Source organism: Amycolatopsis silviterrae, from assembly GCF_042684085.1.
Lineage (GTDB): Bacteria > Actinomycetota > Actinomycetes > Mycobacteriales > Pseudonocardiaceae > Amycolatopsis > Amycolatopsis silviterrae.
Genome location: NZ_JBHUKS010000001.1, coordinates 264 through 55,454, shown reverse-complemented (window position 1 = coordinate 55,454; position 55,191 = coordinate 264). Strand labels below are relative to the sequence as shown.

The following is a 55,191-nucleotide window of genomic DNA, read 5'->3' as shown; positions in this document are numbered from 1 at the left end:
TACGCGGCGCTCGAACACCAGCCGCTCGGCGGCACGCAGGCCCACGCTGATCGCGCCGGTGAGCACGCCGTCGTCGCCGAGTTCGCCTTGCACCACAGTGGTAGTGAGCGGCGTGAACGCGCGCAGCGCCCGGTCGATCGGCTCCAGCAGCAGGTCCGCCGCCGTCCCGACGCCGCCGCCGAGGACGATCAGTTCGGGGTCGATCACCGCGGCCACGGAGGCCACCGTGTACGCGAGCCGGTCGGCCTCGGCGGACACCGCGCGTTGCGCCAGCTCGTCCCCCTCGCGGGCGAGGCGGAAGACTTCGCGGGCGGACCGCGCGGTGCCCAGGCCGAGTTCGCGCGCGCCGCGGACCACCGACTGCGCGGCGGTGGCCTCTTCGAGATGTCCGCGCGCGGGCGGTTCGCCGGGTTCGTCGGCGACGTGCGTGCGGCCGTAAGGCAGGTAGCCGATTTCGCCCGCCGCGCCGGTCGCGCCGCGGAAGACCCGGCCGTCGACCATCAGGCCCATGCCGACGCCGGTGCCGATGGTGATGCAGCCGACCACCGACGCCCCGCGCGCCGCGCCGCTTTCCCATTCGCCGACCGCGGTGAGGTTCGCGTCGTTCTCCACCACCAGCTCCGGCCCGAGCACCTGCTCCAGGTCGTCGAGCAGGCCGGGGCGGCCCCATCCGGGCAGGTTCGGCGCGTGCCGGAAACAGCGTTTCACCGGGTCCGCGACACCGGGGGAGCCCAGCACGCGCACGACGATGTCGTCGTTGGTGAGACCGGCCTCGGCCACGATCTCCGTGGCGAGCTTGCCCAGCGCGGAGATCAGCGCGCTGCCGGACCGGGCCGTGTTGCGCACGTCGCGCCGGGCGACCGTGGTGCGCCCGAGGTCGGCGACCGCGACCCGGATGTGCTCGCGGCCGATGTCCAGGCCCAGCACGTATCCCGCGGTCGGGTCCGCCTCGTAGAGCACCGCCGAGCGGCCGGTGCCGGTGGACGTGTGCCCGGTCGCGCGCGCGAGCCCGGCGGCCTCCAGCGCCAGCAGCGCCTGGCTCACCGTCGGCTTCGACAGCCCGGTGTCCTTCGCCACCTGCGGCCGCGTCGCGGGCCCGCCGCGGCGCAACAGGTCGAGCACCGCCCGCTGGTTGATCATGCGCATCCCGGCCGGGGTGCCGACCGGTGGTGTACCCGACCCTGCCACCTGCTGAGTTTCCTTCCCGTTCGGACTTCCGTCCTGCCACGGTAACCGGATTCGCCCCGCTTTGGCAGGAAAGTTTCTTTTCTTCCGGCTCGGGAGGGCAGGCGGAGGTTCTTGGTCCGACGATACGGGCTCGGCGGGCGGAATCCGGGTACGGCGCGCAGAGCGTCAGGCGTCGGGCAGCCAGTTGCCGTGGAAGCCGGCCGGCACGCGGCCCGGCAGATGGACCGTCGCGATCGGATCCGCCTCGAGGTCCTGCGCGTCGAGCACCACCAGGTCGCTGCGGTCGTTCGGTCCGTCGTAGACGTACGTGAGCAGCCAGCCCGAGCCGCCGGGCCGGTGGTCCGCTGGGACGAACACCGCCTCGCCCGGGATGTGTCCATCCGGGAATAGATGCTCGCGCGCGGCGTTCGTGTGCAGGTCGTACTGGCGGAGCACGAGCGGACCCTCCGGGCCGTGCCACCCGGTGAGGTGACCGAACCGGGCGTCGAGCCCGGCGAGCCGGTCGTCGATGCGCGGGAACTCGCCGTCGCGGTCGTCGATCAGGTCCTCGGTCACCGTGCCCGCGGCCGGGTCGATCGTCCACCGCCAGAGCGCGCCCTTCGGATCCGGGACGCCGGGCCGGTACAGATGCTCGTACCGCACGACGTGCACCACGATCCGGCCGTCGGCGGTGTCGTGCGCGTTGAGGGTGTGGAAGACATAGCACGGGCCGATCTCGAACCAGCGCACGCCGTCCGCCGGCCGGTCGCGGCTGAGCAGGCCGAGCCGCGCGCCGTACGTGTCGCTCCAGCGGAACGGCATGCCGCCGTCGGTCGCGTGGTCGAACACCACCGGCAGGTCGAAGAACACCACGTGCCGCCGGGTGAGCGCGAAATCATGCATCATCGTCAGCCCCGGCACGTCGATCGGCTGCCGCAGCACGAGTTCCCCGGCGGCGTTGGCGCGGTAGTAGCTGACGTGCGGGGCGGTGATGCTGCCGTAGCCGAAGAAATGCAGTTCGCCGGTTTTCGGGCAGATCTTGGGATGCGCGGTCATCGCATCGGCGAGCTTGCTGTCGAAATCGTAGACGCCGACGGTGTCGAGATCGGTGGTGATTTCGTACGGCAGCGAGGATTCCACGAGCGCGAGCGTGCGCCCGGCGTGGTTGACGACGTGCGTATTGGCGACGCTCGACCGGAGGTTTCGGGTGCCGTCTGCGTTGTACAGCACCGGATGCGGGATGTCGAAGCTCTCCGTGCGCACCCAGCGGTTGCGATACCAAGCGGCGCGGCCGTTTTCGAGCCGAACGCCGTGCACCATGCCGTCGCCGGTGAACCAATGCGCGCTGTCCTGGCGCGGATTCGGCCCGTTGCGCAAATACCAACCGGTGAGTTCGGGCGGCAGCGCGCCGGTGATCGGCAGGTCGTAAGCGGTGAGTTCGTCGTGGACCGGGGCGTAGTGGCCGTTGAGGTGGAAATCGGTGGTAGTCATGGAGTCACGCGGCTTTCTGGGCACGAGCCCGGACGATGCGCGGATAGCGAATGGTGAACGAGATCGGGACCGCGAAGCCGAGCACCTTGATCGCCACGAGTGCGACGGTGTCGTGCGGCGCGAAGTGCAGCAGGATGGCTTCGGCGATGCCGGCGACCGTGAAGCTGGCCGCCCAAACAGCGGTGATGACGACGTTGACCCGGCGGAACACCGCCGTCGCGGCGATTTCGGGCGGCACCATCGTCTTCGCGATCCCCAGCGTGAACGGCCGTTTCGCGGCGATCGAGCCCCAGGCGGTCAGCGCCAGCCAGAGATCGGTGAGCGCCCCGACGTAATTCCGGAGCGGCGAGGTCGGATCGGCGAAGGACCAAGCGGCCAGCAGCGCGAAGAAGGCGACCGCGGAGACCTCGATGAAGAGCGTGTCCCAGCCCTTGCCGCGCCGGCGTTCGAGGAGCAGCAGCCCGCCCGCGAGCACCAGCCCGGTCAGCCCGGACCACCGCCAGTCGGCCTGCGTGGACACGACCGCGAAGGCGATCCAGGGAAGGAAACTCTTCAGGTAGTTCATCGGTCCCCCAACGTTCCTGTAGTGACAGGTCAACGCTAGAACGTGCGGACTGGACATGTCAATAGTGGAAGGTAGGCTGGGCGCATGACTTTGCGACACGCGGTGCTCGGGCTGCTGGCCACCGCCCCCGGAAGCGGCTACGACCTGCTGAAACGCTTCGAGACGGCGATGTCGAGCGTCTGGACGGCCACGCAGAGCCAGCTGTACGGGGAACTGGGGAAGCTTGAGGGCGCGGAGTTGATCAAGGTGTCCGCGGAGGGGCCGCGCGGGCGCAAGGAGTACGCGATCACCGACGCCGGGCGCGAGGAACTGCGCACGTGGCTGCTGGAGGAGCGGCCGCCGGCGGCGCGGCGGAACGAGATGTTGCTGCGGGTGTACTTCCTGGGCGAGGTCACGCCGGAGGAGGCGCGCGGGTTCCTCGGCCGGCACGGCGCTTTCGCCAAGGGGCTGGTGGAGGAATTAGCGGCGCTGGAGGCGTCGGTCGACTGGGATGACAGCGACCCGTCGCTTTACGGCCGGTTGGCTTTGGAGTGGGGCAAACGCTACGCGGCGATGGAACGGGATTGGGCGGAATGGGCGGCGGACACTATCCGCTCGGCCCGCGTCTGACGGGTCGTGAAGGACTCCTTGAGGGAATCAGATTCCGTCAAGGAGTCCTTCACGGACCTCAGCCGTCCGAGGAGCGCTTCCAGATGTTGATGCCCTCTTCGGTGGCGTGCTGATCGATCTCGGCCAATTCCTCGTCGGTGAACGAGAGGTTGTCCAGCGCGGCGACATTGTCTTCCAGTTGCCGCACGCTGCTGGCCCCGATCACCAGCGACGTCATCCGCGGATCCCGCAACGCCCAAGCCAGTGCCAGCTGTGCCAGCGTCTGCCCCCGCCGCGTGGCGATCTCGCCCAGCGCCCGGATCTTGCCCAGCTTCTCGTCGGTAATCGTGTCCGGGTTCAGCGACTTCCCCTGCGCCGCCCGGGAATCCGCGGGAACCCCGGAGAGGTACTTGTCGGTCAGCAATCCCTGGGCAAGCGGAGAGAACGCGATGCACCCGGCCCCGGCCTGTTCCAGGGTGCCGAGCAAATCGTCCGCCTCCGTCCATCGATTGAACATCGAATACGACGGCTGGTGGATCAGCAGCGGCGTCCCCAATTCCCGCAGTAGCTGCGCGGCTTCTGCGGTCCGCGCGGAATTGTAGGACGAGATCCCGACATACAACGCCTTACCCGACCGAACCGCCCGATCGAGCGCGCCGACGGTTTCTTCCAGCGGGGTCTCCGGGTCGAACCGGTGCGAATAGAAGATGTCGACGTAGTCCAGCCCCATCCGGCCGAGCGACTGGTCGAGACTGGCCAGCAGGTATTTCCGCGACCCCCATTCCCCGTACGGCCCCGGCCACATGTCGTATCCGGCCTTGGTGGAGATGACCAGTTCGTCCCGGTACGGCCGCAGATCCCCGGCCAGCATCCGCCCGAAGTTCTCCTCGGCGCTGCCGTAGGGCGGGCCGTAGTTGTTGGCCAGGTCGAAATGCGTGATGCCGAGGTCGAAGGCGCGCCGGACGATGTCGCGCTGGACGGTGAACGGGCGGTCGTCGCCGAAGTTGTGCCACAGTCCCAGCGAGATCGCGGGCAGCTTCAGGCCGCTGCGCCCGCAGCGGCGATAGGGCATCGAGTCGTATCGGGAATCAGCGGCAGCGTAAGTCACGCCGCGATGCTAGCCCGCGAGACGCCGCCGAGGCCCGCGCGCGGCGGTTGCTGCCGGAAACCCGGTTTTGCGCGCGATATCCCATTCGAGTACGTACGATGCGGGCCAGGCGGTCGTCACGGGTGCCCGGGCAACCCGGCAGCGAACGAGGGAGGAACTCGCCATGGCTGGCTACAAGGTCATCACCAGCGCCTTGCGCACCGAAGCGAAGAAGTGGGATCCGCACGCGGAGAAGGTGGCCGGCGTGCACACGGCGGTTTCCGGCATGACGCTCGACACCTCGGCGTTCTGGGTCGGCGACGGCGTGAATTTCCTGCTCACGGCCGCGGTCGCCGCGATCGACAAATCCGCCTACGACAAGCTCCAGCAGTTCATGGAGCAGAAACTCTCCACGGCGGGCCAGGACATGGGCCACATCGGCGACGTGCTGGTCAAGGCGGCCAACACCTACGACCAGAACGAAGAGGTCGTCGAACTCGACCTCAACGACTGGTCGAAGAAGATCCCAGGGGGCAAGTAGTGAGCGAGGACGCGGAGAGCACCACCGCCGAGTTCAAGAAGCTGATCGACCAGCTGGTCACGTGGGTCAACGACATGGTCAACGGGTTCCGGGAATTCGTCGGCAAATGGGCGGATTCCGCGTGGCGGTACGTCCTCGGCCCGGCCGTCATCAACTTCGACCGGGGAATGAAGGCGCTCAGCGAGAAGCTCGGGAAGATCGTCCAGGACATCCAGAAGATCCTGGACCATTCGACCCCGATCGTCTCGATCATCGTCCAGGGGTTCTCCTGGCTGGAGAACGCCCAGCGGCCCGCGTCCCAGATCCAGGGCGTCGTCAAGCAACATCCGGACGCGAACATCGGGCACTGGGAAGGCGCGGCCCGGAACGCCTACAACGAAGCCGTCGACGCGCAGCACGCCGCGCTGGGCGCGATCAAGACCAAAGCGGACAACATCAGCGGCTGGCTGCTCGACATCGCCAAGGCGAACATCATGTTCGTCAAGGAGCTCGGCGACGCCTTCGCCGCGATCGCGGGCGAGTTCGTCGCGATCCTGGTCGAGGCCGGGACCATCGTCGGCGCGCTGGAAGCCATCGGGAAAACCGGCGACCTCATCGAAAAGCTCGTCACCACCGCGGGCGAGCGGCTCACCAAGGTGGTGGAGATGTACAGCGAGGCGGTCGGGCGCACGCGCGACGCCACCAGCATCCAGTACGACGCCGCGGAATTTCCGAACGACAAGTGGCCGAGCCTGGCCGGCTAGCCTGACGAGGGGAACGACAATGACCGACCCGGTCGCCTCGGCGAACACGCTCGACGCGGGGCTGGAAGCACTTCGGGAGATCAGCGCGCGGCTCGATCGGGCCCCGGTGCCGGAACCGGCGCCGACTACGGCCGAACCGGTGCTGGTCGGCACCGGGAAGTCTCGCGGTTTTCGTGCGTCCGACCGGACCGGCGTCGTCACGATCACGCTGGACGAGGACCTCAAGCTGGTCGAGGCGACCGTCCTGGACCACTGGAAAGCCCGGGTCGAGCCTGCCTCCCTCGGCGAAGCGCTGACGGAGGCGTACCTGGCCGCGCTGGATGCAGCCGTGCGGGAACGGTCCGCGCGCTTGGCCTCGGAACGGCCGCCTGCCGCGGCTCCGGCCGCCGACCCGAGCGGTCCCGCGGTTTTTCCGACGCTCGACGAAGTCGTCGCGGCAGCCCGGGCCAGCCGGGAGCGCAACGAGAACGAACGGCACCGGCAGCAGCGCGAGCGCGCTTCGGCGGCGGAGCCGGAACTGCCGCGCGAGGTCAGCGGGAGCTTCGGCTACCTGACCCTTCGCGTCCAGAGCGGCGCGATGATCTCCGCGAGCCCGAACGTCGACGCGCTGGCCCACGCCGGCACGGAGAACATCCGGGAGGACATCGAAGCCGCGTTCGGCAACGCGGGGCTGAAGTCGCCGCACGCCGTCTCGGACTCGGGCAGTGTCCGCCCGGACAAGTCGGCCGGTCGCGAGTTCGACGACGAAGAGGACGTGTGGCGAGGGATCCATGGCAATGATTAGACGGCTCGGACTCGGGCTGGCGGTCCTCGTCGCGGCGGCGGGGTGCAGCGGCGCCGGTCCGGCGGAGACGTTCGCGAAAACGAACGCCTGCGACCTGCTGGCGACTGCCGTTCGGGGCACTCCGCTCGACCTGCGGCGAGACGAGTACAAGCTGACGGCATCCACCCCGGTCGGGGTGACGGGGGGAGTGGGCGGCTGCCGCACCGAGTGGACCCCGCCGTCGGGCAAGCTGACCGGCGGCGACCTGGCCGCGACCCTGGACCTGGGGGACGCGGAGGACTGGAGCGGGCACAGCGAGTCGAGTTCCCAGAACGGGCACGAAGTCCGGAAAGACACCACGAAAGCCGGCGGCGGCTGCCGTTATCAGATCCAGATTCCCGGCACTGACGCGGCGGTGCACATTTGGTACCTCGACCGCTCCGCGGGCGACGAAGGGTCCTGCCCGGTCGCGAAACGACTGGTGGACCAGGTCATTCCCAGCCTGCCGTGAAAGCGGCCGGCATCGCGAACCGGCTGCTGCCCGGTCGACCCGCAGGTCGGCCGGGCAGTTCCGCGTCGGGCGTCGGCCCGGGGGCGGGCATACGGCCGCGGCGGATTTCCGGCTTTCTGGCCGACGAGCGCACCGTCCGAGGCGACTGGCCAGTACAGTGCGGGTGAGCGATCGCTTAGGAGGTCACGTGGGCACCGGGTTTTTCTCGTCCGTCGACGACGTGTCGGCGCAGCTGGCCGAGGCCGGGTACCTCGCGTCGACCGCGGTCGCGACCACGGTGTTCCTCGCCGACCGGCTGGGGAAGCCGCTGCTGGTCGAGGGCCCGGCCGGGGTCGGCAAGACCGCGCTGGCGACGGCGGTCGCCGAGGTCACCGGCTCGCGGCTGGTGCGGTTGCAGTGCTACGAGGGCATCGACGAGGCCCGCGCGCTGTACGAGTGGAACCACGCGAAGCAGTTGCTGCGGATCACCGCCGGCCGCGACGAGACGTGGGACGAGGCGCGCACGGACATTTTCGGCGAGGAATTCCTGCTGCGCCGTCCGCTGCTCACCGCGATCTCCGGCACCGAGCCGACCGTGCTGCTGATCGACGAGACGGACAAGGCCGACGTCGAGATCGAGGGTCTGCTGCTGGAGGTGCTCGGCGATTTCCAGGTCACCGTGCCCGAACTCGGCACGATCACCGCGACGCAGCAGCCGTTCGTGGTGCTGACGTCGAACGCGACGCGCGAGCTGTCCGAGGCGCTGCGGCGGCGGTGCCTGTTCCTGCACATCGACTTCCCGGACGAAGCCCTCGAACGCGAGATCGTCCGGCTGAAGGTGCCCGGTATCGAGGCCGCGCTGGCGGATTCGGTGGTGCGGGTGATCGCCGCGCTGCGGGCGATGGACCTGCGGAAACTGCCGTCGGTGGCGGAGACCGTCGACTGGGCGCGCACGCTGCTGGAGCTGGGCGCGGGCACGCTCGACGAGCGGGTGGTGCGCGAAAGCCTCGGCGTCGTGCTGAAGCACCAGGACGACATCGCGAAGGCCGGGGCCGGGCTGAATCTCGACCAGGTGCTGGACGCGTCATGACCGCCGCGCCGGGCCTCACCGGGCGGCTCGCGGAGTTCGTGCGCGCGCTGCGGGCGCAAGGCATCCCGGCCGGTCCCGGCGAGACCGCCGACGCGGCAGCCGCGCTGGAAGTGCTCGGCCTGGACGACCGCGAGCTGGTCCGCGAAGGCCTCGCCGCGGCACTGGTCCGCCGGGGCGGCCAGCGGTCGGTGTTCGACGCCGCGTTCGACCTGTACTTCCCCGCCGGCGTCGGCGCTCCCGAACTGGCGCGCGAAAACCCGCCGCAGAACCGGGAAGAACTGCGCGAGGCGCTCGCCGCCGCCCTCGCCGAAGGCGACGACCAGGCGCTGGACCAGCTCGCCGGACTCGCGGTGGACCTGCTGGGCCAGTACGGCGTCGGAACCGGCCCAGGCGGCGGCTACTCCGCGCACCAGACGCTCGACCGCCTGCAGCCGCAGACACTCATCGCCCAGGTGCTGGCTGCGATGCGCGCGTCGAGCCCCGCCGGTGCGCCTGGTGCGCCCGGTTCGCCCGACGAGTTCACCGACCGGCTCACCCGCGACGAAATCCGCCGCCGCGTCGAGGGTTTCCGCGGCCGAGTGCGGACCGAGGCGCGCCGCCGAGCCGCCGAACTCCGTGGCCGCGAACGGATCGCCAAGCACGCGATCGCCCCTGCCGCGGACCGCGTCGACTTTCTCATCGCGAGCCGTACGCAATTGGCCGAGCTGCGGCGAACCATCCAGCCGCTGTCCCGCAAACTCGCCACCCGCCTGGCCGCGCGCCGCAAACGCACCACCCGCGGCCACATCGACCTGCGCCGAACGCTGCGCCGTTCACTCTCTACTGGTGGGGTACCTCTGCGTCCAGCCTACCGGCATCGCCGCCCCGGCCGCCCGGAAATCATCCTGCTGTGCGATCTTTCCGGTTCGGTAGCGGGTTTCGCGAACTTCACGATGCTGCTGGTGCAAGCATTGCGGGACCAGTTCAGCAAAATCCGCGTCTTCGGTTTCGTGGACAGCGCCGACGAGGTAACGCACCTCGTGGACACCGGCACCGCGGACCCCGAACAGCTGGGCGCGCGAATGCTCAGCGAAGCAGCGGTAGTCCGCTGGGACGGACACAGCGACTACGGCCGCGCGCTGGGTCAGTTCACCGCGCACTGGCTGGACGCGGTCGGCCCGCGCACGTCGGTGCTCATCCTCGGCGACGCCCGCACGAACGGCGGCGACCCGAACCTCGACGCCGTCCGCGCGATCCGGTCCCGCGCGCGGCACGTCCACTGGCTGAACCCCGAACGCCGATCCCTGTGGGGGACCGGCGATTCGGCCGCGCCGGACTACGCGGATCTGGTCGACATGCACGAGTGCCGAAACGCGCAGCAGCTGGGTGTACTGGTCACGCGCCTGCTGCCGACCTGAGCCAGTCGTCAATCTCCTTGTGCAGCAATGCTTTCGTCTCCTCCGGGGCGAACGACGCCGTCACCGCGTTGCTGGCCAGCTTGGCCAAGGTCGCGTCGGTGAAACCGAAAACTTCCCTCGCCCGGGTGAATTCATCGGTGATCGTGGTGCCGGTGACGTCCGGGACGTCGGTGTTGAGCGTGACCGCGAGTCCGGCCTCGACCAGCCGGGGCAGCGGGTGCTCCGGAAGCGACGGAACCAACCCGAGCGCGACGTTCGACGAGGGGCACACCTCCAGCGCGATCCCGCTCTTCGCCGTCTGAGCCGCCAGCTCCGGGTCTTCGAGAATGCGGATTCCGTGCCCAATGCGCTCGGACCTACCGATTTCGATCGCCTCGCGGATACTCTCCGGCCCAGCGTCCTCGCCAGCGTGGTGGACGAGATGCAGCCCCGCCTCCCGCGCCCGGACGAACACCTCCTCGAACGGGGCCAGGGAGTGGCGTTCCTCGCCAGCCATCCCGATCGCGATGATTTCTTCGTGTTGCCGGGCCAGTTCCAGCGTCTTCATGGCCCGTTCGAGCGACCGTCGCCGGGAATGGTCGAGAATCAGCCGCCATTGCAGGCCATGCTCTTCACCGCCTTCCGACAGTCCTTTAAGGACTGCGCGGAGGGGCATCTCGAGATCCCCGAGCCGTTCCCCGTGCGAGGCAGCGGTGAACGTGACCTCGACGTACCGAGTCCCCTGAGCGGCTTCGTCCGCGCAGAATTCCCGGGCGATCCGCTCGAAGTCTTTCGGCTCCCGCAGACACGACCGGGTGAGACTGTTGCGATCCGCGAACGCCCGGAACCCGTCGAAGTTCGCCGGCCTGTCCGGCAGCGAAACCCCATGGGAGGCAGCGAGTTCCTTGAGCGTAGCGGGGCGGATGGTGCTTTCGACATGGACGTGGAGGTGGACCTTGGGAAGGGCGGAAAGATCGCGCACGCGTGGATGATGCCTGGCCGGCGCGCCTTTTGTCATGCTGGTTTCGCCGGGAACCCAGGGCGGGCGGGAGACGTTGGGGAGGGTGACGGAGGTTTCCTCAGGGGAAGGGGCTGGGTGCGATGGCTTTGATGAAGCGACTCACCGTGCTGGCCGGTGCCGCGAGCGCGGTGTCGTATGTGCGGAAGAACCCGCAGAAGGTCAACGAAGCCGTGGGCAAGGCAGCGCGGTTCGTGGACGAGAAGACGAATGGCCGGTACCACTCGCAGATTGCAGGGGCGGTGCGGAAGGTCGCGGACACTACTCGGCCGCGGAGGGCTGAGTGAGGCTTGGTTTGGGGGAGTAGGCGCCAGGCTTGTGATGGCCTGGTGCCGGGTCCGTGCGGGTTGGCTGCGTAGTTGCCCGGCGATTCCGCATGGCTGAGGTGTGCATGGGCGGGCGCGTGCGCCGAGAGTGCCTGGGCTGGAAGGCCATCCCGGCCGCATTGACCGTTCCGGGCCTCACTCCTCGGCCAGCGCCGCGAGCACTCCCTCCCCGTACTTCGCCAGCTTGTTCTCGCCGACGCCGCTCACCGTGCCCAGTGCGTCGAGCGTTGTCGGCATCAGAGTGGCGATTTGGCGCAGCGTCGCGTCGTGGAAGATCACGTATGCCGGGACGCCCTGTTCCTTGGCCGTTGCCCCGCGCCAGGCGCGCAGGCGCTCGAACACCGGTGCCGCTTCCGCGGGCATGTCGACCGGCGCGGCGGCTGTGCGGCGGGAGGTTCGCGGGGCGCGTGCCGCGCGTTCGGGTTCGCGGCGCAGTTGCACCTCTTGCGAGCCGTTCAGCACCGCGGTTGAACCTTCGGTCAGCACCAGCGACCCGTAGTCCCCTTCAACCGCCAGCAGGTTGCGCGCCAGCAGTTGCCGCACCACCGCGCGCCACTCCGGTTCGCGCAGTTCGGTGCCGATGCCGAAGACCTTCAGCGTGTCGTGCTGGAACTGGGTGACCTTCGGGGTCGTCTTGCCCAGCAGGATGTCGATGATCTGGCCCGCGCCGAACTTCTGCCGTCGTTCGTTGCGCAGGCGGACCACTGTGGACAGCAGTTTCTGCGCGGGAATGGTGCCGTCCCAGCGTTCCGGCGGGGTCAGGCAGGTGTCGCAGTTCCCGCACGGCTCACCGGACTGCCCGAAGTACGCGAGGATCTGCGTGCGCCGGCATTCGACCGTCTCGCACAGCCCCAGCATCGCGTTCAGGTGCTGGGCCTGCAGGCGACGGTGCGTCTCGTCGCCCTCGGAGTTGTCGATCATTTTCCGTTGCTGCACCACGTCTTGCAGCCCGTACGCGAGCCAGGCGGTGGACGGCTGCCCGTCGCGGCCCGCCCGGCCGGTTTCCTGGTAGTAGCCTTCCACGGACTTCGGCAGGTCCAGGTGCGCGACAAACCGGACGTCCGGTTTGTCGATGCCCATGCCGAACGCGATCGTCGCGACCACGACGAGCCCGTCCTCGCGCAGGAACCTCGCCTGGTTCGTCGCGCGGGTCGACTTGTCGAGTCCCGCGTGGTACGGCAGCGCCGGAATTCCGTTCTGTACCAGGAATTCCGCCGTTTTTTCCACGGATGCGCGGGACAGGCAGTAGACGATTCCGGCGTCGCCCTGGTGCTCGGTGCGCAGGAGGTCGAGCAGCTGCTTCTGCGGCGAGTTCTTCGGCACGATCCGGTATTGGATGTTGGGCCGGTCGAAGCTCGCGACGAAATGCTTCGCGCTGTCCAGGCCGAGCCGCTGCGAGATTTCCTTGTGCGTGGCCTCGGTCGCGGTGGCGGTGAGCGCGATCCGGGGCACGTCCGGCCAGCGTTCGTGCAGCGACGACAGCATCAGGTAGTCGGGCCGGAAATCGTGGCCCCACTGGGAGACGCAGTGCGCCTCGTCGATCGCGAACAGCGCGATCTTGCCGCGGTCGAGCAGCCGCACGGTGGATTCGACCGACAGCCGTTCGGGCGCGAGGTAGAGCAGGTCCAGTTCGCCTGCGACGAACGCGTCTTCCACCTCCTGCCGTTGCGCGAAATCCTGCGTGGAGTTGAGGAATCCGGCGCGCACGCCGACGTTGCGCAGCGCGTCGACCTGGTCCTGCATCAGCGCGATGAGCGGCGAGATCACCACGCCGACGCCCGGCCGCACCAGCGCCGGGATCTGGTAGCACAGCGATTTCCCGCCGCCGGTGGGCATGAGCACCAGCGCGTCGCCGCCGGAGATCACGTGCTCGACGATCTCCGCCTGGTCGCCGCGGAACGCGTCGTAGCCGAAGACGCGCTGCAGGGTTTCGAGAGCGGGGGAACGGGTGGCCTGCTCGGCCAGATCGGGGTGCGCCACCCGGCCGATTCTAGGGCGACGGGCGGTCCGGTCGAGCCTGCCCCGCCGGGTACGGCGCGAGAGTCCCCATCGCTCCGGTCGTTTTCGGGGGCTGCGGCGGGGTCGATCGCACAGGGTGAACAGCATGCCGACTGGTGACGGAGGGGATGATGGGACCCTTCACGCCACCCTCGTGACAGACGGTGTCGAGCCGGTCGTCCCAGTGCCGTTCGCCTTAGGCCTGGAGGCGCACAATGGGATCTGTGGCTTTTCCGATCAATGACCTGACCGGGTACTTCTCCGGCGAATGGCAGCTCGCGCGCGAGATCGTCGACGTCGACGGGGCGGCGATGGGCGAGGCGAGCGGCCGCGCGACGTTCACGTCCGAGGACGGGGTGCTCGTCTATCGCGAGTCGGGAGAGCTGCAGCTCGGAGCGCATCGCGGGCCGTTCGTCCGTACGCTGCACTACCGGCCGGCCGGGGCCGCCCGCGCCGCGGTGCACTTCGACCACGGCGGGTTCTTCCACGATCTGGACCTGGCGACCGGGGAGTGGACGGCCGATCATCCGTGCGCCGCCGACTGGTACCGAGGGGCGTACCGCGTGCTCGACGACCGGCGGTGGGAGCAGGAATGGGTGGTGACCGGGCCGGCCAAGGACCACGTGATCACCAGCCGTTTCACCCGTGCGGACGGGTGATTCGCCAGTGCCTGCCGGGCTTACGCTCCGGTAGGCATCGAAATTTGGTGCGGACTACTTGCGCCGGTTGCGCAGAATCACCAGCAGCACCACCACGGCCGAAACCGCGCAGGCGGCGGTGATCACCATGCCCGCCCAGGCGGGAATCGCGATCCCGGCGATGCTGTCGAAGCCGGGCAGGGCACGGGGCGCGGTGATCGCCACGGGGCCCTCCGTTCGCGTCGTCGGTGGTGCTGGTTGTGTCGCAGCGGATTTTACCTGACGCCGGACGATGCCGTCAGGGTCCGAAGTGGACGGTCGCGGTCACCCTTGGTAGCTAGTGGATTTTGCCGTGCTGAGGCGGTTTGGCGGGTGCGAGGGGACCCCTCGCGCCAGTCGAGTCACGACGCTGGGCAGCGGCGGATCTTCGGGGCATGATCGAGGCAAGCGCACGACGACGGAGAGGAGCGCGAGATGAATGTGGCCGATCTGCTCGTGGACGGGTTCGGCCGGGTCCGCGAGGTGGTGCACCAGGCAGTCGACGGGCTGTCCGCGGAGCAACTGGCGGCGCGTCCCGGCCCGGAGGCGAACTCGATCGGCTGGCTGGTCTGGCATCTGGCGCGAGTGCAAGACGACCATGTCGCGGGCGTCGCGGGCACCGACCAGTTCTGGACGGCACAGGACTGGCGCGCGAAATTCGACCTGCCGTTCCCGGCCGGCGACATCGGTTACGGGCACAGCAGCGACGACGTGGCCAAGGTGCGGCCGGAGTCGCCGGATTTGCTCACCGGCTACTACGACGCCGTGCACGAGCACACGGTGTCCTGGGTGTCCGGCCTTGATGCGGCGGCGCTGGACCGCGTGGTCGACGAAGGCTGGGATCCACCGGTGACCTTGGGTGTCCGGCTGGTCAGTGTGCTGTCCGATGACCTGCAGCATGCTGGGCAGGCTGCTTATGTGAGGGGGTTGCTGTTGGGGTGACTGTGCCGGAGTGACTGACGCGGCGGGCGAGTGACCGGGTTCTGCCGGTTCTGCCGGGGCGGCTGTGGGTGGCCTGGTGAGTGGCTTCCGGGCGGGAGTCCGGGTGGTCTGGCTTGCGGGCGGGCGGGCCTCAGCCGCCTGTGGGCGGTGGGCCCTGGACTGCCTGCGGGCGGGGGACGGTCGGCTGAGGGGCGGGGCCTGAGCTACCTACCGGTGGCGGGCGGCGGGGTCGCGAAGCTGGGTGGCTCGGTTGCGGCGCACGCTCGGAGTCGTGCAGTGCGGCTGTGGTGAGGCCGCTGTCGTGAGGGTCGGCGTTGAGGGCCCGGCCGCGGTCAGGCCCGCGCAGCGTGAAACCTCGGTCGCGGTGAGACCTCAACTCGGCGCGCGGGCCCGGGCACAGCGAGGCCTCACTCGTACCGCGCCCCGCGGTGGTCTGGGAGGCGTCGTGGGCCGGGGCCGTCTTGGCCTAGTTGGTCGTCTGGGTTGGCGAGGCGGCATTTGGCCAGGGACATGCAGCCGCAGCCGATGCAGTCGTTGAGCTGGTCCCGGAGTTGTTCCAGCTGGCGGATGCGCTGGTCCAGGTCGGAGCGCCAGCAGGACGAGATGCGGGACCAGTCGGCGCGGGTGGGGGTTCGGTCGTCCGGGAGGAGGGCCAGTACCTCGCGGATCTGCGCCAGCGGCATGCCCACCCGCTGCGACATGCGGATGAACGTGACCCGTCGCAGGGTGTCGCGGCGGTAGCGGCGCTGGTTGCCCGTGGTGCGCCTGCTGCGGATCAGGTTCTCGTCCTCGTAGAACCGCAGGGCCGACGCCGGTACGCCGCTGCGGCGGGAGAGTTCGCCGACGGTCAGTTCGGGCAGTTCGGTTTTCACCATGCGGTCCAGCATAACTTGACTTAAAGGGAGGTTGAAGTTCGAGACTCGGTTCCGGAAGGCGGGAAACCTGGTCCCGCCCCGGGAAAGAGGAGAAAAACGTGTCCGAAGGCTCCGTCCGGCTCGCTGTGCTCGTCGGCAGCGCCAGGGAAGGGCGGTTCGCGCCCACGGTCGCGCGCTGGTTCGGCCGCCAAGCCGGCCGGCATGGCGGGTTCGACGTGGACGTGATCGACGCCGCCGAGATTTCGTTGTCGCTCGCGATGAACGGCGAAGGGGGTGCGCCGGTTTCTGCTCGGCTGGCGGCGGCGGACGCGTTCGTCGTGATCACGCCGGAGTACAACCACAGTTACCCGGCGGCGCTCAAGAACGTCCTCGACTGGTTTCGCGGCGAGTGGCATGCCAAGCCGGTCGCGTTCGTGTCCTACGGCGGGATTTCCGGTGGGCTGCGGGCGGTGGAGCACCTCCGGCCGGTCTTCGCTGAGCTGCATGCCGTAACCATCCGGGAGACCGTCAGTTTCCACGGGGTGCACGGGCGGTTCGGCGAGGACGGGGAACCGGTCGATCCGGAAGCGGAGGTCGCGGCGAAGGCGTTGCTTGACCAGCTTGAGTGGTGGGCGCGTGCGTTGCAGGACGCTCGGGTGGCCCGGGCTTATCCGGCGTGACTGTCCACAGCGGACCGTCGGGCGAAGGCTGGTGCGTGTTCCGGGCGCAGGCCGATGCCGCCGAGGTAAGCCGTGAAGCCGGAGAGTGCTGGGAATCGTTGCAGGGCACGCATGGGCGTGGGGAGGCGGTCCAGGGTTCCGGCTAGGGCGGGGCGTAGCAGCATGTTGTGTTCGCCTCGTTGGTTGGACTGCACCGCGACCGTGGGAAGCAAGCGGCGGCGGCGTACGGCGGCTAGGCGGGACGTGGGGAGTTGGCCGCGTCGCAGGGGGTCCGCGAGGAGGCGGGCGGTGGCGACGGCGTCTTGTACCGCGAGGTTCACCCCGACGCCGCCTACTGGGGACATCGGGTGTGCTGCGTCGCCGATGCACAGTGCGCCAGGGGCGTGCCAGCGTGGCAGCAGGCCCATGGTCACCTCCAGCAGCTTGACGTCGTCCCAGGAGCGGATGGCGGAGAGTTGCTCGGGTGTCCAGCCGAACAGCTCGGCTAGCCGGGAGCGGAAGTCTTCGATGGGGGCGGAACGCAGCTGCGCGTTGTGGCCGCGGGGGATGAGATACGAGGTCTGGTAGTAGTCGCCGCGATCCATGGTGACGGAGGCGTATCCGGGGCCGAACCGGGCGAACACCCCCTGTTCGCCCGGTCCGGCTTTCGGCACTCGCACTTGCCAGACGTCCATCGGGACCTCTGTCTCCCGCAGTGCGAGGCCGAGTTCTTGGCGGACTGTCGACCAGCGTCCGTCGCAGCCGACCGTCAGCGGGGCGGCTAGTTCGTGGACTGTGCCGGTCTCGTCGCGGTAGTGGACGCCGGTGACGCGGCCGGCATCTTGGCGGAGCGAAACCACCGAAGCGCCCATGTGCAGGGTGAAATTGGGCTCGGCGGTGCCTGCTTTCGCTAGCAGGCCAAGGAATTCCGACTGCGGCACCATGGCGATGTGCCGGTGCGGGCCGCGCAGTCTGCTGAAGTCGGCGGCTATCACGGTTTCTCCGCCGATCTCCATTTTCATCCGCTCCAGGACCGAACGCGACAGCGCGGCGAACTGCGGGCCGAGGCCCAGTTCGTCCAGCAGGCGCAGCGTGGACGGATGCACGGTGTCGCCGCGGAAATCCCGCAGGAAGTCCTGGTGCTTTTCCAGCACGACGACCTCGACGCCGGCCCTGGCCAGCAGCAAGCCCAGCATCATGCCCGCCGGGCCGCCGCCGGCGATCACGCATCCGGTCCGTTCCATCGGGACCTCCAATCTTAGAGACACTCTAAGTTTAGGGTAACGCTAAGATCCTCGCCATGACCGGGTTGCGGGAAGAGAAGAAGCGGCGGACCCGCCAGGCGCTGATCGAGGCCGCGCTCACGTTGTTCGACGAGCAGGGCTACGACGGCACGACGGTCGCGGAGATCGCCGCGCGGGCGAAGGTTTCCCCGGCGACGTTCTTCAACTACTTCGCCACCAAAGAGGACGTCGTCTTCGCTGACCAGCATCTTTACGACGAAGTGGTGGACGAGGTGTTCGCGGCGGCGGAGCCGGGCGGGCCGGTCGGCGAGCTGGTGAAGAAGACCGTGCACGCGCTGGCGACGGCGGACGCGTGGAGCTTTCCGCTGGACCATCCGCTCACCGAGGTGCGCACCCGGCTGCTCGCCTCGGTGCCCGCGCTGCGTGCCGGATATCTGCTGCGCAACTCCATGGTGGGCGACCGGTGGGCGGAGAAGCTGTACGGGACCTGCGCGCCGCAGCTGGATCGGATCGAGGCCGCCGCGTTGACTGGCGCGGTGCTCGGGGCATTGGAGGCGGCGTTGCGGCAGGTGCCGGACGGGCGCAGTGCGACGGAGGTGGTGCTGGCGGTCGTCGACCGGGTTGTGGCTGGGTTTGTGTCCTAGTTGCAGTACAGGGATTCGAGTTTGGTGTCCGAGGCGACCACGGTGATTCCCTTGCTGACGGGTTGCCCAGACGCCGCCAGCGAGGCGGATACGGTGCAGACCACCTGTTGCAGGCCGATTGGGTACAGCTCTTTCATCGATTCGGCGACGGTCACGGTCACCGGCTGGGCCGAGGTGTCGACCGTGACGTGCCTGCCGGGCGAGAGCATCGAGTAGAAGCCCTCTTTTTCTTCCAATGACGTCGGGCCGCCGAAGAGTTCGGTCAGCACGGTCGTGGGGGTTGCGTCCCTCGCCCAAGCCCGCTGTACCGGGCTGAGTTGGCCCGCGTAGACGAAGTAGAGCGTGATTTGCGGACGCGGCGCGCCCAGCTGGAAGCCGGCGGGCGCGTTGCCGGCCGGGATCACGCCGGTCGGCTGGATGCCGCAGCCGGCGAGGGCCAGGACTGAAACCAGCGCGCCGACGAGCCAGGGGAGACGTTTCATCGTTCCTCCCTCAGGGTGCGGGGCATCCGGAGCGTGAATCGTGCTCCGTCGCCGGTGTTCGCCGCTTCGATGTCGCCGCCGTGCAGCCTTGCGTTTTCCCGCGCGATCGACAAGCCGAGGCCGCTGCCGTCGGAGCGGGCCCGCGAGGTGTCGGCCTTGGCGAAGCGGTCGAACACCTTCGGCAGCACCTCTTCCGGAATCCCCGGGCCGTGGTCGGTGACGGTCAGCGAGACCGTCGCGTCGTCGGCGCTCAGCTGGATCTCGACCGGCGGCGCGCCGTGGTGCAGGGCGTTTCCGACGAGGTTCGCGATGACGAGATCGAGCCGGCGCGGGTCGGCGGGCACGGTGACGCTGGGCAGGTCGGCCACCACGGAGCCGGTCCAGCCGCGGGCGGCGAGCGTGTTCGTCACCGCCTCGGCCAGGTCGACCTCTTCGACGCGCAGCTCGGCGCGTCCGGCGTCGAAGCGGGAGATCTCGACCAGGTCCTGCACGAGCCGGGTCAGCCGGCGCGTTTCGGCCGACACCAGCCGCGCGGCGACGGCGGTGTCCGAGGGCAGCTGGTCGGCGTCCTCGTCGAGGACGTCGGTGACCACGTTCATCGCGGCCAGCGGGGTACGCAGCTCGTGCGAGACGTCGGCGACGAACCGGCGCGCGTCGGCCTCCATCTCGCGCAGCGAGCCGACGGTGCGTTCCAGCTCCGCCGCGGTGTTGTTGAACGTGGTGACCAGCTGGGCCAGTTCGTCGGAACCCTTGGCGGGCAGGCGCACGTCGAGCTGCCCGTCGCCGAGTTTGCGGGCCGCCGAGTTGAGCGCGCGCACCGGCTGCAGCACCTGGCGCGCGGCCAGCAGCGCCAGCGCGACCGCGATCGGCAGGGCCAGGGCGGTCATCTGCCACGCGCGCGTCGCCAGCTGCTCGATCGCGGCCTGCTGGGCGGCCAGCGGGACCGTTTTGTAGACCTCGATGCCGGTGTGCTCCCAGTTCGTCCCCCGGTAGCGCAGCAGCGGCATCCCGATGTAGAGCACCGGGCGGCCGTTCTCGATGACCCGCTGGAACTGGATGCTGGTGCCGCCCGCGACCGCGCGGCGCAGCCCCTCGGGCAGGATCGCCGGATTGAGCCCGACGCGCGAATGCAGCGAGCCGAAGACCACCGTCGTGACGCCCTTGAGCGAACTCGCCATGTTGTCGAGCTGCCGCTGGTCGGGAGGGAGGGTCAGCTGCGGCAGGTACGTCGAGACCTCGTCGCGCAGCTGCACCATCGCCGGGTCCTGCACGCCGGCCAGGATCGTGGTGCGCCCGGACACGTAGCTCGCGCCCGCCGCCGCCCCCGCGCCGACGAGCGTCATCGCCGCGAAGGCCAGCACCAGCCGGAGGCGGAGCCCGGACACCCACGACCGCAGGCGTTTCACGAGCGGCCGAACCGGTAGCCGAATCCGCGGACGGTCTGCACGTGGTCCGGCCGCGCCGGGACGTCCTCGATTTTCGCGCGCAGGCGCTGCACGCAGGCGTCGACCAGGCGGGAATCGCCGAGATAGTCGTGGCCCCACACCGAGGCGAGCAGCTGGCTGCGGCTGTACACCTGGCCCGGCGTGCGCGAGATTTCCAGCAGCAGCTTCAGTTCGGTCGGGGTGAGCGAGACCTGCTCGCCGTGCTTGTGCACCAGCATCCCGGCCCGGTCGATCACCAGGTCGCCGTGCTGTTCGGGGGCGGCGGACCCGGGCTCGGCGGCGGTGCGCCGCAGCACCGCGCGGATCCGGGCGTCGAGCACGCGCGGTTCGACCGGCTTCACGACGTAGTCGTCCGCGCCCGCTTCGAGGCCGGCGACGATGTCGAAATCGTCGCTGCGCGCGGTGAGCATGATGATCGGCACCTGGCCGAGCGTGCGGATCCGGCGGCAGGTCTCGAACCCGTCGATGCCGGGCAGCATGAGGTCGAGCACCACGAGGTCCGGAGCGCGTTCGCGCAGCTGCGCCACGCCGTCCTCGCCGGTCGCGGCCGTGTGCACCGTGTGTCCCTGACGGCGCAGCGCCAGCTCCATGCCCTCGCGGACGGACGCGTCGTCCTCGACCACCAACACCACTGCCACAGGGGCCATTATTCGTACTGCTCCCGGATCCGCGCGAACCGGGCGGATCTTGTAGCGAAACCATGACACAGCTCTGACGAGATCCCGAAATCCGGCGGCCAGTCTCGAAGACATGGCAGTGCTGACTCCTCAAACGCCGACGTCCGAAGTGCCCCCGTCCGCGCCCCGGCACGCGCTCGCCCCTCGCCGGCGTTCGCGGACCGCAGTGCTGGTCGCGGCCGCGATCGGGTTCGCGGGCGCGTTCGTCGTCGCCTACCTGCTGTTCGTGCGGACCGAGGCGGGGCAGCGGGCCGAGGACGGGGTCGTCCGCTTCGCGCAGAATCTTCCGCGGTCCACTGTGGACTGGGCGCGGCCGCTGGCCGGGCTGGACGGGGTCGTGTTCTTCGGCGCGGCCGGGATCGTCGTGGTGCTGCTCGCCCTGGTGCGCAAGCGGTTCGCGCTCGGGGTGACCGCGCTGGTGCTGTACCTGCTGCCGATGGCCGCCGCGCAGCTGCTCAAGATCTACCTGCTGGACCGGCCGGACGTCGGCTCGGAGGGAGCCCCGCACCACAACAGCTTCCCGAGCGGGCACGTGAGCGCGGCCACCGCCGTCCTGCTGGCGCTGGCCGTGGTGCTGCCCGCGCGGTTCCGGACCTGGGTGCTCGCCGTGGGTGCGCCCGGCGTCGCCTGGGTGGCCGCGGCGACCGTCGCGCTCAGCTGGCACCGCCTGTCGGACACCGTGGGCGCCTGCCTGCTCGTGGCCGCGGTGGTGTCGGCGGGTGCGGCGGTCGTCTCGGCGCGGCGTCCGGACGGCGGGCGGATCCCGGTGGTGCTGACGGGGGTCGCGCTGCTCGGGCCGGTCGCGGTGGTGCTGGGCGGGTACGCGGTGCTGGCCTCGGCCACCTCGGCTCCGGCGCGGTTCGTGGCGGCGCTGGTGATGGCGGCGGTGAGTGCGGTGGCGGTGCTGCTGCTGGCCGCTGGGCCGCTCCGGCCGGTGAACTTCGACCCGTCCGGGGCGCGGAACCGGTTGCGGTAGGCGGTGGGCTCGTGAGTGCTGGCGCCGGTTCTAACCGGGATTGCCGCTCACGACGGGTTGCGGCGCGGCTTGATCCGCACCGCGGGCAGCGGGGGAGCGGGTATCCGCGCGGGGCCGCCAGGGTAGGACTCGACCGCGCCGAACTGGTCGGAGTTCGCTTCCCACGCCTCGCGGTATTCGGCGATCTCGTCGTGGGTGCGGCCGACGAAGTTCCACCACATCAGGATTTCCTCGCCGAACGGCGGGCCGCCGAGGACGATGACGCGGGCCGGCGCGGAACCGGGGTTGTGCAGGTCGAGGGTGGTGGCTCCGACGCCTAGGTAGCCGAGCTGGGCCTGCTGCAGCGGGGTGCCGGCGAAGGTGATCTCTCCGGTGTCGAGCAGGACGCCGTGTTCGAAGGACGGGTCCGCGGCGAGGCTGAGCGTCACCCCCGGATCGACGACGATTTCCGCGCCCAGCAAGGGAGTGAAGGTCTGCACCGGCGAGGTTTCCCCGGCGAGCGTGCCGAGGAAGACGCGGGCGGTAGCGCCGTCGAGGTCGGTGGACGGCGGGGCGTAATGCTGGAAGTCCCGGGCCGTGTGGCGGTGCTCGTCCGGCAGGGCGACCCAGAGCTGGACGCCGTGCAGCGTCGTGGTTTCCGGAGTCGAGACCTCTTCGTGGCAGATGCCGCGGCCGCCGGTCATCAGGTTCAGCTCGCCGGGGCGGACCATCGCGTGCGAGCCGAGGCTGTCGCGGTGCTCGATTTCGCCGGTGAACAGCCAGCTCACCGTTTGCAGGCCGGTGTGCGGGTGCGGGCCGACGGACATGCCGCCGCTGACGGAGGTGTCGTCGGGGCCGTAGTGGTCGGCGAAGCACCAGGCGCCGATGAGGGAGCGCTGGCGCTGGGGGAGCGTGCGGCGGACCGGCATCGCGCGCGGGCCGCCGAGCGGGACGGAGCGGGCGTCGAGGATCTCGACCTTGCCGGGGGAAACCGGGTCGCCGCCGCAGGTCAGTTCGGCCGGGTCGGTCTCGACGTTGCTCATGCTTGACACGATAACCGGCGGGGACGCTCTGAAGCTTCACGGCGCGGCGAGCCAGGTCCGTGAAGGACCCCTTGAGGGAATCTGGGGCCTATGCCGGGGACTCGGCGGCCACGGGGTGCCGGTTGAGGTGGGGCGGCCCGGGCCGACGGGGGCCAGCGGGGCTCTTGCTGGCGAGGGCGGCGAGGTCGGGTTTTGTCGTCTGTGAAGGACCCCTTGGGGGAATCAGATTCCACCAAGGGGTCCTTCACAGACGTGAAGATGCGGACGGCCGGCGGGCTGAGGCGACGTGGCTTGGCTCCGGGCACTGATGCTGAAGTCCCTCAAGGAGTCCTTCACGGAACGCTGTGGCGGACGAGGCCGAGGCGGTCAGCGATCGAGGACGTGGCGCAGCCAGTCGAGCGCCGTCGGGAGGGCGTTCAGCACCGAGATGTGGCCGTCGCGCGGGCGGAGCCACAGTTCGGCGTCCGGGAGGTTCCGCAGGAGCCATTGGCTGTGGCTTGCCGGGACGATCTGGTCCTCGCCGCCGTGTACGAGCAGGACCGAGGTCCGCACGTCGGCCGTGGGGAAGCCCCACGGTGCCGCGTACGCGAGGTCGTCGTCGGCTTCGGCGGCTGCGTTGGAGGCGGCACCGGCGTCCTCGCCCAGCGGGGCCCACGTGCCGCGCAATGTCGCCCAGTCCGCGTCGGTGAAGGGCGGCGGGCCGGATTCTTCGTGCTGCAGGCGGGTTTCGCGGCCTTCGCGTGCGGTGCGCAGCGCGCTGTCGTCCGCCATTCCGGCGTACCAGTCGTAGTCCTCGGAGAACGGCGCGAGCCCGGCCAGGCTCACCGCGGCCACCGTTCGCTCAGGCAGTCCGGCGGCGCAGGCCAGCGCGTGCGGGCCGCCGCCGGACGCGCCCGCGACGGCGAAACGCGGCAGGTCCAGGGCGTCGGCTAGGTGGCGGACGTCCGAAGCGGCCGAGCCGACCGTCCGGCCCGGGACCGGAGTGGACCCGCCGTATCCGGGGCGGCCGTAGGAGACGACGCGAAATCCCCGTGCGGCCGCGGCCTCGACGACGGGGGAGAGCAGGCGGCCGGATTGCGGGGTCCCGTGGTGCCACACCAGCGGGAAACCGTCGGTTCCGCTGTCGTGGACCCGGAGATTCCGGCCGTCCGGCAGCGGCAGGTCAGCGGTGATCGTCCCCATGCGGAGGACTTTAGCGGGCCCGCCGCGCGCGATCGGCGAAGTTGTCCCAGGCCTGCCGCACCAGTGCGGGGTGCGCGAGGAGGTCCGACGCGGTCCTGGCCAACGCCGCCGCGGTCGCGAGCAGCACGGTCCGGGCCCGTGGCGAGCCGGTCGCCTCGGCGAACGCCCGGCTGCCGACCGCGCGCGCCGGGTCGAGGAGCGCGACCGACGGGTGGATGACCGGCATCCGGACGCTCAGGTCGCCCACTTCCGCCCGGCCGGGGATTGCCTCCGCACCCGCCGGGGACGCGTGGATCCCGCACGCGGCGAGATGCCGGGCGAAGTGCCCGGAGAGCACCGGATTGTCTTGGAACCGCGCGTGAATCGGGCCGAACCGTTCGACGTTCGCCTTGGTTCCGGTCGCCATCGCGGCTCCTTCGGCGGCCGCGGTCAGCTCGGTGACCACTCGGCCCAGCGCGTTCGCATCCGGCGCGCGCAGGCCGAACCGGGCTTCGGCGAAATCGGGCACGACATCGGTGGATTCTCCGCCGTGCGTCACGATTCCCCGTACGGTCGCGCCGGCGGGCAGCCGGGCCCGCAAGGCGGCGATCGCGGTGAAGACCTGGATCAGGCCTGCGACCGCGTCGGTGCTGTCTTCGGGAGCTGGACCCGAATTCCCGTGCACGGTCACCCGGAGTTCGGTCCGCGCGGCGAGCGGTGCGACGGCCCAGGTGTGCACGCCGGGCTGGAAAGTGAGCACCGCGTCGATCTCGTCGGCGGGGCGGTCGGTGACGACGACGGAACCGGATTCCAGCGTCCGGACGGTGGCGAGCGCGGCGCCGACGACCGACGCGGCGAGGAGGTTGTGCCCGAATTCCGGGAGCCGGTCAGGCGGGAGAAGCAGGGCCACGCACGGACGCCCGGCGCCGTAGCGCGCGGTGCGGCCGGTCACCTCGAACCCGGCGGCGGCGAGCTGCCCGAGGTCCGGCGCCTGGTCGCCGCCCGGTTCGCGGGACAGGGCCCAGAGCCGCTCGGCGAGCAGCTCGATCTCGTGGTCGGTCCGGTCGTGCCGGTCCTCGTCGGACTCCATGCCGCCGAGGTACCCAGCGGGCACGGATTCGATCCCAGCCGAAAGTGGGTAATTCGGCCGTGGGCGCGACGCCGCCGGTGCGCGATTGTCACTGGTATGACAGCGGGAACCTACCGGGTGCTGCCGGCCGAGGTGTCGGCGATCGTGAAGAACGTGGAAGGCCTCGGCGCCTCGGCGTTTTCGGCCGTCCGCGACCTCGAGACCCTCGTGATCGACGCCTTGTCGTTCGCGGGCATCGGCAGCGGAGTCGCCGCGGCGAACACCTTGCTGCAGTCGAAACTCGTGTCGTCGCTCGGCGACTTCGTGAAGCTGATCGAACAGGTCAACGGCAAGGTGCAGCACGCCGCGCACAACTACGCCGACGCCGACACCGCGGTGGCCGAGGGCTACGGCGGCGGTACGGGCGGCGGAGGAGCCGGGGCCGGCGGCGGCGGTGCGGCTGCTGGGGGTGCCGCACCGCAGCAGCTGGACGACCGGGTCGTCGATTCGATCATGCGGTCCGAGGGCGCGACCGGCGAACAGGGCGGAGTGCGCGAGGCGTACGGCTTCCGCGAGAGCATGCACAACGGCTACGACCAGATCATGGCCGCCCGTCGGCAGTACGGCCTCGGCAGCGCGGAGGAACGCGCCGTGGTCGCGCAGCTGATGACCGCGAACGCGCGGCACGCCGGTGCGCTGGAGTTCAGCGACCCTGGCACGCAGGCCGCGATCATGTCCGGCGCGCACATGCGCGGCGCGGGCGGCGTCCGGGCGATCCTGAACCACATGGGCGGCGCGGACATCGTGCAGAGCGCGCGCACGCTCGACCCGGCCGCCGTGCAGCAGCTGCAAGGGTTGTCGCCGCAGGAATTCCAGCAGCAGTTCCACGACGCCCGGCTCGAGTACGACCGCGAGGTCTACGGCGACACGACCACCCGGCAGAACGGGCACACGCAGAACTGGTGGGACCGCTACGGAAACGGACTGACCCAGCGTTACGACCGCGAGCAGCGGGAATTCCTCCGGCTGTCGCGGTAATCCGCTTCAGTCCACATCGGACAACCGGGCCGTCAGGTCCTCGACCAGCCGGGTCAGCAGCCGGTCGAGGACCTGGCGGTCTTCCGCCGTCCAGCCGCTCATCGCGTCGGCGAACCAGCCCTCGATGACCGCGACGTAGCGTTCGGCCGCGGTTTTTCCTTCCGGGGTCAGCTCGATCAGCCGGGCCCGCTGGTCGTCCGGGTCGGCCACGCGCCGCACCAGGCCCCGGCTTTCCAGCCCCTGCACCTGCCGCGTCACGTGCGGGCCGACGACGTTCATCCGGTTCGCGATCTCGCCGACCCGCAGCGGGGAGTCCGCGATGTGCAGGATGCCGAGCACGCTCATCGCAGGCCGTTCCAGCGGCAGCCCGGTGGCCCCGACCGCGCGCTCGAACAGCTTTCCCCGGCGCAGCGACTCGCTCAGCTCGTTCAGCCGGGGAAGCAGGTCCCGGAGCAGGGAAGGGACGGCCGACATCGCGGGCTCCTTGATTAGATACCTAACTTAGGTATACAGTTGGGTCACCGGGATCGCGCGAGGCGGTTCCGGCCGGTCTTGAAAATGATACCTAAGGTAGGCATCTACTGCCTGCCGGGGGAAGGGGAGAACCATGAGCAGGAGTGTGCTGATCTCGGGGGCGAGCATCGCGGGCCCGGCGCTGGCGTACTGGCTGAACCGGTACGGCTTCGCGGTGACCGTGGTGGAGAAGGCGTCGGCCGTGCGCGGCGGCGGCTACCCGATCGACATGCGCGGCCCGGCGGTCGAGGTGCTGCGCCGGATGGGGCTGGAGGAGCAGGTGCGGGAGCGGCACATCGCCACCCGGCGGCTGTCGTTCGTCGACGCGGACGGCGGCGTGCTGAACAGCGTCGCGCCGACCGCGATCACCGGGGACGAGGCCGGGTACGACATCGAACTGGCCCGCGGCGACCTCACCAGCCTGCTGTACGACGCAGTCCGCGACGACGTCGAGTTCCGCTTCTCGGAGTCGATCGCGACGCTGGACGACCGCGGCGACCGGGTCGACGTGACCTTCTCCAGCGGCCGGAGCCAGACGTTCGACCTGGTCATCGGCGCGGACGGGCTGCATTCGAAGACCCGCTCGCTGGCCTTCGGTCCGGAGGAGCGGTTCCACCGTTACCTCGGTTACTGCTTCGCCGGATTCACCATGCCGAACCACCTCGGCCTGTCGCGCGAGGGCATGTCCTGGGCGGTCGCGGGCCGGTCGGCGTCGCTCTACGCCGTGGGAGGCGGCGACCAGGTGCACGGGTTCCTCGTGTTCACCCACGCCGAAGCGCCCTTCTCCGCGTTCGCCGACCCGGCCGCGCAGCGCGAGCTGGTCGCGAGCCGCTTCGAGGGCTGCGGCTGGGAGGTGCCGCGGATGGTGGAGGCGATGCGCTCGGCGGACGACCTGTTCTTCGACGTGGTCAGCCAGATCCACATGCCGGTGTGGTCGAAGGGGCGGGTCGCGCTGGCCGGGGACGCCGCGCACGCGACGTCGTTCCTGTCCGGGCAAGGGTCCAGCCTCGCGATGATCGGGGCGTACCTGCTGGCGTACGAACTCGCCGACGCTCCGCACGACGTCGCCTTCGCGGCCTACGAGAAGCGGTCGCGGGAGTTCGTGGAGGCCAACCAGGCGCTGGCCACCTCCGGATCGACGGTGATGTCGCCGCGCACCGAGGAGGAGCTGGCGACGCGGAACGCCTTGTTGCGGGGGGCGGACGGGCTGCCGGGGGAGTCGAGCCACGAGGTGCACACCATGCTGACGCTGCCTCCGGAGCGCGCGACCGTGTGAGGTCGTGAGTGGCAATCCCGGTTCTAACCGGGATTGCCACTCACGAGGTCTGTGCTGGCGACAGTGCGCCTGCCCGCGCGTGCGAGGCTACGCACGGGAAATGCGTGGTGACGGAACGGGGCGGGATGAACGCGATTGCGCGCGGCGGCGGGATGCTCGTGGCGATCCTGGTGGTCGTCGGCGGTACGGCCGGGCTCGGGGTGGCGCTCGGGCTCGGCGCGACGGCGATGCTGGCCGGGCTGACCGCGTTGTTCTGCTTCATCGCGGCCACCGGCGGGCCGTTGCGGCCGGATCTGCTGCTGCTCGCGGCGTTCGCGCCGGCGGTCGTCGTCGGCGGGGCCGGGCCGCGGCTGCTGGGCGAGGTGTCGCCGGTCGCGTCGATCGCGCTGCTCGTGCTGGTGGCGTTCGCGTCTGCGGTGGTGCCCGCGCTCGGGCCGCGGTACGTGACGGTCGGGCTCGGGCTCGGCATGGCCTCGGTGTTCGGCTACGGCTTTCAGCTGAGCGGGGCGGCCAGCCCGGTGCAGATCATCTGTGCGCCGGCGCTGGCCGTCGGGGTCGTGTTCGTGCTGCGGCTGCTGATGGGGCTGAGCGATCCCGGCAAGCCGACCCGCACCGCGCTGGCCGACGCGCTCGCCGGACCGGATCGGGCGAGCGCGGAACGGGCGGTGCGGTTGTGGGTGACCGACCGGCCGCGGGCGTGGCAGGCGCGGGTGCTCGCGGGCGGTGCCCGGTACCACGGAACGGCGGCGGTGCTGCGGGACCGGCTGCGGGCGTTCGACGAGGACCAGGCGGCGGCGGTCTCCCGGGTGCTCGACGCCGCGGACGAACAGGTTGCGGCGCTTGCCGAAGCGGTGCGGGCCAAGACCGTTTCGGAACCGCCGGAGGTCGAACGGGTCGACGCCGGGGTCGCGCTGCCCGGGGACACCGGTGCGCTGCTCGACGAAGCCTGGGCCGGGCTGTTCGCGATCCGCGAGGCGGTGCTCGCCCGTGACGAGTCCATTGTGGACTTCCCGCGGCATCTCGTCCGCGAGGCGCTGCGCCGCGAGGCGACCGGGGTGTTCTCGTGGCGGTCCGCGCAGTTGCGGCACGGGGTGCGGTGCGCGCTGGGGATGCTGGTCGCGGCGGTGATCGCGACGTTCCGGCCGGGCGACCCGCTCACCGTGTCGTTCCTGATGACGACGTTCGCGCTGATGCAGCCGGAATGGCGGGACACGCTGGCGAAGGCGTGGCAGCGCGCCGCCGGTGCGGTGGCCGGGGCCGTGGTGCTGGCGGTCGCGCTGTGGCTGTTGCCGCCGGATGCATTGCTGCCGCTGGGGATTGTCGCGCTGCTCGTCGGGTTCCCGTTCATGCAGGTGCAGCCGATGGTGTTCAACGGCTGCATGGTGCTGATGAGCGTCGGGATGAACGCGACGACGCGGCATCTGGACGCGGTCTCGGTGCTCGTGGAGTACCTGCTGCTGGTCGCGCTGGCGGTGGTGATCGGGCTGCTGTTCGGCTTCGCCGCGGTGCCCGGCGTGCCGAAACCGTCGGTGGCGCAACGGTTTTCCGACGCGGTCGAGGAGACCGGCGAACTGCTCGCGTCGGTGGCGGAGCGGCTGCGCGGCGGAGGCGGGCGCCGGGAGGTCGGGCTGCGGTTCCGCGCCGCGGCCCGGACGCATCAAGACCTGCTGAGCCCCGAGCCGGGCAGCCGGGAGCCTTCGGCGGAGCAACGGGAAGCCCTGGAAGAGGCCGGACAGGGACTGCGTGGGCTCGCGGCGTCGGCGGGCGCGCTGCTGCAGCGGGAGGAACCGTCGCCGACGATGGCGTCCTTCGCGGAAGCGGCCGCGGGCGCGCTGGCGGGGAGCGGTGAACTGCCGCCGCGACCGGCCGACGTCGACGAGGAGGAACGGCTGCTCGCCGACCTCGTGCGGGCCGACCTGCTGCGCGTGCACCGGGGCGCGGAGGTGCTCGCGGGCTGAAGTGGTCCGTGCGGCCATCGGATGCTTCCCCCGCGTCCCTTCACCTTCCGCGTTCGCGGTGTCACCATCCGGACATGAGGAAACTCCCGATCGCCCGCGTCGCGACGGTGGCCGTAGGCACGGCGTTGCTGTTCCCGGTGTCCGCGGCGTACGCCGACCCGCCGCACAACCTGCCGCAGAACGCGAGCGGGTACGAGCAGACTTTCTCTCCCGCCTACGACTACGACGGTGACGGCTGCTACGCCACGCCCGCGATCGGCCCGGACGGCACGCTCGCCCCCGGCCTCAAGACCACCGGCGCGGTCAACGGCAACTGCCGGGACAAGTCGGACCTGGACAACTCCCAGACCTACTCGCGCGCCACCTGCAACCACGGCTGGTGCGCGGTCGTCTACGCGAGCTACTTCGAGAAGGACCAGGCAGTCGACGGCAGCGGCCTGGGCGGGCACCGGCACGACTGGGAGCACGTGATCTCGTGGGTCGACCAGTCGTCGAACCAGGTCGAATACGTCACGACCACGCAGCATTCCTCGCAGGTGACCTACCCGAGGTCGAAGGTGTCCTTCGACGGCTCGCACCCGAAGACCGTCTACCACAAGGACGGCCCCGGCACGCACTTCTTCCGCCTGGCCGACGCCCACGACGAGCCGCCGGAGAACCATTACCACGATTGGCGGTACCCGCCGCTGGTCGGCTGGGACGGCTGGCCGTCGACGTCGCTGCGAGACCGGTTGATGGCCGCGGACTTCGGTGCTGCAACGATTAAGATCAGCGAAGGTCAGTACCAGGACCTGCTGGAAAAGTCGAAGCCGAGCGGCATTCCTTTCGACCCGCGGGGCTGACTGTCCGTGAGGGGAACCCTGAGGGACTCTGATTCCCTCAGGGTTCCCCTCACGGACCACGCAAACCGCAGCGGACCCATCCAGCTAGCGAGGAACCCAGCCCTGGCCCTGCACCCCCAGACCGTCAGCACAATCGGCTTCGGGGTGCCCCACGCAACACCGCAACCAGCCCCAAGCCGAGGAATAGTGTCCAGCATGCACTCACCGGAACCCGCGCTCCCGCTGGACGGATTCACCGTCGTCTCCATCGAGCAAGCCGTAGCCGCCCCCTTGGCCACCCGCACCCTCGTCGACCTCGGCGCCCGCGTCATCAAGGTGGAACGCACCGACGGCGGAGACTTCGCCCGCGACTACGACCACGTCGTCCACGGCACCGGCGCCCACTTCGTCTGGCTCAACCGGGGCAAGGAATCCCTGGCCGTAGACCTCAAAGCCGAGGAAGGCCGCGACGTCGTCAAGCGCCTGATCGCCCAAGCCGACGTCTTCGTCCAAAACCTCGCCCCAGGCGCCGCCGCCCGGCTGGGCTTCGGTGCGGAGGACCTGCGGGCGAACCACCCCGAACTGGTGGCGGTAGACCTCTCCGGCTACGGCACCGGCGGCCCCCGGGAGCAGCGCAAGGCCTATGACATGCTGGTCCAAGCCGAAGCCGGCCTGATCGGCATCACCGGCACCCCGGACACCCCGGTCAAGACCGGCATCCCCACCTCCGACATCGCCTCCGGGATGTACTGCGCGCAAGCGGTGCTGGCCGCCCTCCTGCGCCGCTCGCGAACCGGCCAGGGCGCGACGGTCGAGGTCTCGATGCTGGAGGCGACCGTCGAGTGGATGGGCTACGCGATGTACAGCCAGATGTACTCCGGACGCCAGCCCGCGCGCATGGGCCTGAGCCACGCCTCGATCGCCCCCTATGACGCGTATCCGACGAAAGACGGTCAGATGCTGATCGGCGTCCAGAACGACAGCGGCTGGCGGACCCTGGTCACCTCCGTCCTCGACGCGCCGCAGCTCGCCGGCGACCCGCGGTTCACCACGAACGTCGAGCGCGTGAAACACCGCGCGGAATGCGACGCGGCAGTCGCCGCCGAGACCAGCCGATGGTCCACAGTGGAACTCGACGAACGGCTCGCGAAGGCGGGAATCCCTGCCGCGCAAGTGAAACAGGTCGCCGACGTCGTGGCCGACCCGCAGCTGCGCGCCCGGGACCGCTGGCGCAAGATCGGCACCGAACACGCCACTGTGGACGCCCTGCTCCCGCCGGTGACGTTCGCGGACGTCGAGGCGCGGATGGGCGACGTGCCGGCGTTCGGGGCGCATACCCGTGCGCTGCTTGAGGAAGCCGGGGTGGACGCGGACGCGCTGCTGAGCCGGGGGATCGCCGCTGGACCGCGTTGACAGTTGTATGGTGCATCTCTAGCATCGGGCGGCATGCCGGGAGAAGACCGCGACGGCGACGCCCTGGATGCCATCCACCGCGCGATGATCCTGTTTTCCCGCGGGTCCCGGGTGCGCTCCAACGAACTGTACGAGGGGCTCGGGTTCGTGCAGTACACGATGCTGTCCTCGATCGACCTCGCGGACTGCGCGCACGCGGCCGATCTCGCCCAGGAGTACGGGCTTGACCCCTCGACGGTGAGCAGGCAGCTGGCGGAGCTGGAGACCGCCGGGCTGCTGGTGCGCGGGCCGGATCCGAAGCACGCGCGCCGGCAGCGGCTCGAACTCACCGAGGCCGGGCACCGGGCGCTGGCGATTACCCGTGCGGCGCAACGGGAACGGCTCGAGGACCGGCTGCGGGACTGGCCGCACGCGGACGTGGCCGAGTTCGGCCGGTTGCTGAGCCGGTTCGTCGGGTCTTAGGGGGCCACAGTGGTCCACAGTGGACGGTGCGGGCGAGTCAGCCGCGCCGGATCGGGCCGAGTTTCGCCGACAGGTCCTCGGCGAGGTCGGCCGGGCGGGGCGGTCCGGCGGCGCGGTCGGCGGCCCAGGCGAGTGCGAGCCTGCTCGGCGCCCAGCCGTCCTCGTCGATCCGGACCAGCTTGAACTCCGGCGGCGAGAACAGCCTGCCGATGAACGAGGCCGGCGCGTAGGACACCAGCGCGACCAGCCGCCGGTTGAACACCTGCGCGGCCATTTCGAGTTCGCCGCCGCGTCCGCTGACCGCGCGGACGATGTTCCGGATCCCGCGGTTGGCGAGTTTCCGGGTCAGCGCGGCGAGGATGACCGGGTTGGGCCGGGCGAAGTCGATGACCACCTCGCGGTCGCGCAGTTCCTCGATCCGCACCAGGTCTCGGCGAGCGAGCGGATCGTCCGCGCGGACCGCGATCGCGCCCTGGTACTCGGCGACGGTGCGGGCGCGCAGCCGCTGGTCCTCGACCGCGAGGTGGATCAGCCCGAGTTCCAGATGCCCGGACACGAGTTTCGCGGTGACCTCGGCGGCCGACCCGGCCACCTCGAAGGTCGCCGGCGCGGCCAGCCCGCCGACCGCGGTTTCCAGGTCTTCGAGCAGGTCCGATGGCGCGTACGCGGTGGCTCCGACCCGGATCGGCGTGCCGTCCTCGAGGACGCCGGCCGCGAGGTCCTTCAGGCCGTCGACCTGGCGCAGGATCGCCCGCGCCGGGCCGAGCAGCGCTTCGCCGAGCGGGGTGAGCCGGACCTCGTGGTAGTGCCGTTCGAACAGCGGCCCGCCGAGTTCCCGCTCCAGCAGCTTGATCTGCTTGCTGAGCGGCGGCGGGGTGATCCGCAGCCGGTCCGCCGCACGTTTGAAGTGCAGCTCGTCGGCGACCGCGACGAAGTACTTGAGCCGGGTGAAGTCGATCTCCATCGTCCAATGTCCAGCAGCGCGGCGGTCGGGGGCCCGGCGATCATACGGCTCGGGCGGCCGGCCCGGCCTGTTCGTCGAGGGCTTCCAGCACCCCGCGAGCGACGAGACCGGTGGTGTCCGCGGTCCCGAGCCCGAGCAGTTCCGCCGCGATCTCGAAGGTCTGCTCGCCCAGCAACGGGGCCTGCCCGACCGGCGGATCGGCGACGTGCGCGGCGTGGATCTGTACGTTCTCCAGTACGTACGGCTCGTCCGCGTACGGGTGCAGCTCCTCCCGGAACGCGCGCCGCTCGCGATACTGCTCCCACTCCGGCAGGTCGGCCGCGCGCAGCATGGCTCCGGCGGGAACTCCGGCCGCCTGCAGCAGATCCATCGCCTCGAACGGGGATTGCCGCCGCGTCCACTCGGTGACCGCCGCGTCGATCCGGTCCCGGGCGGAAGCCCGGCCGGTGCGCGTGGCCAGGGCCGGGTCGGCGGCCAGGTCGGGGCGGTCCAGCACTGAGCACAACGCGCCCCAGTCCGCGTCGTTCCGGACGGTGACGGCCAGCCAGTCGTCGTCGCCCGCGGTCGGGAACACGCCCCATGGCGCGTCGTGCGCGGGCTCGGTCCGGTGGTGGCCGCGGCGGGCCAGGTCTTCGGCTGCGATCCGGGCCGCGAAGTGGCTCAGCATCACCTCGGACTGCGCGACGCTCACCGCGCCGCCGTCGCCGGTCCGTTCGCGACGGACGAGCAGCGCCAACGCGGCCAGTGCACCGATCCGGGCGCACACGTGGTCCGGATAGACCGTGACGGCGTCACTGAACGTGCTCGGTTCGCCGGGATAGATCCATTCGCTGGTGAGGCCGGTCGCGGCGCGCACGAGCGGGCCGTAGCCGAGGCGGTTCGCCCACGGGCCGGTCGGGCCGAACGCCGAACTGTCCACGACGACGATGCCCGGGTTCACCTCGGACAACGCGGCCCGGTCCAGCCCGAGCGAGGCGATGACGCCGGGTTTGAAGTTGGTGAGCACGACGTCCGACTGCGCGACGAGCCGCCGCACCAGCGCCTGGCCTTCGGGATCGCGCAGGTTGACGCCGATGGCGCGTTTGTTGCGGTGCCCGGCGGCGAATCCGTGCGACATCGGGCCGGGCAGCGCGGCGCGGGAACCGTCGGGGAAGGCGGAGTTCTCGATCTTGATGACGTCCGCGCCGAGGTCGCCGAAGAGCCGTCCGGTGTCGCCGCCGACTACGATCACGCCGAGGTCCAGGACGCGGATTCCCTCCAGCGGACGCCCTTCGCCGCGCCGGGAGCGTGCGGCCAGGATCGGCGCGGAGGCGGCTTGGGTGCTGGTGGCTGGACCGGCGACGGCGCGGTGTCCGTCGATTTCGGTGATTCCGGCCGGGACCGGTGCGACGAGTCCGGGGGAGAGTTCGGTGTCGCGGAAGAAGCCGCGGGCGGTGAGCTGGTCGGTGTGCAGGGCTTCGGCGAGGGTGAGCACCGCGGCGGTCGGGACGCCGTGGTGCTGGCCTTCGCGTTCCAGTTCGGCGCGGGTGCGGCCGGCGAAGAACCGGCCGATCGCGGGCAGCAGGTCCGGCGAGGCGTAGCGTTCCCGGACCTGGTCGTACTTCGGATCGGCGAACTCGGCCGGGCGGCCCATCCACTCGAACATCCCGTGCCACTGCCGCCGCGACAGCAGGCAGATCCGGAGATATCCGTCCTGGCACGGGAAAATCGGGTACCGGTGGCGTTCTTCGGTGCGCCCGCGCGGCAGGTCGCTCAGCGGCACCCCGGCGGCGGCGCTGCCGACCATGCCGAACGCCGGGTCCAGCGCCTGCATCGCGCCGTCGAGGACGGAGAAGTCGATGCGGTCGCCGCGTCCGGTGCGCAGCCGGTCCAGATACAGGCTCACCGCCTGGAACGCGGCCTGCGCGGCGGCGACGTGGTACGGCAGTTCGCCGGGCGGCAGCAGCGGCGCGCGGCCGGGGATGCCGGAACGGGACAGTTCGCCGGTCAGCGCGTGGAACACCGGGGTGGTGGCCTGCCAGCGCCGCCGGGTGGTGGCGCGGCCGAAGTCGCTGACGGACAGGACGACCAGCGCGGGATGCCGGCTGCGCAGGCCGGGGACGTCGAGCAGTTCTTCGGCGGGCGAACCCGGCGGAGTGGTCTCGATCAGCAGGTCGGCGTCGCGCAGCAGCTGTTCCCAGCCGTGCGAGCCGGGGTCGGCGGTGGCGTGGGCGAAGCCGTGCCGGTCGATCGCGGTGCCGATCGCGACGCCGTCAACGACCGGGCCGGTGGTGCGTTCGCCGGTCACGCCGGGCAGGACGACCCGGGTGACCCGCGCGCCGAGGTCGGCCAGCAGCCGTCCGGTCGCGGTCATCGGGCCGTCGGACAGGTCGAGCACGCGGAACCCGGACAGCGGCGGGTCGTAGGTCTCAAGCTCGTGTTTGTCAGGCAACGGAACCAGCCTCCTCGAAGCTCAGCTGCGGCGGACGGCGCGGAAAGGGAGGTCGCGGTCGATCTCGGGTTCCTTGGGCAGGCCGAGGACGCGTTCGGCGATGATCGTGCGCTGGATCTGGTCGGTGCCGCCGCCGATGGAGGTGAAGAACGCGTTGAGCGCCAGGAAGTTCACGTCGTCGGCGACCGGGTTCTCGTCCCCGGCGAGCAGGGTTTCCGGACCGGCGATGGCGGTGCGCAGGCGGCCTTCGGCGTGCAGGATCCCGGACATCGCGAGCTTTCCCAGCGACATCACCGAACTCGACGTGCCCTGTTCGGCCGCGGCCTTGGCGCGGGCGTTGTTCAACGCGTTCAGCTCGCGCAGGGCCAGCACGGTGGCCAGGTGGTCGCGGATGACCGGGTCGGCGAGGCGGTCGCGTTCTCGCGCCAGCCCGACGAGGTCGTCGGCGATCGACCCGTGCCGCGACGCCCGCGCGCCGTCGCCCATGATCGAGCGTTCGTAGGCCAGCGCGGTCTGCAGCACTCGCCAGCCTTTGCCCTCCTCGCCGACCAGGTGGTCCGCCGGGATTTCGACGTCGGTCAGGAAGACCTCGTTGAAGTGCGACTCGCCGGTGATCTGCACCAGGGGACGGATGTCGACGCCGGGCTGGTGCATCGGCACGACGAAGTAGCTGAGGCCCTGGTGCTTCGGGACGTCCCAGTCGGTGCGCGCGATCAGCAGGGCGTAGTCCGCGGTTTTCGCACCGGACGTCCAGACCTTCTGGCCGTTGACGATCCACCGGTCGCCGTCGCGGACCGCGGTGGTGCGGACGGCGGCGAGGTCCGAGCCCGCGCCGGGTTCGCTGTAGAACAGGCAGGTCCGGGCGCGTTCGGTGAGGACGTCGGGCAGCAGGTCGTTCTTGAGTTTCTCGGTGCCGAACGCGAGGACGGTGTTGGCCGGGATGCTGTATTTGTCCTGCCGGGCACCGGGTGCGCCCGCGGCGGCGAATTCTTCCGCGACGACGTCGGCCAGTTCGGCTGGGTAGCCGCGGCCGGACCATTCGACCGGCCAGGTCGGCCCGGCGTATCCGGCGGCGACGACTTTTTCCAGCCAGGCAACGCGTTCCGGGGTGGTGCTCCAGCGGTCCTCGGCCGGCGCGAGCCCGGTCCATTCCGCGGCGAGCCACGCACGCACTTCTTCGCGGAGCTGGTCGGCGCTGATCATGGTCAAGCTCCCTTCGAGACGAGGTAGCGCTCCCGGTGCAGCCGCGAGCCGCCGAACAGCTGTGCGCCGGAGCGGGCGCGGCGCAGGTACAGGTGCGCCGGGTGTTCCCAGGTGAAGCCGATCCCGCCGTGCATCTGGATCGCCGACAGGGCAACGGTTTCGTACGCCTCGGCGCACGCGAACCCGGCGAGCGCGATCGCGCCGGGACCGCCGTCGGCCGCGGCGTGCCGGGCGGCGGAGGTCGCGGATTCGACGTCCAGCAGCCGGTCGGCGGCGAGGTGCTTCATCGCCTGGAAACTGCCGATCGCGCGGCCGAACTGGACGCGGGTTTTGAGGTATTCGACGGTCGTTTCGAAGATCTGCCGAGCGCCGCCCGCTTGTTCTCCGGCGAGTGCGATTACGCTGAGGTCCAAGGCTTTCCGCACGGCTTCCCAGCCTGCGGTGCCGAGCCTTCGCGCTGGGGTGTCCGCGAAAGTGAAGCGGGACAGCCGCACGGTCGGGTCGAATACCGACAGCGCGGTGCGCGTGAAGCCGGATGCGTCGGGTGCGACTTCGAAGATGCCGATGTCGTCGCCGGTGCGAGCTGCGACGAGGATGACGTCGGCGAGCTGGCCGAAGGTCACATAGGACGCGGTCCCGGTGAGAGTTCCGTTTGCTCGCACCGCAATGCCTTCGGGCGTCCAGGTGTTGCCGATGGCGACGGTGCCGATCGAGGACCCGTCGGCGAGCGCGGGCAGCAGACGGCGTTTGTCCTCTTCGGACCCGGCGGCGTCGATGAGCGTCGAGGTCAGAACGGCGCTGGACAGGAATGGCGACGGCAGCAGTGCCGCGCCGATTTCCTCCGCCACGGCTTCGAGTTCTTCCGCGCCAAGGCCGACTCCGCCGTATTCGGTCGCGATCAGCAGGCCGGTCATTCCCAGTTCGGCGAGTTGTTTCCACAGTCGCGGGTCATAACCGGGCTCTGTCGCCATCACACGGCGCACGTCGGCCTCGGTGCAGTGGTCCGCGAGGAGGTCGCGCACCGCCTCCCGCAGCTGTTCGGTTTCCGCGGCGCTGATCGCCATCGCCGGACCGCCTTTCCCGTCGTCGGGTCCCGATTCCCATGCTGGGTCCGGAAAACCGCGATGTACATCACGGATTCCGACACCGGCAGGTTTCCGGGAGGGACATCCGCGCACGTGTCGCGGGTGCTCATCTGCCGGTGTCCCGACCGGTCGTTTACGCGACGTCAACGGGATGCGAGTGTGGAGGTGCGGCCACCGGCCGGGAACGGAGTGCGACGAGATGACGAGCAGGCGGGAGACCCCGGCGCGCCGGAGGGCGGCAATCGCCGGTCTCGGGCTCACCGAGCTGGGCAAAGTGTACGGTCCGAGCGCGCGGCAGTTCGCCGCGCAGGCGGTCCGGCGAGCGGCTGGCGACGCCGGGATCGGGCTGTCCGACATCGACGGGCTGCTCGTGTCCGCCGGAACGACGCCCGGGGTGGACCTGAGCCTCCAAGTCGACTTAGGGCTGCGGGACCTGCGGCTGTTCACCCAAATGCAGGCATTCGGCTCGACGGCGGGCGCGATGGTGCAGTACGCCGCGATGGCCGTCGAGGCCGGCATGGCCGACACTGTCGCCTGCGTGTTCGCGGATGCGCCGCTGCGGCAGGGCAAAGCGACCGGTGCGGCATACGGCGGCCGCCGCACGACCCCGGCCGGATGGGGAAGCCTGCTGGGCTCCAGCGGTTTCGCCGGCCCGAACTCGTTCTACGCGCTCGCCGCGCGACGGCACATGAAGACTTACGGCACCACCAGTGAACAACTCGGCGCGATCGCGGTCGCGCAGCGGGCGTGGGCGGCGAAGAACCCGTTGGCGCAGCTACGGGATCCGATCACCCTGGCCGACCATCAAGCGTCGCGGTTCATCGCGGAGCCGTTCCATCTGCTGGACTGCTGTCTGGTGTCGAACGGCGGCGCCGCGGTGATCGTGACCTCCGCCGAACGCGCTGCTTCTCTGGCGCAGCCCGCGGTCCAGGTGCTCGGCTGGGGCCAAGCGCACCCCGGGAATTCGTTCCGCCGCAACGACAATTTCGGCCTCGTGAGCGGTGCGGCGCAGTCCGGTCCGGCGGCGATGGAGATGGCCGGTGTGACCGTCGAGGACATCGACGTCGCCGAGATCTACGACTGTTACACCTTCACCGCGCTGCTGACCCTCGAGGACTACGGGTTCTGCGGCAAGGGCGAAGGCGGCGAATTCGTCGCGACGCCGGGCATGCTCGGCCCGGACGGCAAGCTCGCGGTGAACACCGGCGGCGGCCAGCTGTCGTCGTATTACCTCTGGGGCATGACGCCGTTGTCCGAAGCGATCATCCAGGCGCGCGGGCAAGGCGGCGAACGCCAGGTGCCGAAACACGACACTGTGCTCGTTTCCGGCAACGGCGGCATTCTGGACCACCACAGCACGCTCGTGCTCGGAGCGGAGGGATGACTATGCGGATCAACCCAGTTGCCCGCGACGAGGAGTCGGCGGAGTTCTTCGACGGCACTGCGCTCGGGGAGTTCCGGTTGTTGCGGCGGCGCGGCACCGGCGAGTACTTGGATCCGCGCACGGTCCCGGACCCCGGGGACGATCTGGAGTGGACGCCCGCCGCCGGAACCGGCACGGTGGTGTCGTGGTCGGTGGTGCACAAACGGGTGCGCGACGGCGGCGAGCCGGAACGCGTGGTCGTCGGCATCGTGGAGCTGGCTGAGGGGCCGTGGTGGTGGTGCCGGCTCGACGCCGACCCGGACGCGGACCTCTGGAAACTGCCGGTGCGGGCAGTGTTCGTGCCCTCCGGTCCTGAATCTGACCACGAGAAGGTGCCGGTCTTCGTGCCGGCGGAGGAGGACGGTCATGCCCGCTGACGCCCCGGCCGCGCTTGTCGAACAGCGCGGACACGTCCTGGTGATCACGCTCAACCGGCCGCACGCGATGAACGCGGTCAACGCCGAACTGAGCGAACTGGTCGGCACCGCGCTGGAACGGGCCGAACGAGACCCGGAAACGCGCGTCGTCGTGCTGACCGGCGCGGGGGAGCGGGCGTTCTGCGCCGGAGCCGACCTGAAAGCCGTGTCGCGCGGCGAATCGCTTGCCGCGCCGGGGCATGAGGAATGGGGTTTCGCCGGGTATGTGCGGCATCCGATTTCGAAGCCGACGATCGCCGCGGTGAACGGGTTCGCCCTCGGCGGCGGCACCGAACTCGCGCTGGCCAGCGACCTGGTGGTGGCGGCCGAATCGGCGAAATTCGGGCTGCCCGAGGTGAAACGCGGTCTCTTCGCGGCGGCGGGCGGGGTGTTCCGGCTGCCGCGGCAGATTCCGCCGAAGATCGCGATGGAGATGATGTTCACCGGAGAACCGCTGGAGGCGGCGCGCGCGGCGACGCTGGGGCTGGTGAATCACGTGGTCGCGGATGCCGACGTGCTGGCTGAGGCGCTGGCGTTGGCGGAGAAGATCGCGGCTAACGCGCCGTTGGCGGTGCAGGCCAGCAAGCGCGTCGCACTGGGCATTGTGGACGGTGCGATCGCGGCCGAGGACGGTGCGTGGGACAACACCCGGGAGAACGCGGTGGGGGTGATGACGAGCGAGGACGTCCGGGAGGGGACGCTGGCGTTCGTCGAGAAGCGCGCGCCGGTCTGGCGGGCGAAGTAAGCGTTCTGTACTCAGGAAAACGCGCTCTGTCGCAGCGGATCTTGTCTCCCCGCTGACACTGGGATCGTGGCATCATCGGTGGATGCGAGGGTGGGGGGCGACGCCGTGGACGCGTGCGCCGAGAACCGGATGGCGGCAACCGGCGGTCGTAGTGGCTGCGATCGCGGCGGCGGTGCTCGTCGCGCTGCCCGCGGCGGCTGTGGCGTTGTTCCTGTCTTCGGCAGGCAACGCGACGTTGCACGACCAGATGAACCGGGCGTGCCAGTGGGCGGTCGGGGCCGAATGGATGGGCGGGCTGCCGATGTCGCAGCCGTACCCAGGAGCTGCGGGGCCGGCCGGGAAGGCGCTCGACGACGCTCGGCTGGCGTTCGCGCGGGATGCGGCGAAGGACGTGCCGCGGCTTTCCGACGTGCGGTCGACGCTGTACAGCACCGCGAAGGTCGACCCCGTCCGGCCGGGTTCGCCGAATCCGGAGCAGTCCGCGATGTGGCTGGTCCACCAGGACGAGTTCGCGGCGAATCTGCAGGTCATGGAGGGCGGCGCGGGGCCGGGGATCTGGGTGCCGAGCCAGTTCGCGCGGGCGCGCGGGCTGCACGCGGGCGATCAGGTCGTGGTGCAGGGCGGCTGGGGTCCGAAGACGGGGGTGCCGCCGGGCGCGCCGGTCAAGACGCTGCCGGTCGCGGCGGTGTACCGGGACCTGCGCGAGCTGCCGGACCAGCCGTTCTGGTGTCATCTGCAGTCGCTGTACCGGCCGAATCCGCTGAGCGAGGCTCCGGTTTTCCCGGTGGCGTTCGTGTCGCGGGACGCGTTGTTCGGGCTCACCCCGGGCGAATCGAGCGTCGGCAGTTCCCTTGAAGCGTCGGTCGACCGGAACGGGCTGACCACCGCCGACGCGCCGGCCACCATCGCCGGGCTGGAGCGGGTGCGGGAGCGGACCGAGAACGAGCCGGACCTGTTCGCGCAGCGCGGCCGGATGCAGTTCACGTCCTCGCTGGGCGGGATCGCCGACCGAGCGGATCAGGTCGAATCCTCGCTGGCCTCGACGGTCGTGCCGATCGGGGTGGCGGGTTCGCTGACCGGGCTGGTCATTTCGGTGACGGTCGGGTCGTTTTGGGTCGAGCGCCGCCGGGCCGAGCTGGCGGTGCTGTCCGCGCGCGGGGCCGGGCCGGGGGCGCTGGCCGGGAAAGCGTTGCTGGAGCTGGGTTCTATCGCGCTGCTCGGCACGGCCGGCGGCTGGTTCGCCGCGCGCGGGCTGGTCAGCGCGCTGGGGCCGAGCCCGCTGGTGACGTCGTCCGCGCTCGGGTACTCGATCGGCGGCGCGGCGGTCGCGTTCCTGGCGACGCTCGGCGGGATCGCCGGTTCGGTCGTCCTTCGCACGCGGGCGATGTTCGACGCGCGCACGTCGCGGATCCGGCATCTGCCGTGGGAAATCCTCCCGCTGGTCGCCGCGGTGGTCTGCTACTTCACGCTCGGCGACGGCACGCAGGCCGGGTTCGGCCAGGCCGGCTCGGTCGCGCGGATCCCGCCGCGGCTGATCGTCGTGCCGTTGCTGCTGGTGCTGGGCCTGGCGATGCTGGTGACCCGGGTCGTGCGGCTGACGTTGCCCCGGGTGCGCGCGGTGCGGCGAGAACGCGCGGTGGCGTTCCTGGCCTGGCGACGGCTGGCTTCGGCACCGGCCGCGGCGGCCGTGCTGGTCGGGGCGACCGCGGTGCCGGTGGCGCTTTCGATCTTCGCCACGACCGTCACCGGCTCTGTCCAGCGCACGCTCGACGACGAAGGCCAGCTCGTGGTCGGTTCGGACGTGGTGGTGCACCTGACCGCGCCCGCCGCGGTTCCGCCTGGCCTGACCGGCCAGGCGGCGCTGGTGGATCGCTACGACTCGGCGTATCTGGGCAGCAAGACGGTGAACGTGCTCGGCGTCGACCCGGCGACGTTCGGCTCGGCCGCGTTCTGGGACGACGACCTCAGCGGTCCGACCCTGCCGGAACTGCTGGACGAGGTGTCCGGCGACGCCCCGGTCGGCATCATCGCCGGGGTCCCCGACGCGCCCGCGCAGGCGACGCTGAGCATCGGCGGCAAGGACCTGCCGCTGCGCGTGGTCACCGTGGCGCAACTGCCTGGGAAAAGCGCTGCGTTCCCGGAGTTGTTGCTGCGCCGGGACATTCTCGCCAAGTACGCCGGGGAGAGCGTGCACCGCGAGCTGTGGGCGCGCGGCGATCCGGCGCAGGTGCTGCCGGAATTGGGGAAAGCCGGGGTTCCGGCCGGGACGGTGAGCCGCGCTGTTGATGTCACCGCGCACGGGGTGTACGGCGGGGTTACTTACACGTTCGCGTTTTTGACCGCAGTGTCCGCTTTGGTCGGTGTGGTAGTCCTAGTTGGACTCTTGCTGTATCTCAACGCTCGGGCGCGTGCCCGGCGCGGGGCGTATGTCCTCTTGCGACGGATGGGCATCACCTCGGGGGCGCATTGGCGCGCGCTCGGTTACGAGGTGGGCGGGCTGCTGGCGGCCGGATTCGCGTTGGGCGTCGGGTTCGCGGCGATCGCGGTCTCGGTGACCTACCCGGGTTACGACCTCGATCCGGCGACGCCGCCGGGCACGGTGATTCCGGTGCCGTGGGGGCCGGGTGGGCAGTTGCTGCTCGCGGCGGTGGTCGTCGCGCTTGTCGTTACCTATGCGGCCCAACGCGCGGCGGCGCGGGCGTTGCCTTCGGAGGTGCTGCGTGACACCGCTTGATGCTGTTCGGGGGACTGGACTGACGCACAGCTATCGCACCGCCGGTCGTTCGCTGACCGCGTTGCACGAGGTGTCGATCAACGCGGTGCGAGGCCGGATTACCGCGCTGGTCGGGCCTTCCGGATCGGGCAAGTCGACGCTGCTGCGGTTGCTGGCTTGCCTGGAACGGCCGGACGAGGGCCGGGTCGAGGTCGGCGGCACGGACGTCACCGCGTTGTCCGCGCGGGCGCGCCGGGCGGTGCGGCGGCGCAGGATCGGTTACGTGTTCCAGAATCCCGTCGACAATCTGCTGGGTTACCTGACGGTGCAAGAACATCTGGAGCTGGCGGCGAAAATGCGCGGGACCGGGCTTTCCCTGGCCTTGCTCGACCGGCTGGGCTTGGAGCACCGGCGCGGCCACCGTCCGCGCCAGCTCTCCGGCGGTGAACAGCAACGGACCGCGCTCGCGTTCGCGGCGGTCGGCGACCCGGATGCGGTGCTGGCCGACGAACCGACCGCGCAACTGGACCGCTCCTCGGCACGGTTGGTGGCGGAGGCGTTCCGTGCGCTGGCCGAGGCGGGCCAGACGGTCGTGGTCGCGACGCACGACCCGGTATTGGCGGAGGCGGCGGACGACGTGGTGGAACTCGTGGACGGGAGGATCCGGTGAATGCGCTGCTCAGCGTGTCGGAGGTGAGCCGATCCCACGGCGGGATGCCGGTGCTGCGGCACACGAGCCTGGACCTCGCGGCGGGTGAACTGGTCGCGCTGACCGGCCCGTCCGGCTCGGGCAAGAGCACGCTGCTGATGATCGCGGGCGGCTGGGACGCGCCGGACAGCGGGACGGTCGCCGTGCACCCGCCGATGCCGGGCGTGCCGGTTTCGGAGCAGCCGTGGCACGCGCTGGCGTTCGTGCCGCAGTCGATCGCGCTGTTCGAGGAGCTGACGGTCGCGGACAACCTCGCTTTTGCCGCGCGGACCGCGGCGGAGCCGCCGGATCAGTCGAAGCTGCTGGAGACCCTGGACCTGGCGAAGCTCGCGGACCGGCTGCCGAGCGAGGTTTCGCGCGGGGAACAGCAACGGGGCGCGGTGGCGCGGGCGCTGGCGGCGGGACCGTTGGTGCTGCTGGCGGACGAGCCGACGTCGCATCAGGACCGGGCGCACGCGGAGATGGTGCTGACGGCGCTGCGCCGGGCGGCGGATCGCGGGACGGCGGTGCTGGTGGCGTCCCACGATCCGCTGCTGGCCGAGCACGCGGACCGGGTGGTTACGGTCGGCGGGGAGTGAGGCCTTGGCTTGGGTTTGCGGTCCGTGAGGGGAACCCTGGGGGAATCTGAGTCCCTCAGGGTTCCCCTCACGGACTTGAACCAAGGCGGAGGGGTCGGCGGGGAGTGAGTCAGTCCACTTTGGATGGATGTCGCGCGAGGGCGGTCACCTGGATGTCCATGTACGGGAACAGCGGCAGGTTCGACAGGATCTGGTGCAGTTCGTCGTGGTCGGCGACGTCCAGCACCGAGTAGTTGGCGTACTCGCCCGCGATCCGCCAGATGTGCGGCCATTTCCCGCTGCGCTGCAGCTGCTGGCTGTACTCCTTCTCGCGCGCGATCAGGGCGTCGCGGACGGCCGGGTCCAGGTCCGGGGGAATGCGGACGTCCATCCGCACGTGGTAAAGCATGAGTCTCCTGCCGAATCAGAGGGCCGGATCAGAGGGCCGGGTCGAGGACGAAGCCGTAGTCGATGGTCTCGCCGTTGTCCGAGGGGCGCGGGTCCAGCAGCAGTTCCGGCTTCACCGCGGACGCGATGTCGTCGTCGTTGTGCTCGTCGCCGGGGAAATACAGCTGCGCGGTGAGCAGTTCGTGTCCCGGCGCGGACACCTTGACGTGCAGGTGCGCCGGACGCCAGGCGTGCCAGCCCGCGGCCGCGATCAGTTTGCCGCAGGCACCGTCGGTCGGGATCTGGTACGGCGCGGGCCGCACGGTGTGGATTTCGAAGCGGCCCTCGTCGTCGGTGGTGAAGGTGCCGCGCAGGTTCCACTCCGGGATGTCCGGCGCGAACTGCGAGTACAGCCCGTCCGCGTCCGCGTGCCACAGTTCGACTTTCGCGCCGCCCAGTGCCGCGCCGGTGGTCGAGGTGACCTGCCCGGTCCAGACGAGCGGGGTGCCCGGCTCGTTCTCCCGCGACGGGACCGAACCGCGCGCGCCCTGTTCGGGGGCGTCGGGCACGTAGTAGGGGCCTTCGATGGTGCCCTTGTTGCCCTGGCGGTGCTCGGTGGCGACGTCCTCGACGACGTGCTCGACCCAGACGTCGAGGAACAGCGGCCATTCGCCGTCCTCGCCGACGCTGATCAGCCACGATTTGAGCGCGTTGTACTCCTCGTAGGTCACCTTGTGCTTGCGGATCGTCGCGTGCACGGCCTCCAGCACCTCGCGGGCGAGCAGGCTGACCCGCTCCTTCGGGGTGCCCGCGACGCCGGCGAGCTTGTCGCTCTTGAACCGTTCGGTGGCGTTTGCTCCGGACGCGGCGGCGGTGGGGGAATGCGTGGCAGTCATGAATCCTCCTTGATCCATCGGGGGTTTCCGGCTCAGCGGTCCTGCCGGTAGTGCCGGAGCTTGCCGGGGTCGAGTTCGGCGCCGAGCCCGGCGCCGGGGCGGATGACCAGTTCGCCGTCCGCGATGCGCAGCGGTTCGGCGAGCAGGTCGTCGGTCATGTCGAGGAAGTTGGACAGTTCGCCGGGGCGGCGCGACGTCAGCTCGTACGACGCTCCGAACGCGACAGTGCACAGTGAACCGACCTGGCCGTCGATCTGGTTTCCCATCACCACTTCCAGCCCGAGCCCGTCCGCGAGATGGTGCGTGCGCTGCGAACGCGTGAAGCCGGTGCGGGCGGTTTTGATGCTGATCGCGGTGGCCGATCCGGCGAGGATCTCGCGGGTCACGTCGGCCGGGGTGACCGCGGATTCGTCGGCGATGAACGGAATGTCCAAACGGGACACGAGCCAGCGGCGGCCCAGGACGTCGTCGGCGGGGCACAGTTCTTCGGCGAACAGCAGGTCGAGGTCGGCCATTTCCTGCATCGCGCGGGCGGATTCGGCGGCGGTCCAGCCCCGGTTCCCGTCCACGTACAGGTCGACCTCGGTGCCGAACCGTTCCCGCAGGGCGCGGACCACCGCGGTGTCCAGGGAAACCGGACGGCGGCCGACCTTCACCTTGAACGTGGTGATGCCGTAGCTGTCGCGGATCCGCTCCGCTTCGGCGACCATCGCGGCCGGCTCGTCGAAGCCGAGCATGTGCGAGACCTTCATGCGGTCGGTGTAGCCGCCGAGCAGTTCGGTGACCGAGACGTCGAGGCTTTGCCCGAGCGCGTCCCAGATCGCCATGTCCAAAGCGGACTTCGCGGCCGGATTGCCGACCGTACGGGAGAGCCGGGCGTGCACCGTCTCGCGTTCGAGCAGGCTCAGGCCCACCACCTGCGGCGCGAACACGGTCTCCAGCACGGCCACGATCCCGGCTTGGGTCTCGCCGTAGGTGAACGGCCGCGGCGGAGCCTCGGCGACCCCGACGATGCCGTCGTCGGTGTGCACGCGGACCAGCACGTGCTCGGCGGTGTGCACCTCGCCGGAGGCGAAACGCAGCGGTTTGCGGTAGGGGATGGCGAACGGGATCGCCTCCACCCGGGTGATCTTCATCGTGTCCTCCCTGACACGGGCACTTCGACGGGGAACAGCTCGCCGAGCGCGTCGAGCACGGCCGGGACCAGTGCCGAGGCCCGGTCGCGGTGCCAGGCGAGCGCGAGCTGGACGGTGGCGGCACCGGCGAGGTCGCGGAACACGACCCCGGCCAGCGGCAGCGCCCGCGCGGACGCGGGGACGACGCCGACGCCGAGACCGCCGGCGACGAGCGCGAGCAGCACCGCGGTACCGGCCGCTTCGTGCTCGCGTTGCGGGGTGAAGCCGGCGTCGCGGCAGCTGCGCAGCACCGCTTCATTGACGACGGAGTAACTGGCCGGATAGGTGACGAACGCTTCGGCGCGCAGATCGGTCATCGACACCACTGGCTCGACTGCCAGCCGGTGATCGGCCGGGACGGCGAGCACCAGCGGCTCGGTTTCGATGACGTGCAGGTCGAGGTCGCCGCCGGTGACCGGCGGACGCAGCACGCCGATGTCGAGCGTGCCGGTGCGCAGCCGTTCGCACTGCTCGCCGGTGAGCAGATCGGCGTGCACCTCCAGTTCGACCTCGGGCAGCCGGTGCTGCAGCGCGCGGGCGACCTGCGGCAGGTGCGACAGCGCGGCGGTGCCGGTGAAGCCGATCCGGGCCAGGCCGCGCCGTCCGTCGGCGATGCGCCGGGCTCCGCGCGCACCCGCCTCGACGGCGTCCAGGATCCGCTGGGCCTCGGCGAGGAAGAACCGGCCGGCCGGGGTGACCTGCACCTGCCGGGTCGTGCGGCTGAGCAGCGCGACGCCCAACTCGTCCTCCAGCTGCCGGATCGCGTGCGACAGCGCGGGCTGGGCGAGGTGCAGGCGTTCGGCGGCGCGGCCGAAGTGACAGGTCTCGGCGACGGCGGCGAAGTACCGCAGGTGGCGCAGTTCCATCGGGCTGCCTCCTCACCGGCTCCGCGTCCCGCTCACCGTAAGTTCCGGCATTGAGTGAAGACAAGGAGCGGATTTCGCTCGATTGATAAACGGGGTCGATTAATCACACCCTAGGTCAGGACTGGGTCTTGCCCTGGGGTGACCGCGGCCACGGGCTGGCACAGTGCGGGGAACGCCCTGCTGGGAGCCGATCAGTGCAGATCAGAGGCCCGTTGGAGGAGTCATGACCGACATGCTGGACCACGCCGCTTCGGTAGTCGCGGACGCGGTGGTGGAGGACGCGGAGGCGGGCGTCTACCGCGCGAACCGCCGGATCTTCACCGACGAGGAGATCTTCGAACTCGAGATGAAGCACATCTTCGAGGGCAACTGGATCTACCTCGCGCACGAGAGCCAGCTGCCGAATCCCGGCGACTACTTCACCACGACCATCGGCCGCCAGCCGGTCGTGCTCACCCGCGACAAGGGCGGCGAACTGCATTGCCTGATCAACGCCTGCGCGCACCGGGGCGCGATGATCTGCCGCCGCAAACGCGACAACCGGCCCACGCTGACCTGCCCGTTCCACGGCTGGACCTTCCGCAACGACGGCAAGCTGCTCAAGGTCAAGGACCCGGACGGCGCGGGCTACCCGGAGTCCTTCGACACCGGCGGCTCGCACGACCTGACGAAGGTCGCCCGGTTCGAGTCCTACCGCGGGTTCCTGTTCGGCAGTCTCAACCCTGACGTGCTGCCGCTGACCGAGCATCTCGGCGACGCCACGAAGGTGATCGACATGCTCGTCGACCAGTCGCCGGACGGGCTCGAGGTGCTGCGCGGCGCGTCCACGTACACCTACGACGGCAACTGGAAAGTGCAGGCGGAGAACGGCGCGGACGGCTACCACGTGACCGCGACGCACTGGAATTACGCGGCCACCACGGCCCGGCGCAACACCGGCGAATCGGCCAACGACACCAAGACCCTCGACGCCGGCTCGTGGGGCAAGTCCGGCGGCGGCTACTGGTCGTTCCCGCATGGGCACCTGTGCCTGTGGACCTGGGCGGGCAATCCGCAGGACCGTCCACTGTGGCCGCGGATGGCGGAGCTGAAGGAGAAATACGGCGCCGCCAAGGGCGAGTTCATGGTGCGCGGGTCCCGGAATCTGTGCGTGTATCCCAACGTGTACCTGATGGACCAGTTCTCGACGCAGATCCGGCATTTCCGGCCGATCGCGCCGGACAAGACCGAGGTCACCATTTACTGCATCGCGCCGAAGGGCGAAAGCGCCGAATCGCGGGCGTGGCGGATCCGGCAGTACGAGGACTTCTTCAACGCCTCCGGCATGGCGACTCCGGACGATCTGGAGGAATTCCGGTCCTGCCAGCTCACTTTCCGCGCGACTGCCGCGCCGTGGAACGACATGAGCCGCGGTGCGCAGCATTGGCTCACCGGGCCGGATGAGGTCGCTTCTTCGCTCGGGCTCGACGGTGTTGTTTCGGCCGGGCAGAAGAACGAGGATGAGGGTCTTTATCCGGTGCAGCACGGGTACTGGCAGGAAACCCTGCGCGCGGCGATCGTTCGCGAGCAGGCCGTTCGAGGTGAGACCCGATGACCGCCGCCGCCGAGAAGACGATCACTCAGCACGACGTCGAGCAGTTCCTCTATCGCGAGGCGCGCTATCTGGACGACCGCGAGTTCGAGAAGTGGCTGGAATGCTACGCCGACGACGTCGTGTACTGGATGCCCTCCTGGGGCGACGACGATCTGCTCACTGAGGACCCGCAGCGCGACATTTCGCTGATCTATTACCCGAACAAGGGCGGGCTTGAGGACCGGGTGTTCCGGATCCGCACCGAACGGTCGAGCGCGACGTCCATCCCGGAACCGCGGACCAGCCACAACATCTCGAACGTGGAGCTGATCGAGCGGCACGGGGATCTCGTGGACGTGCGGTTCAACTGGCACACGATGTACTTCCGGTACCACACCGTAGACCCGTATTACGGGACCTCGTTCTACACGATCGACTTCTCCGGTCCGGCACCGCTGATCCGGCGGAAGACGGTGGTGCTCAAGAATGATTACATCCACCACGTCGTTGACGTGTACCACTTCTGAGCGGAGGCGGTCATGAACCACCGGATCGCTCTGTCCTTTGAGGACGGTGTCACCCGCTTCGTCACGTGCGCGGCGGATCAGACCGTGGCGGACGCGTCGTACCGGCAGCGGATCAACATTCCGCTCGACTGCCGCGACGGTGCGTGCGGCACCTGCAAGGCGTTCTGCGAGTCGGGGGAGTACGAAGGCGGTTCCTATCTCGAAGACGCGCTGAGCGCGGACGAGGCGGAGCGCGGGTATGTGCTGCCGTGCAGTATGAAGCCGAAATCCGATCTGGTGCTGCAGATCGCGAGCACATCGGCGGTGGCGAAGACGCAGGCGGCCGAGTATCGCGGCACTTTGGTTGCGCTGGAACGGCTTTCGCCGACGACGATGTCGTTGACGGTGGACATCCGGGATCGGGATCGGCTCGCGTTTCTGCCGGGGCAGTACGTGAACATCACGGTGCCCGGCACCGAGGAGACGCGGTCGTACTCGTTCAGCAATGCGCCGGACGACGAGCGGCTGACGTTCCTGGTGAAGCTCACGCCCGGCGGGGTCATGTCGGATTACCTGACCGGGCGGGCGAAATCCGGCGACGAGCTGACGTTCACCGGTCCACATGGGAGCTTTTTCCTGCGCGAGACGGACCGGCCGGTGCTGTTGCTGGCCGGGGGCACCGGGCTCGCGCCGATTCTGTCGATCGTGCGCACGATGCGGGATTCGGGCGTGAGCCGGCCCGCACATCTGGTGTACGGCGTGAGCACCGACGACGATCTCGTGGAAACTGACACGCTGGAGAAGCTCGCGGGCGAGGTTCCCGGGCTGACCTGGGATTACTGCGTCTCAGATCCGGGGAGCACCGCGCCGAACAAGGGGTATGTGACCACGCTGATCCGGGACGAGCACCTGCACGGCGGGGATGTCGCGGTGTATTTGTGCGGTCCGCCGCCGATGGTCGAGGCGGTGCGGGGGCACTTCGCGTCGGCAGGGTTCGAGCCGACCGGGTTCTATTACGAGAAGTTCGCCCTCGCGACGCCCGTTCGGGAGCCGGAGATTCCGGTGCTTCCGGAGGCTGAACCGGAGTTGGAGTTCCTCGCGGGCCGTGCGCTGGCCGGGCAGGAGCTGTTCCCGGCGGTCGAATTGGCCCCGTTGCGGGCCGGCGCGGCGCTGTCGGCGGCCGAAGAGGCGCGGGTCGCGCGCACGATCGCGGGGCAGGAAATGCTGCCCGCGCCGGAGGAAACCCCGGGCGAGTACGAGATCGGCGAGGAACATCCGTCGGTGCACGAGTCGGACGCGGTTTTCGAGGCCCGCCAAGCCCTTGAGCTGGGCGCGCTCGAATTGACCATCGGACGGCTGACGTCGGGCCAGCTCGCCGGGTACCGGCTGCTTGCCGAATCGACCGTGCCCTATGTGGACGGTGACCGGTTCCTGGACGCCGCCGCCTACACCGAAACCAACGCGGCGTTCCACGACTACCTGTTCACCCTCACCGGCAACGAGCACCTGCTCCAGGCTTATCAGGCGCTCGGCGTGAAGGGGCACATGGCCGAAACGCTGCGCAACGCGACCTGGTGCCATCCGCGCTGCACGCAGGACCACCTGGACCTGGTCGCCGCCTTCGAATCCGGGGACCGGGCGACCGCGCGCAGGCTGGTGGCCGAGCACGCGGAACGGTCGAAGGTCACCACCCGGCGGGCGATGGGCGGCGGCGCCGCGGCCGGGCCGAAATTCCTGTCGCCGGGACGGTTCGCGGGCAAGGTCGTGGTGGTCACCGGCGCGGCGCAGGGGATCGGCGAGGCGACGGCCCGGCGGATCGCCGCGGAGGGCGGCTCGCTGGTGCTCGCGGACCGGTCCAGCCTGGTCAGCGGGCTGGCCGGCGAGCTGCCCGAGGCCGCGGCGGTGGTCGCCGACCTGGAGACCTTCGCCGGCGCGCAGGCGGTCGCGGAGGCGGCGCTGGCCCGGTTCGGCCGGATCGACGTGCTGGTCAACAACGTCGGCGGCGCCCTGTGGTCGCGACCGCGCCGGGCGGCACCGAAGCGCCGCCGCGGCGGATCCCGCGCGGCGGCCCCGATCCGGCCACTGACCAGGAACGGGAGTGGTTCCAGGCGCACATCGACCAGACTGTCGGATCGTCTTTGCTGAAGCGGTACGGCACCCTGGACGAGCAGGCCGCGGCGATCGCGTTCCTGGCCTCGGACGAGGCCTCGTACGTCACCGGCACCGTCCTGCCCGTCGCCGGGGGCGATCCCGGCTGACGGCGGCATTCGGCGAAGCGGAGCGGACCGTGACCGGACCGGCGGAGGAGCTGGCCAGCCTGCTGTCCCAGGCGGGACGCGCGGTGCTGCTGCGCGGGCCGGGCGGCTGCGGGCGCACCACGCTGGCGAGGCGGGCCGCCGAGGCGTTCCCCGGGCCGGTGCTCCAGGCGACCGCGGCCGAATGGGAGAGCGGCAGTGCGTTCGCCGTGCTGCACCAGCTGCTTCCGGGAGTGTCGGCTGACGGCGGCCCGTTGCCGGTTGCGGAGCGGATCGCGGCGGAACTGGTGCCGGGGAGCCTGCTGCTGGTCGACGACGCGCACCTGGCCGATGTGGACTCGGTGCGGACGCTGTCCTCGCTGCTGCGGCACCATCCGGCGGCGCGGGCCACGGTGCTGCTCACCGCCGCGACGGGCGATTCTCGCGCTCGCGCAGACGTCCTGGAGCTGCTCGCGCGGATGTCCGGCGACGAGGTCCGCGTGCCGCCGCTCGACGCCGCGCAGGTCTCCGAACTCGCCTCGGCGCAAGGGATCGCGCTGCATCCGACGATGGCCGAACGGCTGTGTCGACACACGCTCGGCCGGCCGCGCTATGTCGTGCAGTTGCTGACCGAGGTGCCGCGGTCGACCTGGGCCGGGTTCGATCCGAATCTGCCCGCACCGGCTGCGGTCGCCGCCTCGGTCCGGGAGCGGGTCGCGGCGCTTTCTCCTGCGGCGGAACGGTTTGTCGCGGCCGCCGCGGTGCTCGGGGCCGGTGCGGCGGTGCGGTCGGTGGCGTCGCTGGCCGATCTCGACGGCGATCCGCTGCCGGTGCTGGACGAGGCGTGCGCGACGCGGCTGGTCGACCTCGCTCCGCGCGGGCTCGCCGAGGTGGGACCCCCGGATCCGATGGTGCGCGCGGCCGTGCTCGCCGGGCTCGGCCCGGAACGCCGGTCGAAGCTGCAGCGGCGGGCGGCGGACCTGGTCGAGGATCCGGCGCGGAGCCTGCGGTTGCTGGTCGCGGCGAGCCCGGTGCCGGACGCGAGCGTCGCGGACCGGCTGGATGCCCTGGCGGTCGAGCGGGCCGGTGCGGGGGCGTGGGGGACGGCCGCGGTGCTGCTCAACGACGCTGGGCGGCTGACCTCGGAACCGGAGCTGCGGCAGGCTCGGATCACCCGGGCGGTGGACGCGTTGATCGGGGCCGGCGACGTGTTCCGGGCTGCTGCGCTAGCGCCGGAAGTCGAGAGTGTGCGCGAGACTCCGTTGCGGGACGCGGTGCTCGGCTATCTCGCGGTGGTGCGGGGGCGGGCCGCTGAAGCCGGTGGTCGGCTCAGCCGGGCTTGGGACATCGTCAACGCGTCGCGGGATCCGGAGACGGCCGCGTTGATTTGCCAGCGGTATGTGCTGGACGCGCTGTGCCGGTATTCCGCCGACGATCTGGTGCGGTGGGCGGATCGGGCTCTTGACTTGGCGGTGCCGGAGACGCCGGCCGCGGTGGAGGCGGCGGCGATCCGGGGGCTGGGGCTTGCCGCTTCGGGGCGGGCCAAGCAGGCCCGGCGGGATTACACGCAGCTGGCCGAGCGGATCCGGCACGGCGCGCAGGCACAGCGGGTGGTGATGGCCCGGGGATGGCTGAATCTGCTCACCGACCGGATCGACGACGCTCGGGTGGATCTGGAAAGTGCGGTGCCGACGAGCTATCTGGGCGGGTCGGCGCGGATTTCCCTGTGGGCACAAGCGTGGCTGGCGCGGACGTTGTTCCTGAGCGGGGAATGGGACGACGCGTTGCGGGTGGTTCGAGAAGCGCTGGTTTTGGTTGACCGGACGGGGATTGTGCTGACCGCGCCGTTGCTGCAGTGGACTTCGGCGGCGGTGCACGCGTTGCGCGGGGATCAGGGACGGGCGGAGGAGGCGTTGCTGGCTTGTGCGTCCGGGCCGCAGGATTACGAGATCATGCGGGTTCCTGGGCTGTTGGCACGGGCGCAGGTCGCGGAGGCGGCGGCTGATTCGGCGGGGGTGTTGCGGGCGTTGCATCCGTTGACGCGGTCGTCGTTGCCGTTGGCGGTGGATGAGCCCGGGCATTGGCCTTGGCAGGATTTATACGCGCATGCTTTGGTCCTCAGTGGACGGTCGGAGGAGGCGGATGCGTTTCTGGCGCCGCATGAGCGGGCGGCGGGGAAGCGGGAGCATGTTTCTTCTCGGGCCCGTCTTGCTGCTGCTCGGGGGCGGTTGCTGGGGGCGCGGAACGATCATGTGGGGGCGGTGGCGGCGTTTGATGCCGCGGTGGAGTTGATCGGGGCGTTGCCGTTGCGGTATGACCAGGCTCGGATTGCTTTTGCTTATGGGCAGACGTTGCGGAGGTTGGGGCGGCGGGCTCGGGCGGATACGCAATTGGTGGCGGCTCGGGATGGGTTTGCTTCTCTGGGGGCGGTTACGTATGTGGCCCGGTGTGAGCGGGAGTTGCGGGCTGGTGGGGTGCAGGTGGCTCGGGGCGGGGTGGAGTTGTTGACGCCGCAGGAGGAGGTGGTGGCCCGGATGGTGGCTCGGGGGCAGTCCAATCGGGAGGTGGCTGCGGAGTTGTTCTTGTCGGTGAAGACTGTGCAGTATCACTTGACCCGGATTTATGCGAAGTTGGGGATTCGGTCTCGTACTGAGTTGGCTGTGTTGCGGTCTGGGGATTGATCGGCTCGTCGCCCTGGGGGCGACATTGCGGCCGGTCCTTTGCGTGGGGCA

The 55,191-nt window shown here is 70.3% G+C and carries 54 protein-coding genes (1 of these 54 cut by a window edge); 30 read left to right on the top strand and 24 right to left on the bottom strand.

Annotation, left to right across the window (positions count from 1 at the left end; translation table 11 throughout):
* From ACFSVL_RS00270 to ACFSVL_RS00260, 3 genes are all read right to left on the bottom strand, one after another.
* Positions 1-1,146: the 5' portion of an ROK family transcriptional regulator gene (locus tag ACFSVL_RS00270; RefSeq protein WP_378299374.1), read on the bottom strand. 12 nt of this gene lie to the left of the window's left edge; only the first 1,146 of its 1,158 coding nucleotides appear in the window; its start codon is at positions 1,144-1,146; the stop codon falls past the left edge of the window.
* A gap of 207 nt (positions 1,147-1,353) precedes the next feature.
* A complete protein-coding gene (locus ACFSVL_RS00265) occupies positions 1,354-2,658 on the bottom strand; it encodes a carotenoid oxygenase family protein (protein ID WP_378299177.1) in 1,305 nt (434 codons plus the stop codon).
* Between the two features lie 4 nt (positions 2,659-2,662).
* Complete coding sequence (locus tag ACFSVL_RS00260; protein ID WP_378299175.1) at positions 2,663-3,223, bottom strand: hypothetical protein; 561 nt, start codon at positions 3,221-3,223, stop codon at positions 2,663-2,665.
* 84 nt (positions 3,224-3,307) lie between these two features.
* Here ACFSVL_RS00260 and ACFSVL_RS00255 point away from each other — a divergent pair, with 84 nt between their 5' ends.
* Entirely contained in the window at positions 3,308-3,832 is a 525-nt protein-coding gene (locus ACFSVL_RS00255) for a PadR family transcriptional regulator (RefSeq protein ID WP_378299173.1), read from the top strand.
* A gap of 58 nt (positions 3,833-3,890) precedes the next feature.
* On the opposite strand, the gene mgrA is transcribed toward ACFSVL_RS00255, so the two are convergent.
* Positions 3,891-4,919 carry an L-glyceraldehyde 3-phosphate reductase gene (gene mgrA, locus ACFSVL_RS00250; protein ID WP_378299171.1) on the bottom strand — a complete coding sequence of 343 codons (1,029 nt, stop codon included), beginning with the start codon at positions 4,917-4,919 and terminating at the stop codon, positions 3,891-3,893.
* 163 nt (positions 4,920-5,082) lie between these two features.
* Here mgrA and ACFSVL_RS00245 point away from each other — a divergent pair, with 163 nt between their 5' ends.
* The 6 genes from ACFSVL_RS00245 to ACFSVL_RS00220 all read left to right on the top strand — a co-directional run bounded on the left by ACFSVL_RS00245 (position 5,083) and on the right by ACFSVL_RS00220 (position 9,922).
* A complete protein-coding gene (locus ACFSVL_RS00245) occupies positions 5,083-5,439 on the top strand; it encodes a hypothetical protein (protein ID WP_378299169.1) in 357 nt (118 codons plus the stop codon).
* Positions 5,439-6,182 (top strand): hypothetical protein, encoded by a 744-nt coding sequence (locus ACFSVL_RS00240; protein WP_378299167.1) that lies wholly within the window; start codon positions 5,439-5,441, stop codon positions 6,180-6,182. Before ACFSVL_RS00245 ends, ACFSVL_RS00240 begins: the two co-directional genes overlap by 1 nt.
* 19 nt (positions 6,183-6,201) lie before the next feature.
* On the top strand, positions 6,202-6,966 hold the full coding sequence (locus ACFSVL_RS00235) for a hypothetical protein (RefSeq protein WP_378299165.1): 765 nt from the start codon (positions 6,202-6,204) through the stop codon (positions 6,964-6,966).
* Positions 6,953-7,456 (top strand): hypothetical protein, encoded by a 504-nt coding sequence (locus ACFSVL_RS00230; RefSeq protein WP_378299163.1) that lies wholly within the window; start codon positions 6,953-6,955, stop codon positions 7,454-7,456. Before ACFSVL_RS00235 ends, ACFSVL_RS00230 begins: the two co-directional genes overlap by 14 nt.
* Before the next feature lie 187 nt (positions 7,457-7,643).
* Positions 7,644-8,525, top strand: coding sequence for an AAA family ATPase (locus ACFSVL_RS00225; protein ID WP_378299161.1), 882 nt, complete (start codon positions 7,644-7,646; stop codon positions 8,523-8,525).
* Positions 8,522-9,922 (top strand): vWA domain-containing protein, encoded by a 1,401-nt coding sequence (locus tag ACFSVL_RS00220; protein WP_378299160.1) that lies wholly within the window; start codon positions 8,522-8,524, stop codon positions 9,920-9,922. Before ACFSVL_RS00225 ends, ACFSVL_RS00220 begins: the two co-directional genes overlap by 4 nt.
* On the opposite strand, the gene add is transcribed toward ACFSVL_RS00220, so the two are convergent.
* On the bottom strand, positions 9,900-10,883 hold the full coding sequence (add, locus tag ACFSVL_RS00215) for an adenosine deaminase (protein ID WP_378299158.1): 984 nt from the start codon (positions 10,881-10,883) through the stop codon (positions 9,900-9,902). The genes ACFSVL_RS00220 and add overlap by 23 nt on opposite strands.
* 119 nt (positions 10,884-11,002) lie before the next feature.
* On the opposite strand from add, the gene ACFSVL_RS00210 reads away from it, so the two are divergent.
* On the top strand, positions 11,003-11,206 hold the full coding sequence (locus ACFSVL_RS00210; RefSeq protein WP_378299156.1) for an antitoxin: 204 nt from the start codon (positions 11,003-11,005) through the stop codon (positions 11,204-11,206).
* Positions 11,207-11,380: 174 nt separating this feature from the next.
* Here ACFSVL_RS00210 and recQ read toward each other — a convergent pair whose 3' ends face one another.
* Positions 11,381-13,225 (bottom strand): DNA helicase RecQ, encoded by a 1,845-nt coding sequence (recQ, locus tag ACFSVL_RS00205; RefSeq protein ID WP_378299154.1) that lies wholly within the window; start codon positions 13,223-13,225, stop codon positions 11,381-11,383.
* A 242-nt stretch (positions 13,226-13,467) separates the two neighbouring features.
* On the opposite strand from recQ, the gene ACFSVL_RS00200 reads away from it, so the two are divergent.
* Positions 13,468-13,902 carry a DUF6314 family protein gene (locus tag ACFSVL_RS00200; RefSeq protein WP_378299152.1) on the top strand — a complete coding sequence of 145 codons (435 nt, stop codon included), beginning with the start codon at positions 13,468-13,470 and terminating at the stop codon, positions 13,900-13,902.
* A 54-nt stretch (positions 13,903-13,956) separates the two neighbouring features.
* Here the strand turns inward: ACFSVL_RS00200 and ACFSVL_RS00195 are convergent, their stop codons facing one another.
* The gene (locus tag ACFSVL_RS00195) at positions 13,957-14,106 is read right to left on the bottom strand and encodes a hypothetical protein (RefSeq protein ID WP_378299150.1); all 150 of its coding nucleotides are present in this window, start codon (positions 14,104-14,106) and stop codon (positions 13,957-13,959) included.
* A gap of 249 nt (positions 14,107-14,355) precedes the next feature.
* Here ACFSVL_RS00195 and ACFSVL_RS00190 point away from each other — a divergent pair, with 249 nt between their 5' ends.
* Complete coding sequence (locus ACFSVL_RS00190; protein ID WP_378299148.1) at positions 14,356-14,862, top strand: mycothiol transferase; 507 nt, start codon at positions 14,356-14,358, stop codon at positions 14,860-14,862.
* A 407-nt stretch (positions 14,863-15,269) separates the two neighbouring features.
* On the opposite strand, the gene soxR is transcribed toward ACFSVL_RS00190, so the two are convergent.
* Positions 15,270-15,737, bottom strand: a complete 468-nt coding sequence (gene soxR / locus ACFSVL_RS00185; protein WP_378299146.1) for a redox-sensitive transcriptional activator SoxR — start codon at positions 15,735-15,737, stop codon at positions 15,270-15,272.
* 98 nt (positions 15,738-15,835) lie between these two features.
* Between soxR and ACFSVL_RS00180 the strand changes: the two genes are divergently transcribed.
* A complete protein-coding gene (locus tag ACFSVL_RS00180) occupies positions 15,836-16,396 on the top strand; it encodes an NADPH-dependent FMN reductase (RefSeq protein WP_378299144.1) in 561 nt (186 codons plus the stop codon).
* On the opposite strand, the gene ACFSVL_RS00175 is transcribed toward ACFSVL_RS00180, so the two are convergent.
* On the bottom strand, positions 16,384-17,619 hold the full coding sequence (locus ACFSVL_RS00175; RefSeq protein WP_378299142.1) for an FAD-dependent oxidoreductase: 1,236 nt from the start codon (positions 17,617-17,619) through the stop codon (positions 16,384-16,386). The genes ACFSVL_RS00180 and ACFSVL_RS00175 overlap by 13 nt on opposite strands.
* Before the next feature lie 56 nt (positions 17,620-17,675).
* Between ACFSVL_RS00175 and ACFSVL_RS00170 the strand changes: the two genes are divergently transcribed.
* Entirely contained in the window at positions 17,676-18,263 is a 588-nt protein-coding gene (locus ACFSVL_RS00170; RefSeq protein WP_378299140.1) for a TetR/AcrR family transcriptional regulator, read from the top strand.
* On the opposite strand, the gene ACFSVL_RS00165 is transcribed toward ACFSVL_RS00170, so the two are convergent.
* The 3 genes from ACFSVL_RS00165 to ACFSVL_RS00155 are packed head-to-tail and all read right to left on the bottom strand — an operon-like array spanning position 18,260 to position 20,828.
* The gene (locus tag ACFSVL_RS00165) at positions 18,260-18,745 is read right to left on the bottom strand and encodes a hypothetical protein (RefSeq protein WP_378299138.1); all 486 of its coding nucleotides are present in this window, start codon (positions 18,743-18,745) and stop codon (positions 18,260-18,262) included. The two genes, ACFSVL_RS00170 and ACFSVL_RS00165, sit on opposite strands and share 4 nt — an antisense overlap.
* On the bottom strand, positions 18,742-20,088 hold the full coding sequence (locus tag ACFSVL_RS00160) for an ATP-binding protein (protein ID WP_378299372.1): 1,347 nt from the start codon (positions 20,086-20,088) through the stop codon (positions 18,742-18,744). The genes ACFSVL_RS00165 and ACFSVL_RS00160 overlap by 4 nt, the downstream gene beginning before the upstream one ends.
* A 59-nt stretch (positions 20,089-20,147) precedes the next feature.
* Complete coding sequence (locus ACFSVL_RS00155) at positions 20,148-20,828, bottom strand: response regulator (RefSeq protein WP_378299136.1); 681 nt, start codon at positions 20,826-20,828, stop codon at positions 20,148-20,150.
* Between the two features lie 112 nt (positions 20,829-20,940).
* On the opposite strand from ACFSVL_RS00155, the gene ACFSVL_RS00150 reads away from it, so the two are divergent.
* The gene (locus ACFSVL_RS00150; RefSeq protein ID WP_378299134.1) at positions 20,941-21,843 is read left to right on the top strand and encodes a phosphatase PAP2 family protein; all 903 of its coding nucleotides are present in this window, start codon (positions 20,941-20,943) and stop codon (positions 21,841-21,843) included.
* 47 nt (positions 21,844-21,890) lie between these two features.
* Here ACFSVL_RS00150 and ACFSVL_RS00145 read toward each other — a convergent pair whose 3' ends face one another.
* The 3 genes from ACFSVL_RS00145 to ACFSVL_RS00135 all read right to left on the bottom strand — a co-directional run bounded on the left by ACFSVL_RS00145 (position 21,891) and on the right by ACFSVL_RS00135 (position 25,140).
* Complete coding sequence (locus tag ACFSVL_RS00145; RefSeq protein WP_378299132.1) at positions 21,891-22,865, bottom strand: pirin family protein; 975 nt, start codon at positions 22,863-22,865, stop codon at positions 21,891-21,893.
* Positions 22,866-23,231: 366 nt separating this feature from the next.
* Positions 23,232-24,047: an alpha/beta fold hydrolase gene (locus tag ACFSVL_RS00140; protein WP_378299130.1), complete on the bottom strand. Its 816-nt coding sequence runs from the start codon at positions 24,045-24,047 to the stop codon at positions 23,232-23,234.
* 10 nt (positions 24,048-24,057) lie between these two features.
* A complete protein-coding gene (locus ACFSVL_RS00135) occupies positions 24,058-25,140 on the bottom strand; it encodes a peptidase dimerization domain-containing protein (RefSeq protein ID WP_378299128.1) in 1,083 nt (360 codons plus the stop codon).
* Between the two features lie 72 nt (positions 25,141-25,212).
* Between ACFSVL_RS00135 and ACFSVL_RS00130 the strand changes: the two genes are divergently transcribed.
* Positions 25,213-26,133 carry a hypothetical protein gene (locus ACFSVL_RS00130; RefSeq protein ID WP_378299126.1) on the top strand — a complete coding sequence of 307 codons (921 nt, stop codon included), beginning with the start codon at positions 25,213-25,215 and terminating at the stop codon, positions 26,131-26,133.
* A gap of 6 nt (positions 26,134-26,139) precedes the next feature.
* On the opposite strand, the gene ACFSVL_RS00125 is transcribed toward ACFSVL_RS00130, so the two are convergent.
* The gene (locus ACFSVL_RS00125) at positions 26,140-26,607 is read right to left on the bottom strand and encodes a MarR family winged helix-turn-helix transcriptional regulator (RefSeq protein ID WP_378299124.1); all 468 of its coding nucleotides are present in this window, start codon (positions 26,605-26,607) and stop codon (positions 26,140-26,142) included.
* Between the two features lie 133 nt (positions 26,608-26,740).
* Between ACFSVL_RS00125 and ACFSVL_RS00120 the strand changes: the two genes are divergently transcribed.
* From ACFSVL_RS00120 to ACFSVL_RS00100, 5 genes are all read left to right on the top strand, one after another.
* Positions 26,741-27,922, top strand: a complete 1,182-nt coding sequence (locus ACFSVL_RS00120; RefSeq protein ID WP_378299122.1) for an FAD-dependent monooxygenase — start codon at positions 26,741-26,743, stop codon at positions 27,920-27,922.
* Between the two features lie 125 nt (positions 27,923-28,047).
* Positions 28,048-29,880, top strand: coding sequence for an FUSC family protein (locus ACFSVL_RS00115; protein WP_378299120.1), 1,833 nt, complete (start codon positions 28,048-28,050; stop codon positions 29,878-29,880).
* Between the two features lie 74 nt (positions 29,881-29,954).
* Positions 29,955-30,722: an NPP1 family protein gene (locus ACFSVL_RS00110; protein ID WP_378299118.1), complete on the top strand. Its 768-nt coding sequence runs from the start codon at positions 29,955-29,957 to the stop codon at positions 30,720-30,722.
* A gap of 195 nt (positions 30,723-30,917) precedes the next feature.
* Positions 30,918-32,114: a CaiB/BaiF CoA transferase family protein gene (locus tag ACFSVL_RS00105; protein WP_378299116.1), complete on the top strand. Its 1,197-nt coding sequence runs from the start codon at positions 30,918-30,920 to the stop codon at positions 32,112-32,114.
* A 33-nt stretch (positions 32,115-32,147) separates the two neighbouring features.
* The gene (locus ACFSVL_RS00100) at positions 32,148-32,576 is read left to right on the top strand and encodes a MarR family winged helix-turn-helix transcriptional regulator (RefSeq protein ID WP_378299114.1); all 429 of its coding nucleotides are present in this window, start codon (positions 32,148-32,150) and stop codon (positions 32,574-32,576) included.
* Positions 32,577-32,613: 37 nt separating this feature from the next.
* Here ACFSVL_RS00100 and ACFSVL_RS00095 read toward each other — a convergent pair whose 3' ends face one another.
* From ACFSVL_RS00095 to ACFSVL_RS00080, 4 genes are read right to left on the bottom strand one after another with little or no spacing between them, the layout of a single operon-like run.
* A complete protein-coding gene (locus ACFSVL_RS00095; RefSeq protein WP_378299112.1) occupies positions 32,614-33,540 on the bottom strand; it encodes a LysR family transcriptional regulator in 927 nt (308 codons plus the stop codon).
* A 40-nt stretch (positions 33,541-33,580) separates the two neighbouring features.
* Positions 33,581-35,971, bottom strand: a complete 2,391-nt coding sequence (locus ACFSVL_RS00090; RefSeq protein WP_378299110.1) for a CaiB/BaiF CoA-transferase family protein — start codon at positions 35,969-35,971, stop codon at positions 33,581-33,583.
* A 21-nt stretch (positions 35,972-35,992) separates the two neighbouring features.
* Entirely contained in the window at positions 35,993-37,174 is a 1,182-nt protein-coding gene (locus ACFSVL_RS00085; RefSeq protein ID WP_378299108.1) for an acyl-CoA dehydrogenase family protein, read from the bottom strand.
* Between the two features lie 2 nt (positions 37,175-37,176).
* On the bottom strand, positions 37,177-38,238 hold the full coding sequence (locus tag ACFSVL_RS00080; protein WP_378299106.1) for an acyl-CoA dehydrogenase family protein: 1,062 nt from the start codon (positions 38,236-38,238) through the stop codon (positions 37,177-37,179).
* A gap of 220 nt (positions 38,239-38,458) precedes the next feature.
* Between ACFSVL_RS00080 and ACFSVL_RS00075 the strand changes: the two genes are divergently transcribed.
* The 6 genes from ACFSVL_RS00075 to ACFSVL_RS00050 all read left to right on the top strand — a co-directional run bounded on the left by ACFSVL_RS00075 (position 38,459) and on the right by ACFSVL_RS00050 (position 44,843).
* Positions 38,459-39,643 carry a thiolase family protein gene (locus tag ACFSVL_RS00075; RefSeq protein WP_378299104.1) on the top strand — a complete coding sequence of 395 codons (1,185 nt, stop codon included), beginning with the start codon at positions 38,459-38,461 and terminating at the stop codon, positions 39,641-39,643.
* Positions 39,644-39,645: 2 nt separating this feature from the next.
* Entirely contained in the window at positions 39,646-40,059 is a 414-nt protein-coding gene (locus tag ACFSVL_RS00070) for a Zn-ribbon domain-containing OB-fold protein (RefSeq protein ID WP_378299102.1), read from the top strand.
* The gene (locus ACFSVL_RS00065) at positions 40,049-40,843 is read left to right on the top strand and encodes a crotonase/enoyl-CoA hydratase family protein (RefSeq protein WP_378299100.1); all 795 of its coding nucleotides are present in this window, start codon (positions 40,049-40,051) and stop codon (positions 40,841-40,843) included. The genes ACFSVL_RS00070 and ACFSVL_RS00065 overlap by 11 nt, the downstream gene beginning before the upstream one ends.
* Positions 40,844-40,925: 82 nt before the next feature.
* On the top strand, positions 40,926-43,577 hold the full coding sequence (locus tag ACFSVL_RS00060; protein ID WP_378299098.1) for an ABC transporter permease: 2,652 nt from the start codon (positions 40,926-40,928) through the stop codon (positions 43,575-43,577).
* Positions 43,564-44,226, top strand: coding sequence for an ABC transporter ATP-binding protein (locus ACFSVL_RS00055; protein ID WP_378299096.1), 663 nt, complete (start codon positions 43,564-43,566; stop codon positions 44,224-44,226). The genes ACFSVL_RS00060 and ACFSVL_RS00055 overlap by 14 nt, the downstream gene beginning before the upstream one ends.
* A gap of 23 nt (positions 44,227-44,249) precedes the next feature.
* Entirely contained in the window at positions 44,250-44,843 is a 594-nt protein-coding gene (locus ACFSVL_RS00050) for an ABC transporter ATP-binding protein (protein WP_378299094.1), read from the top strand.
* A 109-nt stretch (positions 44,844-44,952) separates the two neighbouring features.
* Here ACFSVL_RS00050 and catC read toward each other — a convergent pair whose 3' ends face one another.
* The 4 genes from catC to ACFSVL_RS00030 are packed head-to-tail and all read right to left on the bottom strand — an operon-like array spanning position 44,953 to position 48,146.
* Positions 44,953-45,231, bottom strand: a complete 279-nt coding sequence (gene catC / locus ACFSVL_RS00045; RefSeq protein ID WP_037812322.1) for a muconolactone Delta-isomerase — start codon at positions 45,229-45,231, stop codon at positions 44,953-44,955.
* A 28-nt stretch (positions 45,232-45,259) separates the two neighbouring features.
* Positions 45,260-46,105, bottom strand: coding sequence for a catechol 1,2-dioxygenase (catA, locus tag ACFSVL_RS00040; protein ID WP_378299092.1), 846 nt, complete (start codon positions 46,103-46,105; stop codon positions 45,260-45,262).
* Between the two features lie 32 nt (positions 46,106-46,137).
* On the bottom strand, positions 46,138-47,241 hold the full coding sequence (locus ACFSVL_RS00035; protein ID WP_378299090.1) for a mandelate racemase/muconate lactonizing enzyme family protein: 1,104 nt from the start codon (positions 47,239-47,241) through the stop codon (positions 46,138-46,140).
* Complete coding sequence (locus ACFSVL_RS00030; RefSeq protein ID WP_378299088.1) at positions 47,238-48,146, bottom strand: LysR substrate-binding domain-containing protein; 909 nt, start codon at positions 48,144-48,146, stop codon at positions 47,238-47,240. The genes ACFSVL_RS00035 and ACFSVL_RS00030 overlap by 4 nt, the downstream gene beginning before the upstream one ends.
* Positions 48,147-48,369: 223 nt before the next feature.
* Here ACFSVL_RS00030 and benA point away from each other — a divergent pair, with 223 nt between their 5' ends.
* The 5 genes from benA to ACFSVL_RS00005 are packed head-to-tail and all read left to right on the top strand — an operon-like array spanning position 48,370 to position 55,140.
* Positions 48,370-49,740 carry a benzoate 1,2-dioxygenase large subunit gene (gene benA / locus ACFSVL_RS00025; RefSeq protein WP_378299086.1) on the top strand — a complete coding sequence of 457 codons (1,371 nt, stop codon included), beginning with the start codon at positions 48,370-48,372 and terminating at the stop codon, positions 49,738-49,740.
* Positions 49,737-50,246, top strand: a complete 510-nt coding sequence (gene benB, locus ACFSVL_RS00020; protein WP_378299084.1) for a benzoate 1,2-dioxygenase small subunit — start codon at positions 49,737-49,739, stop codon at positions 50,244-50,246. The genes benA and benB overlap by 4 nt, the downstream gene beginning before the upstream one ends.
* A 12-nt stretch (positions 50,247-50,258) precedes the next feature.
* Positions 50,259-52,370 carry a benzoate 1,2-dioxygenase electron transfer component BenC gene (gene benC, locus ACFSVL_RS00015; RefSeq protein WP_378299082.1) on the top strand — a complete coding sequence of 704 codons (2,112 nt, stop codon included), beginning with the start codon at positions 50,259-50,261 and terminating at the stop codon, positions 52,368-52,370.
* A complete protein-coding gene (locus ACFSVL_RS00010) occupies positions 52,364-52,483 on the top strand; it encodes an SDR family oxidoreductase (protein WP_378299080.1) in 120 nt (39 codons plus the stop codon). Before benC ends, ACFSVL_RS00010 begins: the two co-directional genes overlap by 7 nt.
* A gap of 29 nt (positions 52,484-52,512) precedes the next feature.
* Positions 52,513-55,140, top strand: coding sequence for a helix-turn-helix transcriptional regulator (locus ACFSVL_RS00005; RefSeq protein ID WP_378299079.1), 2,628 nt, complete (start codon positions 52,513-52,515; stop codon positions 55,138-55,140).
* Positions 55,141-55,191: the final 51 nt, after the last annotated feature.

What these genes read in the sequence shown, in the direction of transcription:
- ACFSVL_RS00075 (WP_378299104.1), top strand. Translation starts at nt 38,459, where the DNA reads ATGACGAGCAGGCGGGAGACCCCGGCGCGCCGGAGGGCGGCAATCGCC.
- ACFSVL_RS00095 (WP_378299112.1), bottom strand. Translation starts at nt 33,540, where the DNA reads ATGGAGATCGACTTCACCCGGCTCAAGTACTTCGTCGCGGTCGCCGAC.
- ACFSVL_RS00060 (WP_378299098.1), top strand. Translation starts at nt 40,926, where the DNA reads ATGCGAGGGTGGGGGGCGACGCCGTGGACGCGTGCGCCGAGAACCGGA.
- ACFSVL_RS00165 (WP_378299138.1), bottom strand. Translation starts at nt 18,745, where the DNA reads ATGAAACGTCTCCCCTGGCTCGTCGGCGCGCTGGTTTCAGTCCTGGCC.
- ACFSVL_RS00150 (WP_378299134.1), top strand. Translation starts at nt 20,941, where the DNA reads ATGGCAGTGCTGACTCCTCAAACGCCGACGTCCGAAGTGCCCCCGTCC.
- ACFSVL_RS00105 (WP_378299116.1), top strand. Translation starts at nt 30,918, where the DNA reads ATGCACTCACCGGAACCCGCGCTCCCGCTGGACGGATTCACCGTCGTC.
- ACFSVL_RS00130 (WP_378299126.1), top strand. Translation starts at nt 25,213, where the DNA reads ATGACAGCGGGAACCTACCGGGTGCTGCCGGCCGAGGTGTCGGCGATC.
- catC (WP_037812322.1), bottom strand. Translation starts at nt 45,231, where the DNA reads ATGCTTTACCACGTGCGGATGGACGTCCGCATTCCCCCGGACCTGGAC.
- ACFSVL_RS00030 (WP_378299088.1), bottom strand. Translation starts at nt 48,146, where the DNA reads ATGGAACTGCGCCACCTGCGGTACTTCGCCGCCGTCGCCGAGACCTGT.
- ACFSVL_RS00115 (WP_378299120.1), top strand. Translation starts at nt 28,048, where the DNA reads ATGAACGCGATTGCGCGCGGCGGCGGGATGCTCGTGGCGATCCTGGTG.
- ACFSVL_RS00065 (WP_378299100.1), top strand. Translation starts at nt 40,049, where the DNA reads ATGCCCGCTGACGCCCCGGCCGCGCTTGTCGAACAGCGCGGACACGTC.
- benB (WP_378299084.1), top strand. Translation starts at nt 49,737, where the DNA reads ATGACCGCCGCCGCCGAGAAGACGATCACTCAGCACGACGTCGAGCAG.
- ACFSVL_RS00120 (WP_378299122.1), top strand. Translation starts at nt 26,741, where the DNA reads ATGAGCAGGAGTGTGCTGATCTCGGGGGCGAGCATCGCGGGCCCGGCG.
- ACFSVL_RS00265 (WP_378299177.1), bottom strand. Translation starts at nt 2,658, where the DNA reads ATGACTACCACCGATTTCCACCTCAACGGCCACTACGCCCCGGTCCAC.
- ACFSVL_RS00260 (WP_378299175.1), bottom strand. Translation starts at nt 3,223, where the DNA reads ATGAACTACCTGAAGAGTTTCCTTCCCTGGATCGCCTTCGCGGTCGTG.
- ACFSVL_RS00035 (WP_378299090.1), bottom strand. Translation starts at nt 47,241, where the DNA reads ATGAAGATCACCCGGGTGGAGGCGATCCCGTTCGCCATCCCCTACCGC.
- ACFSVL_RS00170 (WP_378299140.1), top strand. Translation starts at nt 17,676, where the DNA reads ATGACCGGGTTGCGGGAAGAGAAGAAGCGGCGGACCCGCCAGGCGCTG.
- ACFSVL_RS00140 (WP_378299130.1), bottom strand. Translation starts at nt 24,047, where the DNA reads ATGGGGACGATCACCGCTGACCTGCCGCTGCCGGACGGCCGGAATCTC.
- ACFSVL_RS00220 (WP_378299160.1), top strand. Translation starts at nt 8,522, where the DNA reads ATGACCGCCGCGCCGGGCCTCACCGGGCGGCTCGCGGAGTTCGTGCGC.
- ACFSVL_RS00255 (WP_378299173.1), top strand. Translation starts at nt 3,308, where the DNA reads ATGACTTTGCGACACGCGGTGCTCGGGCTGCTGGCCACCGCCCCCGGA.
- catA (WP_378299092.1), bottom strand. Translation starts at nt 46,105, where the DNA reads ATGACTGCCACGCATTCCCCCACCGCCGCCGCGTCCGGAGCAAACGCC.
- ACFSVL_RS00190 (WP_378299148.1), top strand. Translation starts at nt 14,356, where the DNA reads ATGAATGTGGCCGATCTGCTCGTGGACGGGTTCGGCCGGGTCCGCGAG.
- benC (WP_378299082.1), top strand. Translation starts at nt 50,259, where the DNA reads ATGAACCACCGGATCGCTCTGTCCTTTGAGGACGGTGTCACCCGCTTC.
- ACFSVL_RS00145 (WP_378299132.1), bottom strand. Translation starts at nt 22,865, where the DNA reads ATGAGCAACGTCGAGACCGACCCGGCCGAACTGACCTGCGGCGGCGAC.
- ACFSVL_RS00110 (WP_378299118.1), top strand. Translation starts at nt 29,955, where the DNA reads ATGAGGAAACTCCCGATCGCCCGCGTCGCGACGGTGGCCGTAGGCACG.
- ACFSVL_RS00125 (WP_378299124.1), bottom strand. Translation starts at nt 26,607, where the DNA reads ATGTCGGCCGTCCCTTCCCTGCTCCGGGACCTGCTTCCCCGGCTGAAC.
- ACFSVL_RS00160 (WP_378299372.1), bottom strand. Translation starts at nt 20,088, where the DNA reads ATGACGCTCGTCGGCGCGGGGGCGGCGGCGGGCGCGAGCTACGTGTCC.
- ACFSVL_RS00175 (WP_378299142.1), bottom strand. Translation starts at nt 17,619, where the DNA reads ATGGAACGGACCGGATGCGTGATCGCCGGCGGCGGCCCGGCGGGCATG.
- ACFSVL_RS00100 (WP_378299114.1), top strand. Translation starts at nt 32,148, where the DNA reads ATGCCGGGAGAAGACCGCGACGGCGACGCCCTGGATGCCATCCACCGC.
- ACFSVL_RS00080 (WP_378299106.1), bottom strand. Translation starts at nt 38,238, where the DNA reads ATGGCGATCAGCGCCGCGGAAACCGAACAGCTGCGGGAGGCGGTGCGC.
- soxR (WP_378299146.1), bottom strand. Translation starts at nt 15,737, where the DNA reads ATGGTGAAAACCGAACTGCCCGAACTGACCGTCGGCGAACTCTCCCGC.
- ACFSVL_RS00210 (WP_378299156.1), top strand. Translation starts at nt 11,003, where the DNA reads ATGGCTTTGATGAAGCGACTCACCGTGCTGGCCGGTGCCGCGAGCGCG.
- ACFSVL_RS00245 (WP_378299169.1), top strand. Translation starts at nt 5,083, where the DNA reads ATGGCTGGCTACAAGGTCATCACCAGCGCCTTGCGCACCGAAGCGAAG.
- benA (WP_378299086.1), top strand. Translation starts at nt 48,370, where the DNA reads ATGACCGACATGCTGGACCACGCCGCTTCGGTAGTCGCGGACGCGGTG.
- ACFSVL_RS00085 (WP_378299108.1), bottom strand. Translation starts at nt 37,174, where the DNA reads ATGATCAGCGCCGACCAGCTCCGCGAAGAAGTGCGTGCGTGGCTCGCC.
- ACFSVL_RS00070 (WP_378299102.1), top strand. Translation starts at nt 39,646, where the DNA reads ATGCGGATCAACCCAGTTGCCCGCGACGAGGAGTCGGCGGAGTTCTTC.
- ACFSVL_RS00235 (WP_378299165.1), top strand. Translation starts at nt 6,202, where the DNA reads ATGACCGACCCGGTCGCCTCGGCGAACACGCTCGACGCGGGGCTGGAA.
- ACFSVL_RS00230 (WP_378299163.1), top strand. Translation starts at nt 6,953, where the DNA reads ATGGCAATGATTAGACGGCTCGGACTCGGGCTGGCGGTCCTCGTCGCG.